Raw genomic sequence first — 48,498 nt, forward strand, 5'->3', positions numbered from 1 at the left:
CATTAACCGAAGCCCACAGTGAATTATGCCGGTCTCTTACATGAGATACCTGTTTTCTGGAGAGCCGTATGCGGGAAAACCGCACGTACGGTTCGGAGGGAGGGGAGCCAGTAATGGATAACTCCCCTACCCCTATCATATCATGGACGGGACATCTTGCACCACAATAATCTGGTTCTTGCGCCAACATAATCTGGTTCTTCCCCCTTTGCATTACGGAATCAATACGGACTCATTACGGACTAAGTCCGTATTGACTCCGTAATGCTAAGGAGCAAGACAAGGTAGTCCGTTCATTATCAACAACTTAAAACTTAGCGGGAAAATCGGATAATCCCTGAAAGCTTTCTTGTCCGCAACCCCGGCAATTTCAAAACTTGACAAAAGTGGGGCTTTGTCCACAGTGAAACAAACATAAATAAACAGGATGCAAAATGGTAAAACTCAAACCGGATCTATCGAACCTAAAGGAATATTTCACAATGCATTATCCTCCGGAGAAAGTGGCGGCGGCGCAGACCGCTTTCCTCAAAAAACTCTCCGAACTGATGCATGCCCACTATCGGGGAAAGATGCAGACCCTGCCCAAAACCGGGATCTGGGGTTTCAATTGGTTCAATGTTTGGTACACGCCGGGCGTGTCCGCGGTTTCGACATCCATCCGAGATGACGAAGAGCGATCCTATGATCTTTCCAACCGTGGAAACCTCGTCGCGGTGGTTAGCGACAGCACTCGGGTGCTCGGAGATGGAGATTGTCATCCCTCCGGCGGGCTTGGTGTGATGGAAGGCAAAGCCATGCTGATGAAATACTTAGGCGGTCTGGACGCCATCGCGTTGTGTGTCAATAATCGCGATGCCAATGGCAAACCCGATCCGGCGCGTTTAATCGAATTTGTCAAAATGCTTGAGCCATCCGTCGGCGCGGTCAATCTTGAAGATATCTCACAGCCAAATTGCTACCGGGTGTTAGAGGAACTACGCGAAAGCTGCGGCATCCCGGTTTGGCATGACGACGCGCAAGGAACCGCTTGCGTGACTTTGGCGGGTTTGATCAACGCTTTGCGGCTCACGGATAGAAAGATGGAGACTATCAAGACCGTGCTTTTTGGCGCAGGAGCTTCGAACACGACCATTGCCAGCTTCCTTTTGCAATCCGGTCTCGATCCTGCCAACCTCATCATTTTCGACAGTCGCGGTGCGCTGCATAAGGATCGAGCCGATATCAAAACCAATCCCGATAAATACAAACAATGGGATATGGCACAAAAAAGCAATCCCCAAAAACTGAATACGATGGAATCAGCAATGACCGGAGCAGATGTGTTGATCGCGCTTTCCACTCCGGGACCGGATACGATCAAGCCGGAATGGATCAAGCTGATGGCTAAAAAAGCAATCGTTTTTGCCTGTGCCAATCCCGTTCCGGAAATCTATCCCCACGCGGCAAAAGCGGCAGGAGCATATATCGTTGCCACCGGCAGGGGTGATTTTCCCAATCAGATCAACAATTCCTGCGGTTTTCCCGGCATCCTCAAAGGCGCTTTGTTAGTGCGGGCGAGCAAGATTACGGATAATATGGCAATCCGCGCCGCGCATTCATTGGCGGATTTTGCGTTGCGTCGCGGCATCAATCCCGAAAATATCGTTCCGACTATGGACGAAGCGGAAGTCTTTGCCGTGGAAGCCGCCGATGTGGCGATGCAGGCAATCGCCGATGGCGTGGCACGGGTTTCCAAAACCAGAGATCAGGTCTTCAATGAGGCAATGCGGGATATCGGTCATGCCCGTGCTATGTGCCAAAAGCTGATGCAGGACGGATTTATCTCTCCTCCGCCGGAAGCTTTGATAGACAGGGCTTTGGAGCATAGCTGCCACCTGATCAATCCTGCCTGATATGAGTTTCCCTACCAATACGACTGATCGGGATTGGGTCTGATGATCAAGCTGAAACCGCTTCTCAAGCCGCTGTTCTTTGCTCTCAAACTGCTATTGACGGGATATATCCTGTGGCGGATATTTGCCAGGATCGCTTTCGTGGATGTGCTGCAAAGCATTTTGGAGTTGCCCACCTGGCTGATCCTGTTTCTGATCCTCAGCAGCGTGTTGCGGCATCTGATCCAATACCAAAACTGGCGATTCTCTTTGCAGCTCAATCCTTTTTACCGTGAAAACAAACGCGATGTTCTCACCTCCTATCTGATCGGTTTGCCCTTGAGATTTCTGATCCCCGGAGGTTCCGCCAGCATGGGAAAAGTGCTGTTTGTGGATAACAGCAGCCGCCACGCTTCCCTGTTTTCCTTTGGTGCGGAGAGGGCTTTTCAGACCTGGGCGACCTGGACTTTTGCCCTCGCGGCAGGGCTTTTCTATTTTGGCGGCAGTGCTTTGGTATGGGTGCTTGTCGGTTTTGCCGTCATCGCTTTGGCGCCGCTTTGGGCTTATGGGATTTTTGGTTTGTTTGAAAAGAGCCGTGTCCTGATGGACGGATATCGCCAAAAAGCACCCAAAATAGCTTCCTTGCAACTCTTTGGCGCTCTCATCATGCATCTGCAATACTGGTTGATCCTCCGGCAAAGCGGTGTGATTCCATTGTTTCAATCCTTGATGCGGATGTCTTTGACCAATTTTGCAAACAGCATTCCGGTCACAGTAGCCGGCTTAGGCTTGAGGGAATCCTTTGCCATTCATTTCCTCGCGGACGCGGGTTTCAATCCCGCTCAGGCAGTGGCGGCGACGCTCACACTTTTCATCTTTCAGGATATTCTTCCCGGCATCGCCGGTGCTTTTGTGCTGCTCTCGGCAAAGCGCAAAACCTATTAGCTGAAGCCATTCCCGTTTCAAAACTCGCAGTGCGCCATTGCTTGGTATTAAAGGGCTTAGGACATTCCCCAAACGGTGGATTTAATCCGGCAAGTTATATTTTGCTTGACAGAAAGAGGGAAAAAAAACTTTTGGCAAAACCTAATCAAAAAAGTGGTCCAGTAACTCAGCGGTAGAGTATCTGCCTTTTAAGTAGAGAGTCGCTGGTTCGATCCCAGCCTGGATCACCATTAGTTTGCGACCCCTTCGTCTATCGGTCAGGACTCAAGATTTTCATTCTTGCAAGAGGGGTTCGATTCCCCTAGGGGTCGCCAAATTATATTGGAAAGTGAGCAGGGGTATCATCGGATTTGCGTCCCGTTCGTCTAGTGGCCTAGGACTCGTGATTCTCAGTCACGCAACAGGGGTTCGATTCCCCTACGGGATGCCACAAATCGCCTGCCCGATTTTCTATTCTCAGTTATTCTCCGAATATTTTCTCAAGTGGTTTGCTAATTGCATCATAATGGACAAACTCATACATAGCAAAATAATAGCAATGGAACATAAATTACAATATGTTGGATGAAAAAAAACAGAGCGAATTGCTCGAGCCGGAAATCTTTCCGAAGAAACGTCTGAAGCTCAGCTATCAGTATGGTGGAGTGAAGCGCACGCTGAAGTTGCCGCCCTTTTACATGGGGATCATTTTGGTGATCTTCGCGGGGATGCTTTTTTCGACCGTTTTGATGTTATTCAAAGGTGGTTCAGCCGGTAATGCGCAGTTTCAAAGCAGGCTGGAATCGGAAAACAAACTGCTTCGCGCCAAGCTGGATATCTATTCCACCACGGTGGATTCCATCTATCAAAAGATCGATTCGCTGCAAGTGAGAAGCACCTCAACCGACAAAGCTCAGGACTATCCCTATTACAGCGGCGGCGGAGCTTTCTCATCGGCAAAGAGCGGCGGCGATCCTGCGCTGCGTGCCAGGCTCAGCGAGATCGACAGCAAACTGATGTATATCCTCGCGTTTTTGGGCAGTGACGTTCCGCAGGGACTGATCATCACAGACCACAGCGAAACCATCCCCAAAAGCGGAGACGGTATTCCATCGATCTATCCCACTTTCGGAAGAGTGTCCGATGGCTGGGGTTTGCGCTTTCATCCCATATTTGGAACCCTCGAATTTCACAACGGCATCGACATTGCCAACCACACCGGCACCCCTATCTATGCCACTGCCGATGGTGTGGTGCATACCGTGGATTATGACAGCGGCTATGGCAAGCGCATCATCGTTTCCCACGAAGAGGGCTATGAATCCATGTATGGGCATCTCTACAGCTATCAGGTGCAGCTCGGGGATCGCGTGAGAAAGGGTCAAATCATTGCCCTGATGGGGGACACAGGTATTTCCACGGGTCCGCATCTGCACTATGAAGTGATTCAAAACGGAGAAAAGATCAACCCCATCGCCTATCTGAACAGGATCGATACCGATCAATTCGCCGGTCGCTGAGTCCAGCCATGAAACGTGCCTGGCTCTTTCCAGATCACTGTCCCGGAGAGCTTTTTTCAGGGTATGACAGCATCGACTACCGGGACACGATCATCGCCATCGACGCGGGACTGGAGTTTCTGCATCAAAAAGGCATCATGCCGAATCTCATCATCGGAGATTTCGATTCTCTATCCCCCGATCTCTTAAAAGCTTATGCCGATGTGCCTCTGCAATCTTTTCCATCAATAAAGAACGAAACCGATAGCGAACTGGCGCTGGATTGGTGTCTAAAAAACGATATCCGCGAGATCATCATCTGCAACGATCTCGAAGGCAGATTTGATCACGCGCTGGCTTTGATCCAAAACATGCTCAAAGCGCACAGGTGCAACACTTCATGCCGCATCGAAAGCGAGCGGCAATGCGCATTCTTTCTGGCATCCCACACTTCGCTGCCATCATTGAACGGAGCCACCCTTTCCCTACTCAGTTGGGGGGAAAAAGCCATTTTCGGCTTTAGCGCCGGGCTTGCCTATCCGCTAAACGGTCTAGAGCTTCGGGATACGCTTTCACGCGGGCTCAGCAACATCATCACCTCCGATGAATGCAGTATCAAGCTGGTCTCAGGCACCGTATTGGCGATCATCACGAAATAACAATTGACAGAAAATCTCTACTTATTTACTTTGACAGGTAAAACATGATGAGTGTGACAGCATGAACGAAGAAATGAAAAACCTTAGTTTCGAACAGGCAATGAAAGCCCTCGAAGATGTGGTAGCGCGCCTATCCGACAGGGATACGACCCTCGACCACATGATCGTCCTTTATGAAGAGGGGATGAACTTTATGAAGCTCTGCCGCGTCAAACTGGCGGAGGCGGAAACCAAAATCGAGATCCTCAACAGCAAGTTTGCTCAAGAAAACCTCAAAGAGGGAGAAAATGGATAGAAAGGTGTTCCTCAAAAAGGACATGAAAGAAAAGCAGGAGCTGGTCAATATCATCCTCGACCGCTTCCTTCCCCGCAAGGATGAATATCCTAAAAACATCCATAAGGCCATCCGCTACAGTGTCTTCGCGGGCGGAAAACGCCTGCGCCCCTATCTCACCATGCTGGCTTTTCAGATGTATGATAAAAACGTGGAGACGATCACTCCCGTGGCGGCGGCGATCGAAATGATCCACACCTTTTCCCTGATCCATGACGATATGCCGGATATCGATAACGACGACTTTCGCCGCGGCAAGAAATCCTGCCACGCGCTCTTTGGCGAAGGGGAAGCGCTGCTCTCCGGGGACGCGCTTTTGATCGGCGCTTTTGAGCTAATCACCCATGCAGAGATCGATGCCAAACTGCGCATCCAGTTTGTTCGCGAGCTTGCCGAACAATGCGGCATCAATGGTCTGATCGCCGGTCAGATGGTGGATATCGAATCTGAAGGCAAGAAAGTGGACAAAAAGACCCTGCATTATATCCATAACAACAAAACCGCCAAGCTGATCAACCTGAGTCTCCGCTTTGGCGCCATCGCCGGCGGCGCTCCACAGGAAGAGCTCAAGATCATTGAAGTATATGGCAATTACATCGGCTTGGCATATCAGATCATCGACGATCTTTTGGATATCGAAGGCGATCCCGAAGAAATGGGAAAATCCATCGGCAAAGATGCCAACGTCCAAAAAGCCACCTTCCCCTCCGTCTATGGCATCGAACAATCCCACAAACACGCGCAGGAAATGATCTCCAGGGCAAAGCAAAGCATCGCCAAACTCGGTGATAAAGCGATACTGTTGAGCATTTTGGCGGATTATCTGCTCACCCGTAAATCATGAAGATACGCTATCGCCTGCTCACCCCTTCCGCGGTTTCCCCATTGAAGATGACTGAACACAGCGCCGGCTTTGATCTCAGTGCCGATCTCAGCGAAGCATTGGTTTTGCCGCCCGGCGACCGTTTTGCCGTTCCTACCGGAGTGGCGATTGAAATCCCCCATGGACATGAGGCGCAGATCCGCCCTCGCAGCGGTTTGGCGATCAAATTGGGTTTAGGAGTTTTGAATAGTCCGGGAACCATCGATTCCGACTACCGCGGAGAGATCAAGGTCATCCTTTTCAATGCCGGAGCACAGGACATCGTTGTTCAACCGGGCATGCGCATCGCTCAGATGGTCATCTGCCCCGTCAGCATCTGCACTTTGGAGGAAACCGAGCAGCTAAACGAAAGCGAGCGCGCGGAAGGCGGGTTTGGGCATACCGGACATTAGGGGATTTGACAATGAAAAAGCTAATATCTCAGATAAATAAACTGCGCGAGGAAAAACAAGCGATCATTTTGGCGCACAACTATCAGGCGGTTGAAATCCAGGAAATCGCGGATTTCACCGGCGATTCATTGCAGCTTTCGATCATGGCGAGCAATACCGATGCCAGGATCATCGTCTTTTGCGGAGTGCTATTCATGGCGGAAACGGCAGCGATGCTCAATCCCTCCGCCAAGGTTCTGCTTCCCGCTCTCGATGCAGGCTGTCCCATGGCAAACATGGTCACTGCGGCACAACTCATACAGTTCAAAGCGGAGTATCCAAACTCGGTGGTGGTCTGCTACGTCAATTCCAGCGCGGAAGTAAAAGCGGAAAGCGATATCTGCTGCACATCTTCAAACGCTGTCAAAGTGATCCGATCGATCCCTGCCGACCAGCCAATCCTCTTTGTTCCTGATCAAAATCTTGGTTCCTGGGCGGGGAAAGAAGCCGGTCGCGAGGTCATCACCTGGGACGGTTATTGCCCGATCCACCATTGGGGGATAGATATCAACCACGTGAAAAAAGCCCGTAAAGCCCACCCCGATCACGCTTTGCTCGTTCATCCCGAATGCGACGAAGGCGTGGTGGAGCTTGCCGATTACGTGATGTCCACCAGCGGGATGGTAGATTATATCGGGAAACATGACAAGGCGATCATCGGCACGGAGCTCAATCTAAGCTTGATGCTGAAAAAGAAATATCCGGAGAAATCCATCGTCCCGCTCAGCCGCGCCGCCGTGTGCAAAAACATGAAGAAAACCACCCTGCAACTGGTATTGGAAGCCTTGATCCACGAACAGCACCACATTCAGGTGGAAGAAAGCGTTGCCGCGCGGGCGATTAACAGCCTGAATCGCATGATGGAGCTTTCTGGGTGAGAGCGTGGAAAGGTGCTGATCGAGTGCAAGGTTCAGAGATTTTTTCACCACAGAGCGACAGAGGGATCAGAGTATGAGAAACGGAGAATTGGAAGGATGGAAAGGTGCTGATCGAGTGCAAGGTTCAGAGATTTTTTCACCACAGAGAGACAGAGGGATCAGAGTATGAGAGATCAGAGATGAGAGAAAAGACCTGGATTCCAGCCTCCTTCGCTGGAACGACGGGCGCAGAGCCTGTTCACCCTTCCAACTTTCCACCCTTTCACCTTTCAACCTTTTCACCTTTCAACCTTTTCACCTTTCCACCAGTCAACAATAGTGATCCGCGTCGATCTTCCCTTTGCCGGTAAATACCTCGATCAGGACAAAGACGCCCAGGCGGTTTCAAGCGTTGCTGCGGCTTTGCAAAGCGCCGTGATCCAAGGCTGCGACGAATCCCCAAGACGTGTGCTTGAATTTGGCAGTGGTTGCGGGATCGTCAGCATCATGTTAGCGCTGCAAAGACCACTTTGGCAGATTACCGGAATCGAGATCCAAACCCCTCTGCACAAGCTCGCTCTTCAAAACGCAGCGCGCTGCGAAGTGTCGGTCAGCTTGATCAATTCTGATATCAGAACCTTCACGGCAGATGAGAAAGCGGATTTGATCGTCTCCAATCCACCCTGGCAAAAATCCGGCAGCGGCATCCTGAGCCCCTTTGACAGTAAAAACATCAGCCGTTTCGAGATCAGGTGCACGATGGAGGAACTGCTGGAATCCGTGAAACGAAACCTTCATCCATCCGGAAGCGCGTATCTCATCTATCCCCGCGATCGCGAAAAAGACCTGCAAATAACGGCAAACAAGACTTTTCTTGACATAAATGACAGCCTTGCCGCTGCTGACCTCAAAAATCATATTATCTGCCATATCAGGCACAAAGGAATGAATTCATGAAAGCACATTTTTTCCTGACCATCGTGCTGATCACAATCGTGCTGATCGGTTGGACATACATCAACTACAGTTTTGAACATAGCAAACAGGCAAAGCTGGATCAGCTTTCCCGGCTGCCGGTCTATATCTACGTGGCGGACACTACGAAAGTGGCGCCTTTGATGATTGCCTTGGCGGAACACACCGAATTACAAAGAATCAGCCTGGAAACGGGCTTGCAGGCAGTGCGCGAACTCGCCGAAGCCTATCAGCTCCCGCATACTCAGTCCATGCTTGAGGAATACAGCTATCCGGACGTCATCACTTTGGTCTTCAAACCGATCAAGGAGTCCTTGACCGCCAAAGCCGGAATCATCAATGCCATCATGCTGCAGCAGATAGAGATGACGGATATCGACAGCCAGTCCAACGCTTGGTTGATCGTGGAAACGGAGCTTAAAGTGCTGAACCTGCAGTGGTTGATATTTACTCTGTTCACCGGGCTGATCCTCATGGTGCTCTTTGTTTTCGCCCGCTTGAGTTTGGAGCTCAGGGTACTCCTGAAACAAAAACGCCGCCTCGTATCGGTGGTCGATCTGATCCGTCATAAGAGCAGTACAAACCGCCACACCTGGATGCTGTTAGTGATCCCCATCCTCGTATCCGTCGGAATCTATTATCTTGCCAATGTTCTGGATTTTATCAAAGCACCGGTGGATTGGATCTTTGTCGCTATCCAGTTAGTTCCGCTGATATTGGGGACTCTTGTCATTCTCATCATCCTCAATCTATATTCGCACGATGCCAGCCTTGGTCTCGAACCCATCGTGGAGGGCGAAAGCTTTGATGCGCGGGATTCCTAACGCGCTCACCTTGCTGCGGGTGTTGCTCATCCCGGTATTTCTGTATTACACCTTTTCTCCCCAGGGATCGATCGCGATCGCACTGATCATTTTTGCCGTCGCGTCCTTCACGGACTTTCTGGACGGATATCTGGCACGGCGGATGAAGGTGATCAGCAATTTTGGCAAGCTGATGGATCCGTTGGCGGACAAGCTTCTGGTGCTTTCAGCGTTGGCGGGGCTCACCTGGCTGCCTCCTTTCAGGCTGCATATTGCCATCTTTTGCGTCATCCTTGTGCGTGAGCTTGCCATCACAATCCTGCGTGAAATCTACAAGAAAAAAGGCATCATCGTGCCGGCGGACAAACTTGGTAAGATCAAGACCCTCATGCAGATGAGCGGAATCATCGCCGCCTATGCGCTTTGGGCATGGCATGACCCCATCCCATCAGAGCTGATAACGATCATCGCGATCTGGTTTTGGCTGGTTGCGGGGATTACATTATCTAGCGGATTGAATTATCTCATCGGCGTCAAGCTGCCGCGGGAGGAATCATGAAATACGCCTTTTTGACAATGCTCGCCTTGCTGCTGGCTCTTTCATCCTGTGGAAGAGGCGACGGAGACAAGGGCTTTTACACAAAGTTTAATGACCTGATTGATCACTCCAAACCCATCGCTTTCGGCGAGGATGAAGATATCTATGTCTTTTGCGGAACGCAGAACTGGGCAAGGCTCGAAACCCTCATCCGCTCTTCCGTCGAGCGCGAAGTGGCACTGGTTTACAACGAGAAGTACTTCTTCATCACCCCCGCCGATATCAAGGAGATTGATCAACTCAGCAAGTATAAAAACCTGCTTTTTATCGGCAGCTTGGAAGCCGGCGATCCGGTATCCAACCATATCCGCCAAAGTCTATCCCCGGATCTGATTGATCGGGTTAAAACCAGCGGCGGTGATCTCTTTATCACCAAAAACCGCTTCACGCGTGATCAACTCATCCTGCATCTGGTGGCAAAGGACGATGGCCGCTTGGTGGATCTCGCCAATATCCAGGCAAACAAGATTTTCGACACCTTGCTGGATCGCTATCGCAAACGCCTTGCCTACCACGCCTATCAGATCAAAGTGATCACTGAGGATTTCTTCCAACCCTATCCTTTTTCACTGAAAATACCGGAAAACTACAGCCTCTATTCCAACGATCCGAAAAACAACTTCCTGTCCTTTATCTACCGCGCCCGCTTGCAAAACCGCGAGATTCCGGATAAATATATCTCCGTCCATTGGGTGGAGATGGAAACCGATAAAGTGGACGAAGCCTGGCTGCTGCAAAAAAGAATCGAGATCGGGGAACGCCATTTCGATGGTGACGTGCTCGATCCCACCAAACTGCGCACGGAGAAATTCAACTTTGCCGGCTTTGAAGGATTTCGCCTCAGCGGTCCTTGGGAAAACCGCAAACACATGATCGGCGGCGCGTTTCAGAGCTATGCTTTCTGGCATCCCCAAAGCAGGAAGGCGTATTTTGTGGACAACAGCGTCTATTTCCCCGCCGGAAACAAGCTCCCCATCTTAGCTGAGCTGTTTATGGTATCTTCCAGCCTGAAGATTAAATGAGGACATTTTTCCTCACCGGCATCGCGATCTTCACATTGATCGTAATCTCCGCCTGTTCCGCCAATAAAACCGATTCGCGGTTGATGCCGGAAACCGGCAGTCCAAACCCATGCTTCCAATCCATCTATTACTATACGGTGGCGTCTTTATTCCATCATCGGGCGGACTTTGCGACTGCCGATCAGCTCTATAGAAAAGCGCAGGACAAAGATCAGAACAGCTATCAGATCCAAAAACAGATACTGCTAAATTCTGTCTATATGTTTGGCAATAAACAAATAACGCAGGAAGCCCTGCAGAGCCTGCTGGAACGCGGCAAAAAAGAGATTCTCTTTGATAATGAACTCCTCAACGCCGCTTATTCTTTCTATAACAACGTTGCCGACACCGCCAATCTGACCTGGGCGATCAACGAATTGGAGAGCCGTTATCCCAGTGCCAGATCGATGATGATGCGCTATCTATTTGATGCCATGCACAGCGGCAGGGTGGACACCGGGCGGCTTTTTATCGCCTTGGATAGAGCGCAAAAAAGTCCCGAAGACCTGATGCTGATGGCGCAGCTATTTGGCCCAACTATACCCAATATCTCGATCCCCGCGCTTGTCCGGCTTGGCGAGATAGCTCCATCGGAAGAATCCGGTAAGATGCTGGCCGAGTTGATCCTCAGCCTTGATGACGACTCCAAGGCAAGAGCTCATTTCAACGCCTATCTCTATCCTCAGGACAAAGCATCGATGTTGTTTTTCCTCAACCAGGCTTTTGAGCTTAAGCGTTTTCGACTGATCACGTCTCTGGCTCCTTTGATCATCTCCACGCTTGATTATGAGTGCTGCTATGTGCTTGCCTACACGGCGTTTACTGAGCATATACCGGATTTGAGCGAGCAGATCGATCAAGCTTTTCGCAAAAGCGGAATCGGCAACTTTCCAGATACCTTTCTCTTTTCGCTATTGGTCACGGACGGATTGATCAGCGGCAGAGACATCCGGCATCTTCTTCCACGCCTGCAAAGCGCGAAGGATTTTGAAAACATCCTCACCTACTATTCGATCAAAGGCAAGATATTGCTTGAGGAAGGACTTCTCAGCGGGAAAGAAAACATCTACGCAGAATTTGTCGATATTGCCATCGAAAGCCTTCCCGAATCGCCGGCGCGGGCTTTTCTTGTTCTGATGGCTCAATCGATCGCGGAAAATAAAGAGTTGCCGGCCTTGCTCGAGGCGAAACGCAATCTGGTCTTGCAGCTCTTTGCGCAAGAATACTATAACCGCGACGATATCGAATTTCTCGGCGACTATTATTTCCGCAACAAGCTTGATGACAAACGGATAGCCCTGCTCTACAAAGCCGTGGAACTCTATCCTGAGGATGCGGACTTTCTGAACGATCTCGGCTATACTTTGTTAGTTAATACAGATCACATCGCCGAAGCGGGAGACCTGATCAACAGAGCGATCGCCATCGAAGCAGACAACCCCTTCTATCAGGATAGCATGGCTTGGTATTTATATCTGATCGGAGATTATTCCGCAGCCCGAAACCACATCAACATCGCCATCAAGCATGAGACCCTCCCCTCAGAGATATACTATCACGCCGCCATGATCCATCTGAAACTGGGAGATACCGAGAACGCCAGACTCCATTTTCAAAACGCGATCGACCAAAACAACGACGAACAATATGTGAACCTGTCCAAGGCGGAGCTAAAGAAACTCCGCGCGGTTAAATAAGTTGCGCAGGATGCCGATCCTGCGGAGCGATAGGTCTCAATCTTGGTCTCACACTTGGTCTCCACATGTGTCTCAACAACTGTCTCCAAACTGTCTCACAACTGTCTCAAAACTGTCTCAAAACTGTCTCACATCTCACCTCCTCGCAGCAACGACAAGCTGCGCTACATCCAAAGCGTTAATCAAGCGTAATAAAACTAACGCTTGATTAACGCTTGATTAACCCAACTTTACCACTCTCACCCTAAAAAATGCCCATTTTGGGCATAAATCGGCATTTTCCGAATTTGGGCAAATCGCCTAACAGCATATATGGCACACCTATACCCGTTTATCATTTTTCCCAAAAACACCGCTAAGTCAAATGTAGTGACCATAACATTCAGATTTATCTTGACGGAAATTCAGCCCTCAACATTGTGGCTCTCATGTATATTAGAAAGATGACTAAAACAAACAAAGGCTCCGGCAAGCAATACGACGAGTATCGCTTGGTGAAGAGCTGTCGCAACGGGGACAAGGTAAGCCAGACCATCATTTTGGTCATGCAGGAGATACGTGTGCCGCAGCAGCAATGGAAAGCATTGGCTACGGCGATTGAGGCTTTGATCAACGGTCAGGAAGTGCTGTTTCGCGAGCAAGCTATCCAGGCAGAAGCAGAGCGCTGGGTCAGTGCTTATCTGTCCAAAAAGTCCAGGGATACGATGCCGCTGGAAATCAATCCCAAAGATGATGAAGACTATGAAAGCGTCAGTATCAGCAGCATTTCGAATCGTCAGCCCAAGAGCATTGGCGCGGAGCACATATCCTTGAGTATATACCGCGAGCTTGGTTTTGAAGGCATCTTTCAGGAACTGGGCTTCACCGGTAAGCAAAGAAATGACGCGGCACTGTCAATATTGGGCAGAATGTTGGAGCCGGGCAGCGAGAATGCAACTGCCGGTTGGAGCAGGATTCATACAGGTTTGGGGGAGCTTCTGGGAGCAGACTTTTCCAGATTATCGCACAATGCGCTGTACCGGATAACCGATCAGATCTATAAGCATAAAGAGCATATCGAGAGGAAATTACGTGAAAACGAATGCAGCATCTTCGACCTCAAGGAGAGCATCTTTCTTTATGATCTCACCAACACCTATCTGGAGGGCATGGCAAGGGGTATTTCCAAGGCTCGCTTTGGTTTTTCCAAGGAAAAGCGCTCCGATTGCAGATTATTGACCTTGGGTCTCGTTTTGGATGACCTGTGTTTTCCCAAAAGAAGCCGGGTTATGGAGGGTTCCGTAAGTGAATCTGCCGCCTTGGGAAAGATGATCGAGTATCTGAGCGATGAAGACGACGGGAAAGCCGTTACCGTGGTCATCGATGCCGGGATTGCCACGGAAGCCAATCTTGCCTATCTGAGAAAAAAGAAATATCATTATGTCTGCGTTGCCCGCAACAAACCCATTCCTGAAACACAGATCGATAAGGCGGAATTCGTGCCCGTCTCCAATAAAGGCGGCAATCAGATCCACGCTCAAGTTTTCAAGAAGGAGAATGAATGTGTCCTCTATTGTGAAAGCGAAAAGATGGGACTCAAGGAAAAGGCGATGCAGGAGAAGTTCTGTTCCCGCTTTGAAGCTGAATTGAACAAGCTCCGTGATGCCCTTGCAGCAAAGAAGGGGAAAAGGAATTTTGAATATATCCAAGACCGGGTTAGCCGGCTCAAAGAACGCTTCAAATCGGTGAGTTCTTTCTATACGATAGACATATCACGGGAAGATGACAAAGCCGGCTCTCTCCAATACGCCTGTGACCGTCAGGGAGCTCTTGACACCAAGTACTCCGGATCATACTTTCTTCGCACCAGCCACATGGATCTCAGCAGTGACAAGATCTGGTCTATCTATATGATGCTGAATACGGTGGAAAGCGCATTCAGAACCCTCAAATCAGAGCTTCATTTCAGACCCGTTTACCATCAAAAAGAATCCCGCGCGGAAGCACACCTCTTTGTCGCTGTCCTGGCATATCATGTGGTCAACGCTATTCACCACAGATTGCAGGAGCATAAGATCACAATTTCTTGGAATACCCTCCGTAAAATGATGCGCAACCATCAGTTGATCCTGACGACCATGCAAACCAGAAAAGGTACGACAATCACTATTCTCGATACCACAGTCGCTGAAGATAACCACAAGCAAATCTATAATGCCCTCAATCTCAGCCATAATCCAATCAAAAGAAGGGTCACCAAGCACAAACACGTGTAGTAACCATAGGTTATCTAAGTGGACGTAGGACAGGTAGATACATATTGAAATGGTAAAGTTGGGTTAAGGCTTGATTAACGCTGTCAAGTAGTAGCGCAGCTCACATCCCCCCGTTTTTCATGCAGGGGATTTCCAGTTGCATATAATCCCTCCTCACGCCCTTGAATTTATCAACATTGTACCTTGAAACATGGGCAAAGCAAAGCGATACTATACCGGAAAGTTTATAGTAAACAAAGCCATATATCTTCTTCCATTTTTTTTTGGAGTAGTTCATGTAATGCGGAAAAGCCATCATGATTTGTTCTGCAATACGTTTCAACGAATAGAGATAGCTCATTGCCAAGAGCAGGACTTGATTCATGTTTTTGAGCCTCAGATATGATGTTAATTGAATGTCTTCCCACCCGTATTCTTGCTTGATATGCTTATGCACCTCTTCAATCTTCCATCTCAAACGGTACATCCTGATTACCTTTTCCATGATCTGATCATCTGATAAATGTGGCAGGACTGGAAAATTGCAGAAGAAATAGAAATATCCTTGCTTGCCATGCTTGTTGGGGCTGAATTTGGCAACAACCAAATAGAGCTCAACGGTCTCGGGATGCTTTTTGGGATGAGAATCCAGTCTAAGTTTAACACGCTTGAGTCCGCACATGATCTGTTGTCCGTTTTCTTTTACTTCGATTCTTGTGGTCAAACTTACAGATTTGGCCACCTCTTTGAAAGGACGCTCTTTATCGCCAACAATAATGTTTCTGATGCCCATGCTCCTGACAATAAAATTCATGTCATGGAGTCCGAGAAATCCAAACAATCCCCTCTCATCATACCCTCGATCAAATAGATAAACACCTTTATTGCCGGAAGCTATCGTTATTTCAATCAGGCGATCCTCGAGAATCTGGGATACGCCATCCAATTCGGTATCACGTGCGATCAAATCACTGCTTAGCGGCTTAATCTGATACCCATCTCCATCTTTATCGTAGGCTATAATGTTTAAAAGATCATATCCTAACTTGTTGTTTTTCCCGGAGCTGCCATCCCTTACGAATTGGATGCCTTCCATTTTTGTGGCGCTTGATTTGACGATATCGCTCTCATCCACAATTATGCCGGTGTCCATATCAAATCCGCGGCATTCTTTGTTTATTATGGAGGCTTGAGAATTATCATGGGCATCATACTCACAGTGTGTATTTGTGTAGTTGCTGGCATATCCACATTGAAACCAACACATGATAAAATCGACATATGGATATCGCGATCAGAATATGGGAAACTGGATACTTTTCTATCAAGTCAGGCATTCAGCACTAAACAGGCATCCTCCAACGATCTCTCCTACTATTGTCTCATAGAAACGCTTGAAACAAACTTCTCTATGTTTGAAAAGCATGGTCTGGCATTTCTATCGTCAGCGGTACAGGAAGAATCGTTGAGATTTAGAGTTCTTGATATTTATACGAAGAACGCTGTTAATAATCCTAAATATGCATTTTCGCTATTGTCAAATTATAAACATTTCCCGGCTGGATCGAATAAGCCTGTGTCAGCAACCTTAGCTTCTTACTCACCCGGTTTTGTAGATAGCCTATTTGTCTGTTTGTTTAAGTCAAAGGGGATTACGATAAATACTCCAGCCTCGCTAATTATTTCCACTGTGATTCCATATATGAGGTTAGCTCTCGAGGAATATCCCAAGGTAAAAAAAATAATTGAATATACAAAAACGCTTGATGAGTTTATTGAATTGAAGAAAGGATTTGACAAAGGACTGACAGCGCTCATTGCCTTTAAGGAAAATGTTGAAAAAGCGCTTAATTATAGCGATTATAGTGGTTTAGATGAAGAGCAGCTTAATCAAATGATTGAACTTACTGAGTATTTATATAAGCTCAATACCCTGTTTGGTAGCGGTAATAACGAATTTCATCCCGGCCAACTGAGGGAATACTACAGTATTGAAGACTATAGCTCATTAGAAACCGAATCCGACCAGCTTAATCGGATGATAAAGGCGGCGGACAATTCTATAAACGAATGTACAAAAGGAAACAAAATAGTGCACGACAAAAGCGCGATAGTTAAGAGTGACTTAATAAATCTGCTTAATGATTAGAATGATGGTATCCGAACCAATAATAATATCACCCTCCAGAGCTACTGACATTCCAGCCTTTTTTCGGACGGGCTTATATATAGGGGGATCGACGATGGTTACGTAAAGTTGAAAAACCCTCTTTTTCAATCCTCTTCGCCGAATTGCTCGGACATCTTATCGACACAAGCATTTGATCCATAACCGACAACTCTGGGTCTATATATGGGTTTAACTCAATTCTCGCACTCTATCATCAGCGGGTTGCTGGATATTTTACAGGGCTTATTTTATTTGAAAAGTCAATTTCATTATCGGTTGTGAGGGCTCGATATCATAGTGGTTTAAGTCATAACGGAAAGCAAAGACTCAAAAGCAAAGCCCCGCCAGCCATCCTGTGGAAATGGCAGCTTGGATGTTGAATCCGCCGCTGGGGAGATTGTAGTCCAATATCTCGCCGGCGAAATGCAAGCCGGGGTGGAGCTTGGATTCGAGATTTTGGGCGCGCACTTCTTTGAGAGAAACTCCTCCGGCAGTGAGCATCGACGTGGAAAGGCTTTCGATTTCGTTGACGGTGAATTCCAGGTGGCTCAGGATCGAGACGATTTGAAAGCGCGTAGTTTTTTTGACCTGTGCCGCAGGTTGAGCGGGGTCAATGTTCTTTGTGGATAAAAGCGCCAGTATCAATGCTTCCGGCAAGCCACTGTGTTTCATGCAATTGAGCAGATTCTGACGGGCATATTTATCCAATAACAGCGGTATTCTTTGTTCCGCGCGGGGTAGCAATTCCAGAATGATGCGGTCTGAACCACTTAAAAGATGAGAGTTATCGAGGATGAGGGGACCTGATAAGCCGCTGTGGGTGAAGAGGATGTCGCCTTCGACAACAAAACGTTTTAATGGATTGATCAGAATAGCTTTGATCCTTTTCAGCGAGATCCCGGAGCAGGAAACGAAGCTTTTGTAAGCGCGAATCTTGACGCTTGCCAAGGCGGGACGGGGTTTCACGATCTTGTGCCCAAGCTGCTTTGTTAGCTCCATAGCCGAACCGTCCGATCCGGTTTGCGGATAAGAACAGCCTCCTCCGGCGATGATCAGTTTGCGGCATTGATACTCGCTTCCATCTTCGCAGATTACTTGAAAGCCTTCTCCCGGAAACACTTTCACCACTTTCTTGTCATACTCGATCCGAGACCCTTTTGCCAAAACCAGACGCAAAAGAGTATCTCTCACATCCTCCGCGTTGAAGCTGGCGGGAAAGACCTTTCCATCCGCGCGCACCGCCACTGGGCAGCCGTTTTCGGTCATCAGGTCTATCAAACCTTGGCTGTCCATTGCAAAGAGCGAGGGTTTGAGAAAAGCGCCGAACTGTCCGCACTTGAGCAGAAACTCCTCACGGCTCAAGTCATGGGTGAAATTGCATTGTCCCGAACCGCTGAGCAAAAGTTTCTTACCGGCAATAAGATTGCGTTCCAGGATCAGGCATGGCACGGACGAAGAGATCGCCGCCGCCAAGCCGGCAGGACCGGCACCAATGATAACGCACGCGAGCCTTTTCATATTGTATCCTCTCTGGCGAGCCTGCCATAGACGATGAGCGCGTCTTTGCCGGAATAGTATTTGTAAAAGGTGGCCTTGCTCACTTTTGTCGTGGCGCAGACATCTTCGATGGTCACGCGCTGAAAACCGTGTCTTTTGAACTGCGAAAATTCCGTATCCACCAACGCAGCTTTTTTTTTTCCAATCCCTTCCGGGATCAGAGCTTCAATGATTTCGTCCATGATATACGTTTATCCTCTATATTTATGTTTATGATGCCAGTGATCTATTTGCATATATTATGTCCAGCGAAAGTTCATGGTTAAACTTGCTGAAACACTATCTCCGCAGCATCGGCATGCTGCGCTACCCATTGGGAAGCCAAACTCTGATTCGGCAGTGTGGAATCTGGAAATCGGACGGAATCGGAATTCACCACCACCAAAAAAGATCACTTTGCCCTTCCCGCTTGACTGCGTCTATCATGCGTTAATCAAGCGTTAATCAAGCGTTAGTTTTATTACGCTTGATTAAGGCTTGATTAAGGCTTGATTAACGCTTTGGAAAGAGAGCAAAAGCGGAAAACACTGTGCTGCAGCGACATGGGTGTATGATGGATAGGAGGATAGATGGAATAGATCATATCTCCCTTCAAGTGAACAGGTGAACGGGTGAATGGGTGAATAAGTGAATGGATGAGCTGCAGCGCGGGAACCGACGGGGACGTCGGTAATTCCATATTCCGTCCTACGGACTGATCAAGGTTGAAATTGATATCATCTCTCTTATCTTATCTCTCTTATCTCATCTCTCATCTCTCATCTCTCATCTCTCTTATCTTATCTCTCATCTCTCATCTCCCATCTCCACTTCAATCCGCATCCGCGTGGTGTTTGATCACTTTTCCCTGTGCCAGATAGACGGTGTTTTCCGCGATATTGGTGGATAGATCGGCAATGCGTTCGAGGTTTTTGGCGATGCGCAAGACGTGCAGAAAGTCTTCGATGATCTGGGGACTTTGTTTCATCAGTTCGATTAGGTGGGCGGTGATGCCGCGGTTGAGGTCATCCACGATGCTATCGTCATGGCAGATTTGGCGGGAGAGTTCCACGTCCTCGTTGGTGAAGGCGGTGATGCTTTGTTTGAGCATGGCAAGGGCTTTGACCTTCATCTCCATAAGTTCTGGGATCAGATTCAGGATCGGGTTTCCACTGAGGATGGAAGAGCTTTCGGCGATATTCACCGCCTGGTCTCCGAGCCTTTCCAAATCGTTATTTATCTTGTATATCATGAGGATGACGCGCAGGTCTTTGGCTTCCGGTTGATATAGTGCGATCAGGCGTGTGCAGAGGTTTTCGATCTCGATCTCGAGTTGGTTGACGCGGGTTTCAAAGACCATCACGTCTTCGAGACTGCCACCGCTCACGCTTTTGATACCGGTGAAACACATCGCCACCATATTTTCCACCAGTCCGGCTTCCGCCATCAGCAACTTTTTCAGTTCGCTAATCTTTTCTATGAGCATTCAAATCTCCTTCTATTGTATAAATTAATCAAGACATCAACCAAACACACCGGTTAAATATGCTTCGGTGCGGGAATCCGTGGGAACGGTGAATACCCGTTGGGTTTCGCCAAATTCTACTAATTCACCCAGATACATGAACGCAGTGTAATCCGAGATTCTGCCTGCTTGAGCGATGTTGTGAGTGACGATCAGGATGCTCACCTGTTTTTTGAGTTCCACGCAGAGCTCTTCCACTTTGGCGGTGGCTTGGGGATCGAGCGCGGAGGTGGGTTCGTCCAAAAGCAGGATGCGGGGGTTGTTTGCCAAAGCCCTCGCGATGCAAAGTCGCTGTTGCTGTCCACCGGATAGGGACATCGCGGATTCGTTTAATCTATCTTTCACTTCATCCCAGAGCCAGGCGTCCCGGAGGCTTTTTTCCACGCGGGTGTGAATCTCGCACTTGGAATATTTGCCCTGAATGCTGAGTCCGAAGGCGACGTTGTTGTAGATGGATTTGGGGAAAGGATTTGGCTTTTGAAACACCATGCCGACGCGCGAACGAATGTTTGTGACCATTGCCCCCGGGGCATAGATGTTTTCAGCGTCGAGCAGGACTCTGCCTTCGATGCGGGTGCCGTCGATGAGGTCGTTCATACGGTTGAAGCAGCGTAGCAGGCTGGATTTTCCGCAGCCTGAAGGGCCGATCATGGCGGTGATGCGATGTTCGAACACGCAGAGATTGACATCATGCAGCACGTGGTTCTGTCCGAACCAAAGATTCAGACTTTCAGTGCGAATGTGGGCTTTTACCATTTTCTTTTTCTCCTGATGTGATAACGGATGGCGATGGCGAGAGAGCTGACTCCCAAGACAAGGATAAGCAGAACCACGGCGGAGCCATAGGCGATGGGGGTCTGCAATTTGGAGTTTGAACCCTCGGTCATCAGCGCGAATATGTGATATGGCAGAGCCATGACTTCGTGAAAGATGGATTTGGGCAATTGCCGCGAATAGAAGGTCGCGGCGGTGAACATGATCGGAGCCGTTTCTCCGGCGACGCGTCCCACGCTGATGATGGCGCCGGTGAGGATGTTTGGCAATGCAGTTGGGAGAATTATCCGTAAAATAGTCTGTCTTTCGGTGGCGCCCAAAGCCATCGAGGCGTCGATGAAGTCTCTCGGAACGCCGCGCATGGCTTCTTCCGAGGCATTAATGATGATCGGCAATGCCAGGATCGCCAGAGTGAAGGCGCCGGCGATCAGCGAGACGTCGAACTTCATCAGATTCACAAATACCGCCATGCCAAAGAGACCGTAGATGATCGAAGGGATGCCTGCCAGAGTGTTGATTGAGATCCTCACGATCTGCATCAAGAGGCGCGGCTTGCCATAGTTATTCAGATAGATCGCGGTGAAGATCCCCAATGGCAAGGCGATGCTGATCGATAGCAGGGTCAGATACAAAGTGCCCAGAATGGCGGGATAGATGCCTCCGGAGGTCATTGCATCCCGCGGTGGCTGGGTCAAAAAGGTCCATGATATGGAGCTCAGACCCTTGCTGAAGATGCTGTAAAGAAAGATGATAAGCGCGATCGTCGTGAAGATGATGCAGGCTCCGAGGATACCAACGCCGAGGACGTTCTTCAGCTTTCTCATCGTTTCACCCTCTTCAGAAAGACGAGTTCCGTGACCAGATTGGTCACCAAAGTGATGACGAAGAGCACGATCGCGATGGCAAAGAGCGAGCGGTAGTGCAGATCTCCGACTACGGTTTCACCCATTTCCGCAGCTATGGTGGAAGTCATTGGTCGGATCGATTGAAAGATGCTGGATGGGATCTGAGCCGAACCGCCAGCTACCATCAACACGACCATCGTTTCACCGATAGCCCTGCCAAATCCCAAAAGGATGCTGCCAATGATGCCGCTTTTTGCAGCAGGAACGACCACGCGGGTGATGGTTTCCCATTTCGTCGCTCCCAATGCGAATGAAGCTTCCCGCAGAGCTTTCGGAACGCTGGAAAGCGCGTCCTCGCTCATGCTGGCAATGATCGGAACCACCATCAAACCGAGGATGATCGAGGAGGTCAGCATATTCAAACCGGTGGGCAGATCGAAGGTTTCGCGGATCAGGGGAGCCAAAAAAGCCATTCCAAAGAGTCCATAAACCACTGAAGGGATTGCCGCTAACAGTTCGATCACCGGCTTTGCCATTTCCCTGAGGCGAAAACCAGCTATCTCGGAGATGAAAATGGCGGATCCGAGCCCCAGCGGAACGGCGATGATCAAAGCTCCCAATGTAGCATAAAACGAACCCGCGATCAGAGTCCAGATGCCAAATTGCGCGTCCTCGTGGGTGGGATACCATGCCTTGGTGAATAGAAACTCCAAAAAACCAACCGACTTGAAGAGCGGTATCCCCTCATAGAATACGCTGGCAATAATGCCAAACAAAAACAGAATCGTTGCCAGCGCGGCAACGTAAGTGATCATCTTGAAAGTCTTTTCTTTAAATGCTTCCATATTGCACCTTATACGGCTTCGGCACCGTGGAGCGAATCCACGGTGCCAATGCAGCCGAGTAGATTATGAGTAAGGAGGTTCATTTAGTTTAGGGTGATAAAGCCCTGTTTTCTGACGATCGCCTGACCTTCTGCAGATTGGATGAAGGCGATGAACTTGCCGATCTCGCCGGTGGCTTTGCCGTTTGTGTACATATAGAGCTTGCGGGAGATCTTGTAAGTTCCGGATTTGATCGTGCTTTCACTGGGCATGATCTTTTCGACGGTCAGGACCTTGACGTCGTCCGTGATATAGCCCAATCCCGCATAGCCAATGGCTCCCGGTGTGCTGGCTACGGTGGTGACCACGGCGTTGTTTGAGGCGAGCAATTGGGCGGAGGGATCGACCTTGGCGCCGCCGAGGGCTTTTTCGTTGAAGACTTCAAAGGTTCCGGAAGCCACGTCTCTGGAGACGACTACGATCGGCAGGCTGGGTCCGCCCAGCTCTTTCCAGTTTTTGATCTTGCCGGTATAGATGCCTTTGATCTGGGCAATAGTGATATCCTTGACGCCATTTGTGCGGTGCACGACCATGGCGATGCCGTCATTTGCCACGGCATAACCGATGGGGTTGATGCCCTTGGATTTGGCGGTGGAGATCTCTTTGGATTTGATCGGACGTGAGGAATTGGCGATATCGACGGTGCCGTTTTGCAGAGCGGCAATGCCTACTCCGGAACCACCTCCGCGAACGGAGATGTTGACGCCGGGATGTTTGTCCATGTAGGCTTCAGCTCCTGCCTGAGCAACCGGAAGGACGGTGGTGGAACCTGAACAGGTGATCTGGTTACCCTTCTGGGCAAAGAGCGGAAGCGAGATCAGCAGGGCTGCGACGATGAGGATGATGATAGTGTTTTTCACTGAAAACTCCTTTATTTTATGGTGCTGGAAAAGCGCCATTTGAGCTGTGCCATGACCTGAAGCGCGTCTTTCATGCCATTGGCGTAGGAGGGGCCGGACTCGTCTTCGTTGTAGGTCTTTTGGGTAACGTTGAGCTGCACCTGAAACTTCGGATTGAAGCTCTCGTCGTGCATGACGTTATAGTTCACTCCGCCGGTGATGGCGTTTTGCAGATACTTGGAAGCTGCGACGGGATTGTCGGTTTCGTCCCATTGATCATATCTGCCGATGATCTGGATGTCGGTACCGATCAAAGAGTAGAGATTCAGGATCGGCATCAGCATAAAGCCATTGGCAGCATAATCTTTGGCGGGATCGTTGGGAAACTTCATGTCTTTGGAGATATATTCCGCCCAGACATCCACAGGACCATAGGCAAGGCGCAGCACGCCATCCATGAGAGCTTGTTCCTGATAAGTGGCGACGGCGCTGTTGTCGGAAAGCTTCTTTTCGCGCTCGACGCTGTTGGTCATATAGGAACCGCCTATGGTAATGCCGGGGATCGGTGTAAGGCGCAGATTGGCAAGGTATTCCATGCGGGTGTTGTCTTTGAGGTTGACGCCAAACTTCTTGTAGCCTTCGCCATTATAGACGCCAAAGGCATACTCGCCGAATCCGGCGGGCAGGAAGCCATTGAGGGTCACGCCATAGTCTGCGGAAATGGCTACTTTGTATTCATCGGTGGGGGCTTTGCCGATCAGGGTGTAGTTCCAGTCATAGATGGTGCCGAAATACACTTTCTGCAGACCCACGGTCAAGGTCATATCCGGAACGGGGACGAGATTGGCAAAATCCACAAAGCCATACTTGAGTTTGAGACCGGCGCCGTCGCCGATCAGGTCTGTGGAAAACATATCGACGGTGAAGCGGGCGTTGGTATTTTCGCTAAACTTGGTTCTCAGATCGACGTAGCCGCGATCGAGGGCAAAATAGTTCTTTTTCACGATGTTGCTGCTATCCGCGGCGGATTTTCCGCTCTCCATGGTCCAGCGGCTCCAAAATTCGCCGCCCAATCTGGTTTCTTGCGCCGTCATCATTGCCGGCACCGCGATGATCGCGATAAGTAAGATAATCCAAAGCTTGGATCTCATGTGGTCTCTCCTTTTTCGGGTATGTTTTTTTTGTTCATACGCTCTGATAATACGAAGAGATTGTTAGGTTTTGATGAAGGCTGTGTTAAGATAGCTTTATTGTTTGTGGCGCTCAGGAGGAGAGAGCTTGCCTGATCATGGATGAAGCCCTCAGGCAGGGCAAAAGGGGGCCAAAAGCCCTAAATGGCTTTTGGGCCGGAGCTGCTGCTTTTGAGGCGGCGCAAAGCTTTCTGGCGGAGTAGCTTGACCCTCTCGTTGCTGATCGAAAGAGCGCACGCGATCTCTTTTATGCTGAGGCGCTTCTCATAGCTGAGGATCAGGATCTGTCGCTCCAGAGGAGGCATGTCATCGGGGAGCCCCAAGTCCGTGTCTGCCGATGGTTCCGGCTCCGCTGAGATCTGTTCGGGAAGCTCATTGCCACCGGCCTGGGCAAGGTTTCCGCTTTCACGGTCGATGGCTTCCAGTACGCGTTTCTTGATCCAATAGACGGCATAGGTGGAAAACTTGGCTTCGTAACCCTGTTCAAAGCGCTTGTAGGCTTCCAAAAGACCGATCAGCGCCTCTTGTTTAAGGTCTTCCACCGGAACGCTGGAGCGACGGTAGGAAAGCGCGATGCTGAAAGCCAGGGGAGCATATTCGCCGATCAGACTGTCCTGATCGGCTGGAAAGCCTTTATCCACAGTACTTTTCGTTGGTTTCATCGTTTGGTAACAGGATGGAAAACTGCGTTCCTTCTCCGGGAACGCTGCTCACGTTGATCGTTCCACGATGCAATTGAACGATGTGTTTCACTATCGCCAAGCCGAGTCCGGTTCCGCCCTTGGCACGGTTGCGTGAGGAATCCGCCACATAGAAACGCTCAAAGATCCTGGGCAAATGCTGTGCCGAGATACCGATACCGCTGTCCCTGACAATGATCTTTACCTCATTGTCATCAGCTTCGACGGAAATGAATATCCCGCCCTGCTCGGTATAGCGGATGGAGTTTTCCACCAGATTGATGAAGATCTGTTCAAATTTGAAGGGATCCACCCAGGCATATCTGTTTCTATCCTTGATGTCGATGTCCAGCGTGAGCTTCTTTTCCTGCGCGAGGGGTTTGAGGATCATGGCAAGGTTGTCAAAAAACACTCCCAGCTTTGTCTTTTGGGGTGAGATGGGTCTGGCGTGTTCGAGGCGGATCAGATCCTCCAGATCGCTGATCAGCCTGATCAGGCGCATGGTGTGGTTTGTGATGATGCTCACATAGCGGACGTCCTCGCCTTTGGCATTATCCGCCAAAGCTTCGGCAAAGCCTTTGATCGCGGTGAGAGGTGTGCGCAGTTCATGCGCCAGATTCACGATAAAGTCCTTCTTCATCTGTTCCGCCTGCCTGAGTGGATCTATGTTTTGCAGGGTGAAGATCATGCGGTCGGCTTCCTCATTGCGTGAAGCGATGATCAGGTAGTAATGCTCATCCAGCACAAATTCCTTGATCTGCCTTTGGGATTGTTTGCCGAATTCACCGATGAAATCAGCCAGATCGGGATCGCGGATCAGCTCCCAGTAATGCTGTTTCTGATCCGGATTGAAGCCTGGAAAGAGCTTGCTGAAGGCATCATTTGCCCACCAGATGCGTCCGTCTCCGCTTTGAGACCACAGTGCTTCCTCGATCGAGCCAATGATCAGGCGCAGTTCTTCACGGTGCACCGATAGGTGTCCGATCGTATCATCCAGAGAGCCGATCATCTGGTTGATGCTCCTGCCGATGGTGTCAAATTCCTCCACATCCAGGTCCGGAATGCGTTCGCGCCTTTCTCCGCGTGTGATCTTCTGCGCGATGCGGTCGATCTTGCCGATCTGGCGGTTGAAACGCAGGATGGTGAAGAATACGATCAAAAACGTGGAGCATGTCATCGTGAGCAGGACATATTGGATCCTGATTCCGGCAAGCAGCAGGATCGCCAGCAAGCCGAGATTGAAGAGGTTCAAGACCACCAGCGCCCGGTTCAGACTGTGCTTTTCCATCTATCCTCAATCCTCCGGGTCGCTATCGAACTTATAGCCCATGCCGCGGATGTTTCGGATCATGGTGGCAAACTTCCCGATCTTCTCACGCAGGTTTTTGATATGGACGTCCACGCTGCGTTCGATCACGATCTTGTCCGTGCCCCAAAGATAATCGAGGATCTGCGCGCGTGAATAGACCCACCCCGGTCTTTTGGTGAGGAGCTGCAAGATTTTGAATTCGGTGAGCGTGAGGTCGATCCTTTTGCCTTTGATAAATGCCTCAAAGCGGTTGAAATCCAGCTTGAAGCCATGAGCGATCACCAGTACGTTTTTGTGCGTCTCCCAACCGGCTCTGCGCAGCACGGCATTTACGCGCGCGATCAGTTCTCCTCCGTCAAAGGGCTTGGTGATATAATCGTCCGCGCCAGTCTCCAGTCCCTTGACCTTGTCCTCGATATCCACTCTCGCGGTGAGCATGATGATCGGTATTCCGGCAAAGCGTTCTTCCTTTTTGAGCACCGCGCACAATTCCATGCCATCCATGTCCGGCAGCATCAGATCGAGCATGATCAGATCCGGAACCAGCTCTTCCAACGCGGGGAAAAGGTCTTTCGCCACGGGGTAGCAGCGTACGTCAAATCCGCCCCCGCGCAGTTTCAGAGCGATCAGTTCCATGATGTCGGCTTCGTCTTCCACGATGTAGATGAGTTTTTGCATTCTCAGGTTCTCCAATTTTTGCTGATGATGTCAAGATAGTCTCATGCCATTAATTGACAAGCGAAAAAGGGGAATTAACGGTTAAATATTCTTAACAGAATTGCACGATATCGCCAGGGCTGGAATCCCTTCACCTTTGCATTACGGAGTCAATACGGACTTAGTCCGTAATGAGTCCGTATTGATTCCGTAATGCTAAGGGGGAAGAGTGAACGGGTGAACAGGAAAGTAGCGCAGCATGCCGATGCTGCGGAAACGATGGTTATGTTTGATAGTTTTTTTTTACCTCCACAGCAGTGGCATGCTGCGCTACAGGCGTTTCTTTCAACCTTTGTTTGATCAATAGGCAAATAAATAGTTGACAAAAACTGCCGCAAAATAGCTTATGAGGGCACTTACTTGGTAGATACTGATCTGATGCCATGGTTTCGCTGACAGAACGAATACAAGGCATTGTCGAACAAGCACTTAAATTGAGGTCAAAGGAGTATATGATGCAGAGCGATAGTATTACTCAGCAGCAATCAGATTCTGCAGATACTGGTCTGACGCAAATTATCAATGAGATTATCCGTCAATATCCCGAGCTCTCTGATCTAATAAATAAACTGCAAATCGAGCTTGATGGATTTAGGCGGGAAAATGACTGTCTGAAGCGTGAGCATATACATTTCCGCACTTGTCTTGAAAATACCACGGACATCATTGCAAGCCTTTCATTAGACGGTTTTATTGCTTCCGTAACCCCAAACTGGAAAGAGGTTATGGGACATGAGCCGAGCGAGATAATCAATCAATCGCTCTTTGAAAAAGTCATTTATCCGGCGGATGTGTCAGATTTTGTAGAGGTCTATCAAAGAGTCATCAGCACCGGTGAGAAACAGTCCGGCATCGAGTACCGGGCGTTGCATCGGGATGGTTCGATTCGTTGGCATACGACCAGTCTATCTCCCATTTTTGATAATATGGGCAACGTCACATCGATCCTGGCGATTGCGAGAGATACTACGGAACTGAAACTTGCCGAAGACAAGCTCAGATCGACAAAGCTGGCTTATGAATCCTTGTTCCTTAAAGCGCCGGATGGAGTAATCCGGATCGATCACCAGAGCAACTTCACCTATATCAGTCCTTCCACAAGAAAGATGTTTGGCTATGCGGAGACGGAGCTGACGCCCTCTTCTCCTATGGAATTGATTCATCCTGATGACCTTCCCATGGTGTTTGAAGCTTTGAGTAAGCTGGTGGCTGATCCAAGCTATGTGCCGACTCTTGAATGCCGGATTCATCACCTTGACGGTTCGTGGAAGTGGATTGAAGCTACATTTTCAAATCTGCTTGAGGATATAATTGTGCACGGCATTGTGATCAATTTTAGAGATATAAGCGAACGCAAACACGCGGAAAACATCATCAAGGAGAGTGAAGCCAGATACCGTCATTTGATCGAGACCATGAACGAAGTGGTCGTGTATGTCGATAATGACGATGTGATTAAATACATAAACCCCGTCTGTTACAAGGTCTATGGATACACACCGGAAGAATTGACCGGGAAAGTAGGCTATGAATACTTGGTTCACGAAGATGATAGGCATATCATTATCGAAAAAAACAAATCCCGGATAGAAGGCAAGACCGATTCTTATGAAGCTAGGGGAAAAAAAAGAACTGGAGAGACGATCTGGCTCAAGATGAGCGGGTCTCCGATGCGCGATGCCAACGGCGAAGTGATTGGCTCGGTAGGGATAATCGACGATATATCCCACAGCAAATCTTTGATGGAGCAGTTGCTTGCTACCCAAAAGATGGATGCCATCGGTCTGCTTGCCGGAGGAGTTGCTCACGATTTTAACAATCTACTTGGCATTATAATGGGTTATGCCGAGGATATCCATAGCAGCCTGCCATCACAAAGCCCGCTCATGCCGGAAGCAGAGGAGATCGTCAAAGCCTGTAAACAGGCATCCATTCTCACTCATCAGTTGCTTTCCTTTAGCCGCAGCCAGATATTGCAGCCCATAGCTCTGAATCTGAGCGAATCAGTCTCAAATATACTGCCGCTTTTACCGCGATTGATCGGTAGTGAGATCGCAATCGAGACCATTTTGGCAAATGATCTGGACAAAGTAAAGGCTGATCCGAGCCAGCTCGATCAGGTCATCGTAAACCTTGCCTTGAACGCCAAAAACGCAATGCCCAAAGGTGGGAAACTTACCATTGAGACCGCTGGTGCCGAGATTGATGAAGACTCTGGCTACATCCATCCGGATATGAAACCCGGGCACTATCTAACGCTATCCGTCAGCGATACCGGCTGTGGAATGACCAAGGAAATCCAGAGCAGAATATTTGAGCCATTCTTCACTACTCAGGAAATGGGTAAAGGTCTGGGGCTTGGCTTATCCACTGTTTATGGCATCGTGCAACAGTCTGAGGGCTACATCCAAGTGATCAGCAAGCCGGGAATCGGGACAAAGATGAAGATTTTTCTGCCGGCGGATTACTCTCAGTCTGAGCCAAAACTCCAGCCCAAGCAAGAGTTGACAGGATACAGGGAGCTTATTCTGATCGTCGATGATGATGAATCTCTCGGCATTATGGTCAAGAATATGGTGGAAAAGAAGGGTTACCGAACGGAAGTGGTATTATCCCCAACGGTTGCGCTGGCTGCCATTGAAAATGGGTTGAGACCGGATCTGGTCATCACGGATGTAGTGATGCCGGAAATGAATGGCAAAGAGATGGTTGACCGGATCTTTGGCATCATTCCGGGACAGAAAGTGCTGTTTATGTCCGGCTTCACCGATAACGCGGTCGTGCGTAATGGAGTGAAGAATCATGATTTCCCGTTCATCCAAAAGCCATTTTCCTTTAGAGATATCATAGCCCTGATCCACAAATTGCTGCTGAAGCCACAGGAACCCGTCAAACGCACTGCCGCCATCCTGATGCTCGATGACGATGAGAATATCCGGGAATTGGTGAAACGTTCCTGCACCAAGCGGGGGCACAGCTTTGTGGGTGCCGGCAATCTCGAAGAAGCGCTCACTTCGCTATCCACGCAGGAGTTTGATATTCTCCTGGTCGATTTGCAACTGATCGGCATGAGCGGGATAAAAGCTCTGCAAAAGATACGAGAGGCGGGATTCACAACTCCCGCAATCATTCTGTCCGGGTCCCCCGGGCAGATCGATGACAATTTCCTGATTCCACTGGGGGTGACCAAAACGATAGAGAAATCAGCAGATAACCTGCCCCTCGTGCTCTGTATCGAAGAACTGCTTGCCGGTAAGCACTGATTGGGATTTCTCAAGTAGTTGGAGGCGGCTCATTGATCACCAGCCAGTATAAGCCCAGATATTTCACCGCCTCTGCAAACTGATTGAAATCCACCGGCTTTCTGATAAAACTATTTGCTCCCAAGTCGTAGCTGTTGCCGATGTCCACAGTTTCTCCAGATGAGGTCAGGATTACCACTGGGAGGCGTTTGGTGCGTTCGTCTGTCCTGATGCGTCTCAAGACCTCCATGCCATCCACAACGGGAAGTTTCAGATCAAGTAAAATCAAGGTGGGCAGACTGGCTTTACCGGGTTTGCCGCATTCTTCAAAAAGGTAAGTTAGAGCCTCCAAACCGTCTTCTTTCACGATCAGTTCATTTCCGATCCGGCTTTTTGACAGGGCTCTTTTGGTCAATTCGATGTCGCTGGGATTATCCTCCACCAGCAGGATTGTCTTATCTAACATTTATTCTCTCCTAATGTAAAGTAAAACGTAGCACCCTCATCCGGCTCAGTCTCTACCCAGATAGTTCCGCCATGACGTTCAATAATGCGTTTCACTGTCGCCAGCCCGACACCCGTTCCCGGGAAATCAGTAGTTTTGTGCAATCTCTGGAAGGCGCCAAAGAGTTTCGTCGCGTAAGACATATCAAATCCTGTCCCATTATCGCGCACATAAAAGACGGTTTCATTATCTTTGGCGATCCTGCCCAATTCTATCTTGGCGCAATCCCGCCTGCCGGTAAATTTCCAAGCATTATACAAGAGATTGGTCAATGCCACTTCCATCAGTTTCGCATCCGCTTGAACGATTAACCCGGGCTGGATATCTGCTTCGACGACGCGCTGGGGATCTTCTTCCCGCAGCCTGATCATGATGTTTTTTGCCAGAATCGCAAGATCTATGGGCTCTGGACTGATGGCTAATTTGCTAATTCGTGAGAGCTTGAGCAGTGTTTCGATCAAGTGTCCCATGCGTTGGGTTTCATTGGCGATTCTATCCAGATATTTGGACGCCTGCTCATCCAGTTTACCATGATAATCTTCACTCAATGCCTGGCTCCAACCCGCTATTCCTCTAAGCGGAGAACGAAGATCGTGCGATACTGAATAGGAGAAAGCTTCCAGCTCCTTGTTTGTGATTTCAAGCTCAGCCGTCCGCTCCGCCACTTTTTGTTCCAACTCTTCATTGAGTTTTCTGATTTCCTCATCAGCCTTCTTCTTCTCCGTGATGTCTCTAAAGAATGCCACCATCCGGTTTAGACCCGTATTCATGGCATGCACTTCAAAGGCTCCGGCTATTATTCCGTCGGCATACACAATCTGGTCATTACTGTAGTTTTCGCCTCCCAAAGCAATCCTGCGATAGATCTCGGGAAGTCCCGATCCGGCATTGCCGGGAAAGGCTTCGAGCAGCTCCTTACCGATCAGGTTTCGATGATCCAATCCCAGTATCCGATCAGCGGACAAGTTTGCCGCCACAAGGATTAAACGATTATCCGGTTGAAACAGGTAAGAGTGTGCCCCAAAGGGAGCACTGTCAATGATCTCTCTCAGCCGTTCCTCACTCTCCCTGATAAATTGCTCAGCTTTGATTCTTTCTGTGATATCATTGATGATAAGCACGGATCCGATGAACTCACCTGCATCATCCCGGATGGGATCGACAGATACAAATATCCACTTGTCTCCCAGTTTTATCTCGGCACTCGCTCTTTTCCCGGTCTCTTTTAGTACCAACGTCGGACATTCTTTGATGGCTTCTTCAGTTCCATAGACTACCTTCCAGCAATAGTTTCCTACTATTCGCTCAGAAGTTAAGTCCAGCATTTGAAGAGCGGATTTATTTGTCTGGATGATCATGAAATCAGCATCCAGCAGCATGATTACATCGCTGATGCTATCAAAGGTGGTCATCCATCCCCTGGCTATCTTTTGATAATCATCCTGCAGCTTGGCTTTGTCTTGTTCCAGTACCAGTTGTTGGCGTAACCGCTCGATATTATTGCGCCGCGCCATATAACCGAGCGTCAAGGCAATGGCGAATACTAAAATCAGAGATGCCAGGACGGTGATATAGACTCTTGTCCTAAGCGGATGGTAAAGCTCCCGCTTGTCCATTTTGGCAGTAACATACAAGGATGTATCCGGCACCTTGCGAGAAGCTGAAATCACCCGTTCCCCGCGGTAATCGATGCCCTCGATTACGTCAACTATGCCCTTGACGGCACTGACGCCAGGACGATTGGTGTGAATATCAAGGTTTAGCCGGAACTTCAAGGCAGAGTCTTTTTTAAATCGAAGTTCGTTTAGATATAGGACACAATTTCCCTCGCGACGCACCAAAGTCGTCTCTGCCGTTTTACTTGGCGTGGGCCATGATTGCACAATGGGGTACAAATGCCGGTATGGATCGATCTGGAAGACCCATACGCCGATTGGCTTTGAGTTTTCCCGGTTCGGGTTTTTCACTGGGATCAAAAACTCTGATTTGATATCGGGGTTTCCTGCCATCGGTTGATCACTCTCAAGGTGGAGAGGCACCAAGACAATCTCATTAGTTTCAAGAGCTTTTTTTATGTGTTGACCAAGGTCGCAGGACAGAGTTTTCCGCTCGGAAGGGAAAGAGATCAGGACTTTGCCGTGTTTATCCAGCAAGGCGAGCCATGAATAATCACTGTCGCGTTTGTAGGACATCATCCATTGGATAATCTGAGAATCTTTATGTTTGGAGCTGGGATCGGAGAGAAATTGTGAGCATAATTCCTGGATCATGGGAGTTTGGAGGATTTGTCTGGCATCCCTCATGCGCTCCTGATTCCATTCATTGATATGATTTACCTTCAGATCGGCTATAGCGGATATGCTTTCCAGAGCGTTTTTTTTAAGCAGTTTGGTCTCATGGTGGACATAGTAAATCCCCCCGATTCCCAAAGCGATGATCAGAAATATAAGAATGATCACAGAACGTCGGGTTATTTTTCCAAAACTGGCTCGCTTGGATGTGCCACATGGCTGCGAATCAGCTTGAATACGCTGATGCTCGGAATCTGCCTTCTGGTTTCGATTCATCTCTTCTCCCTTGATATTGACGCAAGGTCACCAAGACTCGCTTGCTAAAGCAATACGATCCCAACTTAAGGGAGAGGTAATCATCGTCAAGATAAAAATCGCTGCCCTATCTGTTTATGGTTTTTGCCTCAACCGGTCTCGCCCTTCTCAATGAGTGAGATGTAGCGCAGCATGCCGATGCTGCGGGAGTGGGGTGGGGAATTCCGATTCCCCACAGCTTTGCAACCACAGCCGAATCGGAGTTCGGCATCCCAATGGGTAGCCGCGTCTATTTCCGCTTCGGCATGAGCGCCAAATCTTGATCATCGTTTTTTATCATTTTTTATCATCGTATGGATCATCGTATGGATCATCGTTGCCGCATCGGCATGCTGCGCTACTTTACCTCTTCCACGGCGTTAATCAAGCGTTAATCAAGCGTTAGTTTTATTACGCTTGATTAACGCTGTCCAGTGGTAGAGCGGCTTGCCGCCACACTGGAAAAGACAATAATGGGGAATAATGGGGAAATCCACCACCAGTCCATCACCAGTCCAATCTCAATTCTCCATTGATATGTTGAGAAATTTGAACAGGCGCGGGCACAGCCAATTATTCATCAAACATAAAGCAATTGACTAAACCATGGTAATCGCATAGTTTATTAGCATGAGGAAAGTATGACATCTGGTAAGAATGAGATACATGAGCAATTGAGAAAAGCCTTCATCAGGATTGGTGAATTTGAGAGAGAAAACGCACAACTAAAGAACAAACTCATCACGCACGAGAAAGAGAATGCAACTCATGACGCACAAACATCGTATCTGACGGGAGAAAATGGCATTAACCAACCTAAAAATGAATTGAGTATCCCTGATTCACCGGCATCGGTCAATAGCTCTTCAACTCCGGAAAAGAAAGTTACTTTGTTCAAAAACCTGTTTCGCGGCAGAGAAGACGTGTTTGCTATGCGGTGGACAGGCAAGGACAACAAATCAGGATACTCTCCAGCCTGTATCAATGACTGGAAACTTGGGGTCTGTGGGAAATACAAGAAAATTGCTTGCGCCAATTGCGAAAATAGAAAGATGATTCCGCTGGAAATAAGGCAGCTATACCGACATCTGAAGGGCGAGATTGTGATAGGAGTTTATCCCTTGCTGGACGATGATACCTGTTTCTTCCTCGCCTTTGACTTCGATAAAAAGGAGTGGAGGGAAGACGTGCTTGCTCTGATGGAAACTTGCTCAGTTTATACAATACCGGCTTACGTCGAAAAGTCCCGATCGGGCAATGGAGCACACGTTTGGGTATTCTTTGAAGATGCCGTGGCAGCATCGTCTGCAAGGAAGTTTGGCACTGCACTCTTGACCGCGACAATGGAACGGAGGCATCAAATCGGACTTGATTCCTATGACAGGATTTTCCCAAATCAAGATACAATGCCCAAGGGAGGATTTGGAAACCTCATCGCGCTGCCTTTACAGAAACAAGCCAGAGAACATGGGAACAGCATGTTTGTTGACGAGAGTTTGAAGCCGCTTGAAGATCAGTGGAAGCACTTGGCTCATATTGAGAAGCTCACTCAACAGAGATTGAGTGACTTACTTAAAGCGTTATCTGCGAATCACAGTCCGATCGGCAAACTTGTAGCATCAACCGAGGAAGAGCTGCCTCCCTGGGAGAAAGCACCCCCTGATAGAGATGGTTACGGCGTTTTACCATCACAGGTAAAGATTGTTTTCAGCAACATGGTCTATATCGAAAAAGAATCATTGCCGCCAAAGCTATTGAATCGGATCATCAGACTCGCGGCTTTTCAGAATCCGGAGTTTTATCGGGCTCAGGCGATGAGGATGCCGATCTACAATATCCCCAGAATCATTAGTTTATCCAGCGAAAGCGATAAATACTTGGCTGTCCCCAGAGGCTGCAAAGAAGATTTGACCAAGCTGTTCGACCAATTACATATCGAACCATTGATCAAAGATCAAAGAAATGCCGGCACAAAACTTGAGGTTCATTTCATGGGCAAGCTAAGCCCGGAGCAAGTGTTGGCAGGTAAAACGCTACTCGAACACGAGAGTGGAATACTCTCTGCCACCACCGCCTTTGGCAAGACAGTTGTAGCAATCTGGATGATTGCTCAGAGGCAGACAAGTACTCTGATTGTAGTTCATAGACGCCAATTGATGCAGCAGTGGATAGAGAGATTGAAGTGTTTCCTTGCAGATGCTGAAGTAGGCGAGATTGGAGGGGGCAAGGAAAAGAGAACAATGAAGATAGACGTAGCGATCATCCAAAGCCTTTATCATGAGCGCAAAGTGAAGGAATACGTTCAGGACTATGGCATGGTGATTGTAGATGAATGTCACCATATTTCTGCCTTCAGCTTTGAGCAAGTTCTCAAGGAAGCCCAAGCAAAATATGTGTATGGTTTTACAGCCACCCCGATCCGCAAAGACGGTCAGCATCCGATAGTTACGATGCAATGCGGTCCTATCCGCTATAGGGTTGATTCGAAATCTCAGCTTGCATTCAGAGCCTTTAGCCATAAAGTGATAGTGCGTTATACAAACTTCAAAATGCCAGATCATCTGATCAGCGCAGACCCCAAGATCACGGACATCTATCAGGCATTGGTTGATGACCGCGCAAGAAATGATCTGATCCTTGACGACATCATCACTGCCATTGTTGCCCGCAGAAGTCCATTAATTCTTACTGAACGCACCGCTCATGTTGAATTCTTTGCCGAGAAACTTGCGGGGTTTTCGAAGCATGTCATCTCGCTGAGAGGAGGTATGGGCAGAAAACAGCTCATGGTAGTGATGGATAAGATTCACTCCATTCCGGACTGTGAGGAAAGGGTGATCATTGCGACAGGTAAATACATTGGAGAGGGTTTTGATGACAGCAGGCTGGATACGCTGTTTCTGACAATGCCCATATCCTGGAAAGGAACCCTGCAGCAGTATGCCGGACGGCTACACAGAACTCACGACAATAAAACCGAAGTCATAATCTACGATTACGTTGATCGGGAGGAGCCGGTGTTAGCTGCTATGTATAGAAAGAGGATAAAGGGTTATGCGGGGATGGGGTATAAAATAACCGAGGACTGTAACTAATTAGCATCAGCTATGGCTCTGCACCCAATTCCCTTGAGCTGGCTGACTCCGCCAGCTTGCGGGATTACCTGAATCTGGTTTGTGATCCTGTCCTTGATGGCGGCAACGTGTGAGATGATACCGATCAACTTTCCCTCGTTGTTTAAAGCGGCAAGGTTTTCCATGGCGATTTCCAGGCTGTCTTCATCCAGGGAACCAAAGCCTTCATCAAGAAAGAGGGAATCGATGCTCACGTTTTTGCTGGACATTTTTGACAGCCCCAAAGCAAGCGCCAGACTGACGATGAAACTTTCTCCGCCCGAGAGATTTTTCACTGTGCGGATCTCGCCAGCCTGGTAATCGTCTATGATATACAGGTCCAAAGGGGCATTGTCGCTATTGATCAGCAGATAGCGGTCGGAAAGCTTCTGCAACTGGACATTGGCGTGGGCGATCAGCAACTCGAAGGTGATCCCTTGGGCAAAAGTGCGGTATTTTTTTCCGTCCGCGGAACCTATGAGTTCATACATCTTTTCCCAGCGGTTTAGAACCTCATTATGAGTATTGATCTTCCGGATTTGTTCTACGTGCGTCCTTAGCTGTTTGGAGTTTTCGTTGAGCTTTGTTTCCAGAGCACCACGCTCCCTGTTAGCACTGTCTATTCTGGACTGGCAATCGTTTGCTTCGTTCTGCAATTCTGTCCATTCTATTTCGGAAAGCTTTTTCCCCTGTTCCGCTTTTAACATAATGGAGTTTTCGGAGATCTGAGCGTTAATCCTTTTCTGTTTTGAAGTTAGCGACTCCTCTCTCTGCTGAAGCTCGTTAAGGTTGTCTTGGTCGATGAGACATGCCAGGAATTCTTCGATCCCGGTAAAGCCATTCTTTTGCAGACCCTTGAGAAAGCTTTCTTCTGCCTTTTGCAGTGCTGGAGACAGCTTAGCGATCAGTTTGGCTGATTTCCGCGCTTGCTCTTCGTTGGAATGAATCAGCGTGGCTTTTTGTTCGCTTAACAATTCCGATTCCCTTAGATCTGTCCTCAAATTCATCAGTTCCTTCTGCCAGTCCGTTTCAACCTCCTCAACGCTGGTATTTCCGAGCAGCCGGTATCTGTTCTCCGTATTGTCCTTCAATTCCTTTTCCATCCGCTTTTGGCTTGCCTTGATAGTATCGATCTCCTGTTGCTGGCTGTTCGACAATTGCTTTTTGCCATTTAATACTGCCCTCAGTTTTTGGATCCCGGTCTGGAGGCTTTTTGCCCGGGAAATGCTTTGCTCCCAGGTATTTTTTTTGGTTTCCAAAATGGGGATGAGCAGTTGTGGATCATACTGTCCGTCCAGTACCAACCCGAATGGCGTTAACTCCTCCGTGAGTTTCTTACGCTGGGTAAATTCGCTGTCATGTAGCTCCTTGAGTGTGGTGGAGCATTGGACAAATTGTTCCTTGATCGACTGAAACTCTAGCTCGGTTTTCCTGCGTTTCTCTTTCTGCGCGTCCAGTTGCGTCTGTAACTCAAGTTTCTTTTTCTGTAGTTCACCCTGTTTGGTATGCAGTCTTTCAGCCTGTTTGATCAACGATTCCAGGGTTTCAATATACTTGCTATTCTGTTCTTGTAATTCTTCCAGAATAGCATCCGATACATCCACGATTCCCAATTGCGCGCTTTTTTCCGCCAGATACTTGCCCATAGATTCCACGTTGCTTTCCTTCTGGGATTGCTGATTCAGCTTATGCCTGGCCGCGGTCTCACCATGCAGTTTTTCCAGTTTCCTGATCTTTGACTCGATGGATTTCAATCCGACTTGAGCCTGCTCCAGGGCCGTTTCCTGTAGGTCTGTATCCGGTAATTCCGCTGTGGCAAAGGGATGCACGGTTGAACCGCAGAGGGGACAGGGTGTGTTTTCCTGCAGCTTTATGCGTTCATCGTTAAGGTCCAGTATCTTGTTGGTGTGCCTCAGCTTCTCCATACTATCCTGCACCATTGCATCAGCTGTCTCTTTGTCTTTGTTTAATCCCTGAAGTTCAGCTTCAAGCTGGGCTAAGCTTATCTTGTCCTTGGAAATCGCGGCTTCTGTCTGTTCGTGTTTGACCTGCGCTTTCCCGTGGCTTTCATAGCTGGCGCGTAGCGCGCCCAGAGCCGTTGCCCTCCGGTTCGCCGCCTGCAGCAGCGACCTGTATTCCGCCAGGGTATTTGCGGATAGGAGTTCGGTAAGCCCTTTGCCCGCCGAATCAAGTGCTATATTCAGCTTACGCAGTTCCTCTTCAACGGATCCGATCTGCTCTTGTATCTTGTTCAATTCCGCCTGTTTGACGGTCGTACCGGCTTTTTGACACTTTTCCCGATACTTAATAATATCCTTCTGAATTGTCCGCAGCTGTTCAAATTGGTTTACCAGGGCTTTGAGCGAGGACATCAATTCAGCATCCTCGGGGTGTTCAGTGAGATATTTTTCTGCTCTATCTTGTTCCTTTTCCATGTCCATGATTTCCTGCTCGAGTTGAGCCATCTCTTTTCCGAGTTCATTAAGCTTTTTGATTCTGGATTTGAGATCCGCTTTCTGCACTGCGACGCTCTTTTTCTGTACTTTAATCCCGCTATCCAACTGGCGGATATTGTTGAACAGCTTTTGCTTGTCCGGATTCTGCGCTTCCGCTTGTTTGAGACTTACTTGCCGTTTCTCCAATTCGGGTTTTAACTTTGTCTGTTCAGCTATCAGATTGGTTTCCTTTTCCTGAAGTTCAGTCTGTTCCTTTATTACTTCCTGCAAGCGGTACCGCCAGGATTCGATTTCCTGTAAATCCGGTCTCAAAGGTAGCGCCCGGCGCGCTTTATCTAGCTTTTCACGATCCGGTGCGAATATATGGATCTCTTTCTCAACATCTTTCAGGCGGTTTTCTTGTGTCCTAATCTCACTTTTCAGGCGCTCGATGTTTTCCGCCCATTTTAGCTTGGCGGCGATCTCTATTTGGCTTTCTTTCATTTTTTTTTCTGCCTGCTTGGACTGCGTCAGACTGTCCTGCAGTTCCACGCATTCTTCGCTGCTGAGCAGTTGTATGGACCCCAAGGCGGCAAGCAGTTCTTTGTGCTCGTTCTGCAGTGCGTTTTTCCGATTATACACTTCTATGGATATTTCGCTGTAGATATCGGTTCCCGTGATCTCTTCCAGGATTGAAGAACGTTCGTTGACATCTGCCTTCAGAAAGGCGTCAAAACCTCCTTGTGCCAGCAGCATGGACCGCGTGAAACGAGTAAAATCCATGCCGGTGACCTCTTCGACCTTGGCCTTCACTTGGGTGGTTTTTTCCTCCAGCAGCTTGCCAGTTCCTACGTCTGAGATATCGTGCTTGGGCTGTTGTAGTTCGCCGCCAGGTTTGTTGCGTGCGCGTTTCTGGCTCCAATAACACCGGAAACTGCCTTTATTGGTGTTAAATTCCACTTCAGCAAAACAGTCTCCGGTCCGGCGGGACATCAGTTCGTTCGTGCCCTTGCTGATCCTGCTCAAGCGCGGAGTTTCGCCATACAAGGCCAAACAGATAGCGTCCAGGATGGTTGATTTCCCGGCTCCTGTGGGTCCGGTGATGGCAAATATCCCGCTTTCGGTGAAAACCTTGTGGGAAAAGTCGATTTCCCATTCCCCTGCCAGCGAATTCAGATTCTTAAATCTCAGTTTTTGGATCCTCATTTCTTACCTCACTCCGCGTTTGCGTCCCTATCCGCCAGACTTTGCAGGACCTCGTTGTAGCAGGCACAAAGCTCCTTCGCGAGGGGCGCTTCGATCTTGTGCCGTTCCAGACATCGTTTGAAGACCTCCTGGGGATCGAGGTCATCCAAGGTTTCCTCCAGTTTTTGCCGGGACAAAGCTTTCTGTGTGATGCGCTCGTTTCTGAGCCGCAACAGTTCGATGTCACTGTCTTCGATCAGGTCCAATACGTCCTGTTTCAGGTCAGACCGCAGGTCAAAACCCGTGTAGTTTATATCCAACCAGCAGGGAAGCGATTCCGTGAGCAGGGATTCCAGCACCCTGTTGATCTCGTCCCAATCACCATCGATCTGGACAAGCTTGACGGTTTGCGGTACTTTCACTGCTTTAATGGTCGCTTTTGCGCCTTTGATATCGACTATGAGCACCTGTTTATCAGACTCAGCCTCTTTGAAGGAAAGGGGGATCGGCGACCCGGAATAGCGGCAATTCGCCCGCTTGCCCACGCTTTGCTGCCTGTGTAGATGCCCCAATGCGATATAGCTCAACTCCTTGGGGAAAACGCTGTCCGCAACCTGTGCCAGATTGCCGATATACAGGTCCCGCACCGCTTCGCCATCACTCAAACTAGCCCCTTTAGCGAAAAGATGCCCCATCGCGATCACCGGTAGTTTTTGGGCGAGCGAAAAAGAGTGCGTGAACACGTCCTGATAGTGTTTTTTAATCCCAGCGATCAGCTTTTCCTCTTTGTTCGCGATCGATTCGCCGCTTTCCACAAAACGCAGATCCCGCTCCCTGAGAAAGGGAACAGCGCAGACAAACAACTGGGCTTTGCCTGCATCATCTTTAAGAAGCAAAACCTCGTCTTCCGCAGAATCCGTCATGCATCCGACAACGTGGATATTGAGATATTTCAGCAATTCGCCGGGAGCGTTGAGCAAAGTTGGGGAATCGTGGTTTCCGCCGATGATGACGACATGGCGGCAATCCGTGAGATTAACCAGATGGAGGAAATTATAATAGAGTTCCTGAGCCCTATTGCTAGGCGAGGAGGAATCGAAAACGTCGCCGCTGACCAGCAAAATGTCGATCCTTTCATCCCGGACCAGTTCGATCAGCCACTCCAGAAAGGTCAGCTGTTCTTCGTATCGTTTCCTGCCAAAGAGGCTGCATCCCAGATGCCAGTCCGACGTATGCAATAATCTCATTTCTTTTACCTATTACTTATTTACAAATTACAGACTCTATTCATTCAAACTGCTGGGTACTTAGTCTAAAAAACTTGGGTTCTTCATGAATCGGGATTTAATCCAAATCTATTGTCTGCTGAGCATCATTTGCATTTTTAACTTTGTATTTGTTTGCCCGGCCAATTTTTATCTGCTCCACGGTGTCTGTCTTTTTTAATAATTTGGTCATTCGCATAGAGGTCCAGCCGCAATTGAGCTTATCGCAGATTTCTTTCGCTGTGAGAGCCTTGTCAGTAATCAAGTAGAGAATCCTATCGAGGATATCCTCATTTGACGCATTATCGGGTGATACGTTCTCAGCAGTCGATTGATCTGCCAATAGCTCACCATAGAAATCTACTTCCCTGGCGCCCATAGAAATCAGCAGATCATTGGCATTTGCTTCACCTTCCTCCGGTTTGCGGACATAGATTATCCGTCCCTTACGAAGTCCGTCCCTCACTCCCGACCAGGTTCCACCGGAATTGAACGAGTCAGCCACATAAATGTGCTTTGCCAGGCCATAGATGATGGGATTCCGTGCCATTGCCAGTTCCACTTTCCAAGGCGCCTTGGGGTGAAATGTGCTGAGAACCAGCACATTTCCCTCAATGATCTGTTTATAGTAGGTCTTATAGCCTGATCCAAAGGTCAGCACACCCTGGGGAAGCACAATGATGCTATGACCATTATACTTTAGTGTGGAATCCAGAGCGGCTTTATCGATACCCTTGGCAAATCCGCTGACGACCACCTGATAGTTATCAGTGCCTCTTTTGGCAACGTTATCAGTAAATTGCATACCTTGTGCACTTGCGTTTCGTGATCCCACAATGGCTATGGAATCCTCCTTCAGTAGTTGTTTGTTTCCTTTTATATATAGTACCGGTGGCGAATACGCGAGTTTCAGGTTCTCCTTTAAAGTGGGTGAATAATCCGGATCATTGAGCGGGATGAGCTCGAAGCCTTGATTTAGAAGACTCTCCGCAAGAAATGCATTGTTGGCTATCTGCTCTTTAGCCTCTAACAGCGAGGCGCAGTAATGTTCTTCCAGTGAATACACGCTCTTCCAGACCTCCGTTTCGAGAGCAAAGAACGCCTCCAAATCTGAGTTATTGTCAAAATAGATGGCTTTAATCAGGGCATTAATTCGGCCATTCGTCCAGCGCTGAAGATGAGCAATCGTGATCCAGTAAGCGGCATGATTTATCATCTATCATCCTTTGTTTGAGTAATTATCATCTTATAATCTATCCCCACCCACAGTTTTTGCCAATACTAACGGAGCAATCATCGCAGCACCGCAGTTGGTCAAGTATTTCCCCACTTCCTTGATCGTGGCGCCGCTGTCAAAGATATCGTCAATCAGCAGGACATACCGGCCACTGACAATGTCGGGATTGCTCAGCATAAAAGCGCCTGACACATTTTCGGCTTTGAGGGCGAAATTTTCATAAGCCTTCTGTTCGTGAGTATGCCTGATCTTGGTGAGATCATGGGAGATCGGAACTTTTAGGGTAAATGAAACTTTCTCCGCCAGGTGGCGGACAAGATCGCCTGAAATAGAGGGCGGAATGTACAGTATCAAATCAATTCTGTCTTTCCCGAATCTTTTAGAATACGCTTTGAGCAGCAGGGAGATCAGAAAGTCCGGGAAATCACCGCCCTGCTCATACTTGCTGCGATGAATGGCGGAGCCGACATTGGAAACCCCGTAATAGGACGCTGCTATCCCATTGATCAGATTGCTGCCTTTAGTCTCGACCTCGAGTTCCGGAAAGTAGCTTTCACGGAATCGCTCCAGCTTGGTAGACCACTCCGGAGTATGCGTGATCCTGTGTTTGGGTAGCCCGGTGTTATCGCAATTCGCAAAGTTCCTTCCGTCGCTATCACCGAGGTAATTGCACAGATATGACATCCGGGATTGGGTGGATTCGGCATAATCCATCATGGCTTCCAATTCCTTCATTTTCGCTGCTCTCAGCTCTTCAAACTGGCTGGGATCAAAGGGTTTGGCATTGCGGACATACTCATATCGCTTGGTTTTGCCGATGAACACTTCCCTGATAATTCCCTGATCCATCAGATCAGCACGGATGACTCTGATTTGGGTTTGGCGGAGATTGGTCTTTTTCATCAGTTCCCGCTCCCCCAGCATCTCGCTTTGCAAGGCTGCGATCACTTGTTCGTATTTTGCGGTTGCAGGTTTCGCGCCCTCGATGAAAGCTTCAGGCAGATCTCGATCAGATGGATTGTATAAAAGAATGATCACCGTGGGTAATCCATCTCTACCCGCACGGCCAATCTCCTGATAATAATGCACTGGAGATTGGGGAAATTGGGTATGGATGATAAATCTGAGATCAGGTTTATCAATTCCCATACCTAAAGCATTGGTCGAGATCACACATTTCCAGGTGTTGTTGATCATCCCTTGTTCCACCTCGATCCTGGATTCAGTGTCTAACCTGCTGTTGTATGATCTGCATGGAATATTAAGATACTCAAACCACTTACTGACGACTTCTGTTTCAACTACGGTTCCGGAATATATTATACCTGTCCCGGTTAGCTTGTTTATATTCTGTCCGAGCCAGATCAGCTTGTCATCATCTGAGGCAACATCGATAACATACAATTTGAAATTATCTCGCACCAGATTACCGCGGATCACTTTCAGGTCGCCAGAGATTTGTGAAGCTACATCTCGTTCAACCCTCTTGGTGGCAGTTGCAGTGGTAGCCAATACCGGCAGTCCCTTTGGGAGGAGATTGACCAGATTGATGATCCTTCTGTAGGCGGGACGAAAGTCGTGACCCCATACCGAGATACAATGCGCTTCATCCACGACTACCATGGCAAGCTTCATGTTTCGCACTTCTTCCAGCCATAGGGAGTTTTCCTGGCGTTCCGGAGCTATATAGAGGATACTCAAGGAGCCCTGTTTCGCCTCGGCAATGACCGCCAGATTTTCTTCAACGGTTTGATTGCTATTGATGCACTTTGCGGCGATTCCCAATGCTTGAAGTTTTGACACTTGATCACGCATCAGTGCGATAAGAGGAGAAAAGACGACCGTCAGACCAGCAAACTGCACAGCCGGAAACTGGAAACACAGAGATTTCCCATATCCGGTCCGTTCGATCAACAGAACCCTTTCCCCCCTCAGAATACGGGAGATGGCTATCCATTGCTCATCGTAGAAGTGATCCAACCCAAAGCGAGATTTGAGAATCTTCTCGGCTTGATCTCTATCCATAGCTTCAACGCCCCTTTTTCAATTGCTAATTCCATGATGCTGGACGGGTTGAGAACGATTTCGATAGAATCTCCAGGTTAAGCTCACCGACGACAATGATGCCACATTCTAACCTTTCGATTCTAAATACTTTTCCAGCAAGAGGATCGAGCTGGCGATACACAGCGGGCATTTTTTTTCAAAGAGTCCTTTCCGGATGGCTTTTTCCCTGGCTTTGGGTTTGGACACATCCATCCCAATGATGTCCTTGCATTCGGTGCTGCCGTTGAAGATTTTGAAATTGGCGGTAAATTCTTCCGTCCGCTCCTCAATTTTCTGTTTGCTAAGCTGATCGGCTTCGGAAAATCCAAAGCCGAGACCCAACACCATCAACGCGCCTGTCAGGGCACCGCAGGTTCGTCCCATGCGCATTCCTCCTCCGAAACAAGAAGCAATCTTACTTGCGGCTATGCGCGATAATCCCAAATCCTTGGCAAATTGCATCAACACTGCTTGGGCACAGTTAAAACCGTTGGCATGATCCGTTATGGCATTCATTACTTTTTTTGATGATAACACTCTTCCTCCTATAGGAATCTCCATGCTCTTGATGCACATGTTTCGTGTCAAGATATTTCTCAAACAGCAACAACTGACGCGCGGAATTTGGCATTTTTCCGATGGCAATTCAGATGAAAACGCTTATGTTATTTGATAGCGCATATCCCTTTTAGGAGGAAGCGATGAATCAGGCTCTTACAGATATGATCGGCACCACGCACCTTGATGGTTCGTCCGCGGAGATTATCACCCGTTTTGTCCATCATCTCAAATATAACCGCGGCAAAGATCAGTATTCCGCCACTCCGTTGGACTGTTATCTCGCCTTTGCCACCACCATTCGGGACATCCTGCTGGATCGGTGGCTGGTCACGCAACCCGCTGCCTATCATTCGGATAGAAAACGCGTCTATTATCTCTCCATGGAATATCTGATCGGCAGGTCTTTGGGAAATGCCATAATCAATCTTGATCTGCAGCGCCAGAGCATCAAAGCCTTGTCCGAGATGGGTTTCGATCTTTCCCTGATCTGTGAACTGGAATGGGACGCCGGATTGGGAAACGGAGGTTTGGGACGTTTGGCGGCATGTTTTCTGGATTCGATGGCAACCCTTGAGATTCCGGCTTATGGATATGGCATCCGCTATGAATACGGCATTTTCTTTCAGCGTATCAAAAACGGCGAGCAGATTGAAACCCCGGACAATTGGCTGCGCTATGGTTCCGTGTGGGAGATCCAGCATCCGGAACACCTCTTCCCCGTTTATTTCGGTGGACACGTGCAGGAAGTGATTGATGACAAAGGGCACAAATCCATGCAATGGATTCACAGCGAATATGTGATGGCAATGGCTTGCGACTATCTTATCCCAGGCTATAAGAACGGCTTTGTCAACACCTTGCGTCTGTGGTCGGCAAATTCCACCCGCGATTTTAATCTCAGCTATTTCAACGAAGGGGACTATGTCCAGGCGGTCGCGGATAAAAACAACTCCGAGATGATCTCAAAGGTGCTCTATCCAAATGACAACAAGATGTGCGGCAAGGAGCTGCGGCTCAAACAGGAGTATTTCTTCGTCAGCGCCACTTTGCAAGATATCCTGCGGCGTTTTGCAAAAAAGATCACTGATCTGAACCGGCTGCCGGAATTTGTCGCCATCCAACTCAACGACACGCACCCCGCCATCGCCATTGCGGAACTGATGCGCGTCCTCGTGGACGAAAAGAAACTGAATTGGGAAAGCGCCTGGGAGATAACGCAACGCTGCTTTGCCTATACCAATCACACGATTCTGCCGGAAGCCCTGGAAAAATGGCAGGTTGATCTCTTCCATCGTTTGTTGCCGCGTCATTTGCAGATCATCTATGAGATCAATCACCGGTTTCTTTATAGCATCCGTCTTACCGGAAACGGCGATGACGCCACTCTGCGCAATGTCTCGCTGATCGTGGAAGAGCCGATCAAATCCATTCGCATGGCGCATCTGGCGATCGTAGGTTCGCACAGCGTGAATGGGGTCTCAGAACTGCATACCCAGATACTTAAAGACAAGATTTTCAAGGACTTCCACCATATCTATCCGGAGCGTTTCAACAGTAAAACCAATGGCATCACACCCCGTCGCTGGCTATTTTTGGCAAATCCTCGCCTAACCGATCTGATCACCAAAGCCATTGGCGAAACCTGGTTGAAAGATATCGAAGTTATGACCAAACTTAATGATTTCGCCGGAGATTCCGCTTTTCTCGAAGAGCTTGGCAAGGTCAAACAGGCAAATAAAGAGGATTTCGCCGCCTACTATTGGGATATCCACCATCGTAAGCTCGATCCGGAGAGTATATTCGACTTTCAGGCAAAGCGCATCCATGAGTATAAACGGCAGTTGCTCAATGCCTTGCACATCATTCATTTGATCCACCGCATCCGCGACGGCAAGGGGAAAGATATGCATCCGCACACCTTCTTTTTTGCCGGAAAAGCGGCACCGGGATACTATATCGCCAAGCTGATCATCCGTTTCATCTGCGCCATCGCGGCTTATGTGGAAAAGGATAAGGATCTGCTCAAACTGATCCGGATCGTCTTTTTGCAAAACTACCGGGTGAGCCTGGCGGAAAGAATCATGCCCGCTTCCGAAATCTCCCAACAGATTTCCACCGCCGGAACCGAAGCCTCGGGAACCGGAAACATGAAGTTTGCCATCAACGGCGCCCTCACAGTCGGCACCCTCGATGGCGCCAATATCGAGATCCGCCAAGCGGTGGGAGAGGACAATTTCTTCCTCTTCGGCATGAAGGACAGTGAGGTGCAAGCCCTCAAGCAGAGCGGCTATCACCCTTATGGAATCATGAACGCCAATGAAACGATCAAGCGCATCTTCGATTTCATCACCGCCGACGAGCTTTCCCCCCTGCTACCGGGTCTTTTTCAACCCTTGGTGAACCGCTTGCTCTATCAAGGCGACGATTATTGCATCATCGCCGATTTGCTGGATTACATACGTGTCATGGAGAATGTGGACAAAGCCTATCTGAACAGAACCTTATGGAATAAAATGTCGCTGGCAAACATCGCCAATATGGGCAGATTTTCTTCCGATGAAACGATCAAACGCTATGCCACGGAGATCTGGGGAGTGAAGTAATCAGAGACTATATTTACCCATAGTTTCCCGGAGGGAAGGGGAAACGGGTAAGAGATGAGAGATAAGAGATGAGATAAGCTGACGCAGATAGAAACAATCATCAGCACACTGCACATCCCTCATCTCATCTTGCCACCTTTCCACTCCGCAGCATCGGCATCCTGCGCTACATTTCCACCTCCCCGGCATCGGCATGCTGCGCTACCTTCCCCGTTAGCATTACGGAGTCAATACGGACTTAGTCCGTAATGAGTCCGTATTGATTCCGTAATGCAAAGGGGAAAGATGTCCCGTCCTAAAAAAGTTGACACCAAATCAACTTCTAAGGAGAAGAGAAAATGAAAGAAAAGAAGCCCGTAAATCGTTATAGCATGGCTTTTAAAATGCGTGTTATTGAGGATGTCGAAAACGGTCTGATTTGCG

Annotated in this window: 37 protein-coding genes and 3 tRNA genes; 21 read left to right on the plus strand and 19 right to left on the minus strand. The window is 48.7% G+C overall.

The window, feature by feature from the left end; genetic code table 11:
- The first annotated feature begins 434 nt into the window (after window positions 1–434).
- From Q8M98_09355 to Q8M98_09435, 17 genes are all read left to right on the plus strand, one after another.
- Entirely contained in the window at window positions 435–1,895 is a 1,461-nt protein-coding gene (locus Q8M98_09355; protein ID MDP3114971.1) for an NADP-dependent malic enzyme, read from the plus strand.
- A 42-nt stretch (window positions 1,896–1,937) separates the two neighbouring features.
- On the plus strand, window positions 1,938–2,819 hold the full coding sequence (locus Q8M98_09360; protein MDP3114972.1) for a lysylphosphatidylglycerol synthase domain-containing protein: 882 nt from the start codon (window positions 1,938–1,940) through the stop codon (window positions 2,817–2,819).
- 155 nt (window positions 2,820–2,974) lie between these two features.
- A tRNA-Lys gene (locus Q8M98_09365) sits at window positions 2,975–3,049 on the plus strand.
- A gap of 9 nt (window positions 3,050–3,058) precedes the next feature.
- Window positions 3,059–3,133, plus strand: a tRNA-Glu gene (locus tag Q8M98_09370).
- A gap of 40 nt (window positions 3,134–3,173) precedes the next feature.
- Window positions 3,174–3,249: transfer RNA gene (locus tag Q8M98_09375), tRNA-Glu, on the plus strand.
- 127 nt (window positions 3,250–3,376) lie between these two features.
- A complete protein-coding gene (locus Q8M98_09380; protein MDP3114973.1) occupies window positions 3,377–4,318 on the plus strand; it encodes a M23 family metallopeptidase in 942 nt (313 codons plus the stop codon).
- An 8-nt stretch (window positions 4,319–4,326) separates the two neighbouring features.
- A complete protein-coding gene (locus tag Q8M98_09385; GenBank protein MDP3114974.1) occupies window positions 4,327–4,956 on the plus strand; it encodes a thiamine diphosphokinase in 630 nt (209 codons plus the stop codon).
- 61 nt (window positions 4,957–5,017) lie between these two features.
- The gene (gene xseB / locus Q8M98_09390) at window positions 5,018–5,251 is read left to right on the plus strand and encodes an exodeoxyribonuclease VII small subunit (GenBank protein MDP3114975.1); all 234 of its coding nucleotides are present in this window, start codon (window positions 5,018–5,020) and stop codon (window positions 5,249–5,251) included.
- Window positions 5,244–6,134, plus strand: coding sequence for a polyprenyl synthetase family protein (locus tag Q8M98_09395; GenBank protein MDP3114976.1), 891 nt, complete (start codon window positions 5,244–5,246; stop codon window positions 6,132–6,134). Before xseB ends, Q8M98_09395 begins: the two co-directional genes overlap by 8 nt.
- The gene (gene dut / locus Q8M98_09400; protein MDP3114977.1) at window positions 6,131–6,565 is read left to right on the plus strand and encodes a dUTP diphosphatase; all 435 of its coding nucleotides are present in this window, start codon (window positions 6,131–6,133) and stop codon (window positions 6,563–6,565) included. Before Q8M98_09395 ends, dut begins: the two co-directional genes overlap by 4 nt.
- 11 nt (window positions 6,566–6,576) lie before the next feature.
- Entirely contained in the window at window positions 6,577–7,482 is a 906-nt protein-coding gene (gene nadA, locus Q8M98_09405; protein MDP3114978.1) for a quinolinate synthase NadA, read from the plus strand.
- 318 nt (window positions 7,483–7,800) lie between these two features.
- A complete protein-coding gene (locus Q8M98_09410) occupies window positions 7,801–8,418 on the plus strand; it encodes a methyltransferase (protein ID MDP3114979.1) in 618 nt (205 codons plus the stop codon).
- Window positions 8,415–9,260 (plus strand): hypothetical protein, encoded by an 846-nt coding sequence (locus Q8M98_09415; protein ID MDP3114980.1) that lies wholly within the window; start codon window positions 8,415–8,417, stop codon window positions 9,258–9,260. Before Q8M98_09410 ends, Q8M98_09415 begins: the two co-directional genes overlap by 4 nt.
- Window positions 9,244–9,798, plus strand: coding sequence for a CDP-diacylglycerol--glycerol-3-phosphate 3-phosphatidyltransferase (gene pgsA, locus Q8M98_09420; GenBank protein MDP3114981.1), 555 nt, complete (start codon window positions 9,244–9,246; stop codon window positions 9,796–9,798). The genes Q8M98_09415 and pgsA overlap by 17 nt, the downstream gene beginning before the upstream one ends.
- Window positions 9,795–10,859, plus strand: a complete 1,065-nt coding sequence (locus Q8M98_09425; GenBank protein ID MDP3114982.1) for a DUF4837 family protein — start codon at window positions 9,795–9,797, stop codon at window positions 10,857–10,859. Before pgsA ends, Q8M98_09425 begins: the two co-directional genes overlap by 4 nt.
- Window positions 10,856–12,595, plus strand: coding sequence for a hypothetical protein (locus tag Q8M98_09430; protein MDP3114983.1), 1,740 nt, complete (start codon window positions 10,856–10,858; stop codon window positions 12,593–12,595). The genes Q8M98_09425 and Q8M98_09430 overlap by 4 nt, the downstream gene beginning before the upstream one ends.
- Before the next feature lie 428 nt (window positions 12,596–13,023).
- A complete protein-coding gene (locus Q8M98_09435; protein MDP3114984.1) occupies window positions 13,024–14,850 on the plus strand; it encodes an IS1634 family transposase in 1,827 nt (608 codons plus the stop codon).
- Window positions 14,851–14,950: 100 nt separating this feature from the next.
- Here Q8M98_09435 and Q8M98_09440 read toward each other — a convergent pair whose 3' ends face one another.
- Window positions 14,951–15,982 carry a transposase gene (locus tag Q8M98_09440; protein ID MDP3114985.1) on the minus strand — a complete coding sequence of 344 codons (1,032 nt, stop codon included), beginning with the start codon at window positions 15,980–15,982 and terminating at the stop codon, window positions 14,951–14,953.
- Between the two features lie 48 nt (window positions 15,983–16,030).
- Here Q8M98_09440 and Q8M98_09445 point away from each other — a divergent pair, with 48 nt between their 5' ends.
- Window positions 16,031–16,978, plus strand: a complete 948-nt coding sequence (locus Q8M98_09445; protein MDP3114986.1) for a hypothetical protein — start codon at window positions 16,031–16,033, stop codon at window positions 16,976–16,978.
- A gap of 348 nt (window positions 16,979–17,326) precedes the next feature.
- On the opposite strand, the gene Q8M98_09450 is transcribed toward Q8M98_09445, so the two are convergent.
- From Q8M98_09450 to Q8M98_09500, 11 genes are all read right to left on the minus strand, one after another.
- Window positions 17,327–18,517: an aminoacetone oxidase family FAD-binding enzyme gene (locus Q8M98_09450; protein MDP3114987.1), complete on the minus strand. Its 1,191-nt coding sequence runs from the start codon at window positions 18,515–18,517 to the stop codon at window positions 17,327–17,329.
- Window positions 18,514–18,738 (minus strand): TetR/AcrR family transcriptional regulator, encoded by a 225-nt coding sequence (locus Q8M98_09455; protein ID MDP3114988.1) that lies wholly within the window; start codon window positions 18,736–18,738, stop codon window positions 18,514–18,516. Before Q8M98_09455 ends, Q8M98_09450 begins: the two co-directional genes overlap by 4 nt.
- 629 nt (window positions 18,739–19,367) lie before the next feature.
- Entirely contained in the window at window positions 19,368–20,021 is a 654-nt protein-coding gene (gene phoU, locus Q8M98_09460) for a phosphate signaling complex protein PhoU (protein MDP3114989.1), read from the minus strand.
- A gap of 36 nt (window positions 20,022–20,057) precedes the next feature.
- Window positions 20,058–20,816 (minus strand): phosphate ABC transporter ATP-binding protein PstB, encoded by a 759-nt coding sequence (gene pstB, locus Q8M98_09465; GenBank protein MDP3114990.1) that lies wholly within the window; start codon window positions 20,814–20,816, stop codon window positions 20,058–20,060.
- Window positions 20,810–21,658 carry a phosphate ABC transporter permease PstA gene (pstA, locus tag Q8M98_09470; GenBank protein ID MDP3114991.1) on the minus strand — a complete coding sequence of 283 codons (849 nt, stop codon included), beginning with the start codon at window positions 21,656–21,658 and terminating at the stop codon, window positions 20,810–20,812. Before pstA ends, pstB begins: the two co-directional genes overlap by 7 nt.
- Window positions 21,655–22,524 carry a phosphate ABC transporter permease subunit PstC gene (pstC, locus tag Q8M98_09475; GenBank protein MDP3114992.1) on the minus strand — a complete coding sequence of 290 codons (870 nt, stop codon included), beginning with the start codon at window positions 22,522–22,524 and terminating at the stop codon, window positions 21,655–21,657. Before pstC ends, pstA begins: the two co-directional genes overlap by 4 nt.
- Window positions 22,525–22,607: 83 nt before the next feature.
- Complete coding sequence (locus tag Q8M98_09480) at window positions 22,608–23,423, minus strand: phosphate ABC transporter substrate-binding protein (GenBank protein ID MDP3114993.1); 816 nt, start codon at window positions 23,421–23,423, stop codon at window positions 22,608–22,610.
- 11 nt (window positions 23,424–23,434) lie between these two features.
- On the minus strand, window positions 23,435–24,553 hold the full coding sequence (locus Q8M98_09485; GenBank protein ID MDP3114994.1) for a hypothetical protein: 1,119 nt from the start codon (window positions 24,551–24,553) through the stop codon (window positions 23,435–23,437).
- Window positions 24,554–24,732: 179 nt separating this feature from the next.
- Window positions 24,733–25,254, minus strand: coding sequence for a sigma-70 family RNA polymerase sigma factor (locus Q8M98_09490; GenBank protein ID MDP3114995.1), 522 nt, complete (start codon window positions 25,252–25,254; stop codon window positions 24,733–24,735).
- A complete protein-coding gene (locus tag Q8M98_09495; GenBank protein ID MDP3114996.1) occupies window positions 25,226–26,560 on the minus strand; it encodes an ATP-binding protein in 1,335 nt (444 codons plus the stop codon). The genes Q8M98_09490 and Q8M98_09495 overlap by 29 nt, the downstream gene beginning before the upstream one ends.
- 6 nt (window positions 26,561–26,566) lie before the next feature.
- Entirely contained in the window at window positions 26,567–27,259 is a 693-nt protein-coding gene (locus Q8M98_09500; GenBank protein ID MDP3114997.1) for a response regulator, read from the minus strand.
- 494 nt (window positions 27,260–27,753) lie between these two features.
- Between Q8M98_09500 and Q8M98_09505 the strand changes: the two genes are divergently transcribed.
- Window positions 27,754–30,561: a PAS domain S-box protein gene (locus Q8M98_09505; protein MDP3114998.1), complete on the plus strand. Its 2,808-nt coding sequence runs from the start codon at window positions 27,754–27,756 to the stop codon at window positions 30,559–30,561.
- A gap of 10 nt (window positions 30,562–30,571) precedes the next feature.
- On the opposite strand, the gene Q8M98_09510 is transcribed toward Q8M98_09505, so the two are convergent.
- Both Q8M98_09510 and Q8M98_09515 read right to left on the minus strand, forming a co-directional pair.
- Window positions 30,572–31,006 carry a response regulator gene (locus Q8M98_09510; GenBank protein ID MDP3114999.1) on the minus strand — a complete coding sequence of 145 codons (435 nt, stop codon included), beginning with the start codon at window positions 31,004–31,006 and terminating at the stop codon, window positions 30,572–30,574.
- On the minus strand, window positions 31,000–33,504 hold the full coding sequence (locus Q8M98_09515; protein MDP3115000.1) for a PAS domain S-box protein: 2,505 nt from the start codon (window positions 33,502–33,504) through the stop codon (window positions 31,000–31,002). The genes Q8M98_09510 and Q8M98_09515 overlap by 7 nt, the downstream gene beginning before the upstream one ends.
- Window positions 33,505–34,271: 767 nt before the next feature.
- Here Q8M98_09515 and Q8M98_09520 point away from each other — a divergent pair.
- Window positions 34,272–36,725: a DEAD/DEAH box helicase family protein gene (locus Q8M98_09520; protein MDP3115001.1), complete on the plus strand. Its 2,454-nt coding sequence runs from the start codon at window positions 34,272–34,274 to the stop codon at window positions 36,723–36,725.
- On the opposite strand, the gene Q8M98_09525 is transcribed toward Q8M98_09520, so the two are convergent.
- The 5 genes from Q8M98_09525 to Q8M98_09545 all read right to left on the minus strand — a co-directional run bounded on the left by Q8M98_09525 (window position 36,722) and on the right by Q8M98_09545 (window position 45,448).
- Entirely contained in the window at window positions 36,722–40,384 is a 3,663-nt protein-coding gene (locus Q8M98_09525) for an AAA family ATPase (protein MDP3115002.1), read from the minus strand. The genes Q8M98_09520 and Q8M98_09525 overlap by 4 nt on opposite strands.
- Before the next feature lie 8 nt (window positions 40,385–40,392).
- Window positions 40,393–41,610, minus strand: coding sequence for an exonuclease SbcCD subunit D C-terminal domain-containing protein (locus Q8M98_09530; protein ID MDP3115003.1), 1,218 nt, complete (start codon window positions 41,608–41,610; stop codon window positions 40,393–40,395).
- A 97-nt stretch (window positions 41,611–41,707) separates the two neighbouring features.
- Window positions 41,708–42,844 (minus strand): DNA-processing protein DprA, encoded by a 1,137-nt coding sequence (locus Q8M98_09535; protein ID MDP3115004.1) that lies wholly within the window; start codon window positions 42,842–42,844, stop codon window positions 41,708–41,710.
- Between the two features lie 30 nt (window positions 42,845–42,874).
- Window positions 42,875–44,890: a RecQ family ATP-dependent DNA helicase gene (locus Q8M98_09540; GenBank protein MDP3115005.1), complete on the minus strand. Its 2,016-nt coding sequence runs from the start codon at window positions 44,888–44,890 to the stop codon at window positions 42,875–42,877.
- Window positions 44,891–44,998: 108 nt separating this feature from the next.
- On the minus strand, window positions 44,999–45,448 hold the full coding sequence (locus Q8M98_09545) for a C-GCAxxG-C-C family protein (GenBank protein MDP3115006.1): 450 nt from the start codon (window positions 45,446–45,448) through the stop codon (window positions 44,999–45,001).
- Between the two features lie 164 nt (window positions 45,449–45,612).
- Here Q8M98_09545 and Q8M98_09550 point away from each other — a divergent pair, with 164 nt between their 5' ends.
- Window positions 45,613–48,075, plus strand: a complete 2,463-nt coding sequence (locus tag Q8M98_09550) for a glycogen/starch/alpha-glucan phosphorylase (GenBank protein MDP3115007.1) — start codon at window positions 45,613–45,615, stop codon at window positions 48,073–48,075.
- Window positions 48,076–48,498: the final 423 nt, after the last annotated feature.

The sequence above is a fragment of the Candidatus Cloacimonadaceae bacterium genome (assembly GCA_030693415.1).
Classification (GTDB): domain Bacteria; phylum Cloacimonadota; class Cloacimonadia; order Cloacimonadales; family Cloacimonadaceae; genus JAUYAR01.

Bases quoted from the DNA above. Each gene is read 5' to 3' on its own strand.
- Q8M98_09355 (MDP3114971.1), top strand. From the start codon at position 435: ATGGTAAAACTCAAACCGGATCTATCGAACCTAAAGGAATATTTCACA.
- Q8M98_09360 (MDP3114972.1), top strand. From the start codon at position 1,938: ATGATCAAGCTGAAACCGCTTCTCAAGCCGCTGTTCTTTGCTCTCAAA.
- Q8M98_09380 (MDP3114973.1), top strand. From the start codon at position 3,377: ATGTTGGATGAAAAAAAACAGAGCGAATTGCTCGAGCCGGAAATCTTT.
- Q8M98_09385 (MDP3114974.1), top strand. From the start codon at position 4,327: ATGAAACGTGCCTGGCTCTTTCCAGATCACTGTCCCGGAGAGCTTTTT.
- xseB (MDP3114975.1), top strand. From the start codon at position 5,018: ATGAACGAAGAAATGAAAAACCTTAGTTTCGAACAGGCAATGAAAGCC.
- Q8M98_09395 (MDP3114976.1), top strand. From the start codon at position 5,244: ATGGATAGAAAGGTGTTCCTCAAAAAGGACATGAAAGAAAAGCAGGAG.
- dut (MDP3114977.1), top strand. From the start codon at position 6,131: ATGAAGATACGCTATCGCCTGCTCACCCCTTCCGCGGTTTCCCCATTG.
- nadA (MDP3114978.1), top strand. From the start codon at position 6,577: ATGAAAAAGCTAATATCTCAGATAAATAAACTGCGCGAGGAAAAACAA.
- Q8M98_09415 (MDP3114980.1), top strand. From the start codon at position 8,415: ATGAAAGCACATTTTTTCCTGACCATCGTGCTGATCACAATCGTGCTG.
- pgsA (MDP3114981.1), top strand. From the start codon at position 9,244: ATGCGCGGGATTCCTAACGCGCTCACCTTGCTGCGGGTGTTGCTCATC.
- Q8M98_09425 (MDP3114982.1), top strand. From the start codon at position 9,795: ATGAAATACGCCTTTTTGACAATGCTCGCCTTGCTGCTGGCTCTTTCA.
- Q8M98_09430 (MDP3114983.1), top strand. From the start codon at position 10,856: ATGAGGACATTTTTCCTCACCGGCATCGCGATCTTCACATTGATCGTA.
- Q8M98_09435 (MDP3114984.1), top strand. From the start codon at position 13,024: ATGTATATTAGAAAGATGACTAAAACAAACAAAGGCTCCGGCAAGCAA.
- Q8M98_09440 (MDP3114985.1), bottom strand. From the start codon at position 15,982: ATGGACACCGGCATAATTGTGGATGAGAGCGATATCGTCAAATCAAGC.
- Q8M98_09445 (MDP3114986.1), top strand. From the start codon at position 16,031: ATGGGCATCATACTCACAGTGTGTATTTGTGTAGTTGCTGGCATATCC.
- Q8M98_09450 (MDP3114987.1), bottom strand. From the start codon at position 18,517: ATGAAAAGGCTCGCGTGCGTTATCATTGGTGCCGGTCCTGCCGGCTTG.
- Q8M98_09455 (MDP3114988.1), bottom strand. From the start codon at position 18,738: ATGGACGAAATCATTGAAGCTCTGATCCCGGAAGGGATTGGAAAAAAA.
- phoU (MDP3114989.1), bottom strand. From the start codon at position 20,021: ATGCTCATAGAAAAGATTAGCGAACTGAAAAAGTTGCTGATGGCGGAA.
- pstB (MDP3114990.1), bottom strand. From the start codon at position 20,816: ATGGTAAAAGCCCACATTCGCACTGAAAGTCTGAATCTTTGGTTCGGA.
- pstA (MDP3114991.1), bottom strand. From the start codon at position 21,658: ATGAGAAAGCTGAAGAACGTCCTCGGCGTTGGTATCCTCGGAGCCTGC.
- pstC (MDP3114992.1), bottom strand. From the start codon at position 22,524: ATGGAAGCATTTAAAGAAAAGACTTTCAAGATGATCACTTACGTTGCC.
- Q8M98_09485 (MDP3114994.1), bottom strand. From the start codon at position 24,553: ATGAGATCCAAGCTTTGGATTATCTTACTTATCGCGATCATCGCGGTG.
- Q8M98_09490 (MDP3114995.1), bottom strand. From the start codon at position 25,254: ATGAAACCAACGAAAAGTACTGTGGATAAAGGCTTTCCAGCCGATCAG.
- Q8M98_09495 (MDP3114996.1), bottom strand. From the start codon at position 26,560: ATGGAAAAGCACAGTCTGAACCGGGCGCTGGTGGTCTTGAACCTCTTC.
- Q8M98_09500 (MDP3114997.1), bottom strand. From the start codon at position 27,259: ATGCAAAAACTCATCTACATCGTGGAAGACGAAGCCGACATCATGGAA.
- Q8M98_09505 (MDP3114998.1), top strand. From the start codon at position 27,754: ATGCAGAGCGATAGTATTACTCAGCAGCAATCAGATTCTGCAGATACT.
- Q8M98_09510 (MDP3114999.1), bottom strand. From the start codon at position 31,006: ATGTTAGATAAGACAATCCTGCTGGTGGAGGATAATCCCAGCGACATC.
- Q8M98_09520 (MDP3115001.1), top strand. From the start codon at position 34,272: ATGACATCTGGTAAGAATGAGATACATGAGCAATTGAGAAAAGCCTTC.
- Q8M98_09525 (MDP3115002.1), bottom strand. From the start codon at position 40,384: ATGAGGATCCAAAAACTGAGATTTAAGAATCTGAATTCGCTGGCAGGG.
- Q8M98_09530 (MDP3115003.1), bottom strand. From the start codon at position 41,610: ATGAGATTATTGCATACGTCGGACTGGCATCTGGGATGCAGCCTCTTT.
- Q8M98_09535 (MDP3115004.1), bottom strand. From the start codon at position 42,844: ATGATAAATCATGCCGCTTACTGGATCACGATTGCTCATCTTCAGCGC.
- Q8M98_09540 (MDP3115005.1), bottom strand. From the start codon at position 44,890: ATGGATAGAGATCAAGCCGAGAAGATTCTCAAATCTCGCTTTGGGTTG.
- Q8M98_09550 (MDP3115007.1), top strand. From the start codon at position 45,613: ATGAATCAGGCTCTTACAGATATGATCGGCACCACGCACCTTGATGGT.